At 71.3% G+C, this 55,308-nt stretch carries 54 protein-coding genes (1 of these 54 only partly in view); 32 read left to right on the top strand and 22 right to left on the bottom strand.

What is annotated here, in order from left to right; genetic code table 11:
• The 9 genes from pssA to ACZ58V_RS11345 all read right to left on the bottom strand — a co-directional run.
• Positions 1 to 510: the 5' portion of a CDP-diacylglycerol--serine O-phosphatidyltransferase gene (gene pssA / locus ACZ58V_RS11385; RefSeq protein WP_382832088.1), read on the bottom strand. 270 nt of this gene lie to the left of the window's left edge; the window shows 510 of its 780 coding nt (coding positions 1–510); its start codon is at positions 508 to 510; its stop codon lies beyond the left edge, outside the window.
• Between the two features lie 58 nt (positions 511 to 568).
• Positions 569 to 1,225, bottom strand: coding sequence for a phosphatidylserine decarboxylase (locus ACZ58V_RS11380; RefSeq protein ID WP_215117587.1), 657 nt, complete (start codon positions 1,223 to 1,225; stop codon positions 569 to 571).
• Positions 1,226 to 1,395: 170 nt separating this feature from the next.
• Positions 1,396 to 2,601, bottom strand: a complete 1,206-nt coding sequence (locus ACZ58V_RS11375; protein WP_468183801.1) for an acyl-CoA dehydrogenase family protein — start codon at positions 2,599 to 2,601, stop codon at positions 1,396 to 1,398.
• A gap of 2 nt (positions 2,602 to 2,603) precedes the next feature.
• Positions 2,604 to 3,116: a MaoC family dehydratase gene (locus ACZ58V_RS11370; protein WP_215117585.1), complete on the bottom strand. Its 513-nt coding sequence runs from the start codon at positions 3,114 to 3,116 to the stop codon at positions 2,604 to 2,606.
• Positions 3,117 to 3,121: 5 nt separating this feature from the next.
• Positions 3,122 to 4,081, bottom strand: a complete 960-nt coding sequence (locus tag ACZ58V_RS11365) for an HpcH/HpaI aldolase/citrate lyase family protein (protein ID WP_471289693.1) — start codon at positions 4,079 to 4,081, stop codon at positions 3,122 to 3,124.
• Positions 4,078 to 6,105, bottom strand: a complete 2,028-nt coding sequence (locus ACZ58V_RS11360) for a protein meaA (RefSeq protein WP_468183808.1) — start codon at positions 6,103 to 6,105, stop codon at positions 4,078 to 4,080. The genes ACZ58V_RS11365 and ACZ58V_RS11360 overlap by 4 nt, the downstream gene beginning before the upstream one ends.
• Positions 6,106 to 6,114: 9 nt before the next feature.
• Entirely contained in the window at positions 6,115 to 7,452 is a 1,338-nt protein-coding gene (ccrA, locus tag ACZ58V_RS11355; RefSeq protein WP_471289947.1) for a crotonyl-CoA carboxylase/reductase, read from the bottom strand.
• Between the two features lie 386 nt (positions 7,453 to 7,838).
• Positions 7,839 to 8,648, bottom strand: a complete 810-nt coding sequence (locus tag ACZ58V_RS11350) for a TetR family transcriptional regulator (protein WP_229873111.1) — start codon at positions 8,646 to 8,648, stop codon at positions 7,839 to 7,841.
• Between the two features lie 115 nt (positions 8,649 to 8,763).
• Positions 8,764 to 10,569: a 3-hydroxyacyl-CoA dehydrogenase family protein gene (locus tag ACZ58V_RS11345; protein ID WP_468183812.1), complete on the bottom strand. Its 1,806-nt coding sequence runs from the start codon at positions 10,567 to 10,569 to the stop codon at positions 8,764 to 8,766.
• 363 nt (positions 10,570 to 10,932) lie between these two features.
• On the opposite strand from ACZ58V_RS11345, the gene ACZ58V_RS11340 reads away from it, so the two are divergent.
• Positions 10,933 to 11,508: an adenylosuccinate lyase gene (locus ACZ58V_RS11340; RefSeq protein WP_468183815.1), complete on the top strand. Its 576-nt coding sequence runs from the start codon at positions 10,933 to 10,935 to the stop codon at positions 11,506 to 11,508.
• A 2-nt stretch (positions 11,509 to 11,510) separates the two neighbouring features.
• On the opposite strand, the gene ACZ58V_RS11335 is transcribed toward ACZ58V_RS11340, so the two are convergent.
• From ACZ58V_RS11335 to ACZ58V_RS11320, 4 genes are all read right to left on the bottom strand, one after another.
• On the bottom strand, positions 11,511 to 12,014 hold the full coding sequence (locus ACZ58V_RS11335) for a GNAT family N-acetyltransferase (protein WP_471289945.1): 504 nt from the start codon (positions 12,012 to 12,014) through the stop codon (positions 11,511 to 11,513).
• Between the two features lie 20 nt (positions 12,015 to 12,034).
• Entirely contained in the window at positions 12,035 to 12,433 is a 399-nt protein-coding gene (locus ACZ58V_RS11330; protein ID WP_468183818.1) for a RidA family protein, read from the bottom strand.
• Between the two features lie 56 nt (positions 12,434 to 12,489).
• Positions 12,490 to 14,067, bottom strand: coding sequence for an alpha/beta hydrolase (locus tag ACZ58V_RS11325; RefSeq protein WP_468183821.1), 1,578 nt, complete (start codon positions 14,065 to 14,067; stop codon positions 12,490 to 12,492).
• A gap of 136 nt (positions 14,068 to 14,203) precedes the next feature.
• Positions 14,204 to 15,241 carry an Rv2578c family radical SAM protein gene (locus ACZ58V_RS11320; RefSeq protein WP_468183824.1) on the bottom strand — a complete coding sequence of 346 codons (1,038 nt, stop codon included), beginning with the start codon at positions 15,239 to 15,241 and terminating at the stop codon, positions 14,204 to 14,206.
• 170 nt (positions 15,242 to 15,411) lie between these two features.
• Here ACZ58V_RS11320 and ACZ58V_RS11315 point away from each other — a divergent pair, with 170 nt between their 5' ends.
• The 4 genes from ACZ58V_RS11315 (at position 15,412) to ACZ58V_RS11300 (ending at position 21,789) form a co-directional block, all read left to right on the top strand.
• A complete protein-coding gene (locus ACZ58V_RS11315; RefSeq protein ID WP_184590182.1) occupies positions 15,412 to 15,855 on the top strand; it encodes an SRPBCC family protein in 444 nt (147 codons plus the stop codon).
• Positions 15,856 to 16,018: 163 nt separating this feature from the next.
• Positions 16,019 to 18,409: an MFS transporter gene (locus tag ACZ58V_RS11310; RefSeq protein WP_471289685.1), complete on the top strand. Its 2,391-nt coding sequence runs from the start codon at positions 16,019 to 16,021 to the stop codon at positions 18,407 to 18,409.
• Between the two features lie 144 nt (positions 18,410 to 18,553).
• A complete protein-coding gene (locus tag ACZ58V_RS11305) occupies positions 18,554 to 20,974 on the top strand; it encodes an ATP-binding SpoIIE family protein phosphatase (RefSeq protein WP_468183833.1) in 2,421 nt (806 codons plus the stop codon).
• A gap of 89 nt (positions 20,975 to 21,063) precedes the next feature.
• A complete protein-coding gene (locus ACZ58V_RS11300; RefSeq protein ID WP_468183837.1) occupies positions 21,064 to 21,789 on the top strand; it encodes a class I SAM-dependent methyltransferase in 726 nt (241 codons plus the stop codon).
• 19 nt (positions 21,790 to 21,808) lie between these two features.
• Here the strand turns inward: ACZ58V_RS11300 and ACZ58V_RS11295 are convergent, their stop codons facing one another.
• The gene (locus ACZ58V_RS11295) at positions 21,809 to 22,990 is read right to left on the bottom strand and encodes a CdaR family transcriptional regulator (protein WP_471289681.1); all 1,182 of its coding nucleotides are present in this window, start codon (positions 22,988 to 22,990) and stop codon (positions 21,809 to 21,811) included.
• A 201-nt stretch (positions 22,991 to 23,191) separates the two neighbouring features.
• Here ACZ58V_RS11295 and ACZ58V_RS11290 point away from each other — a divergent pair, with 201 nt between their 5' ends.
• From ACZ58V_RS11290 to ACZ58V_RS11240, 11 genes are all read left to right on the top strand, one after another.
• Positions 23,192 to 24,124, top strand: a complete 933-nt coding sequence (locus tag ACZ58V_RS11290) for a substrate-binding periplasmic protein (RefSeq protein ID WP_471289678.1) — start codon at positions 23,192 to 23,194, stop codon at positions 24,122 to 24,124.
• An 11-nt stretch (positions 24,125 to 24,135) separates the two neighbouring features.
• Positions 24,136 to 24,891 carry an amino acid ABC transporter permease gene (locus ACZ58V_RS11285; RefSeq protein WP_471289675.1) on the top strand — a complete coding sequence of 252 codons (756 nt, stop codon included), beginning with the start codon at positions 24,136 to 24,138 and terminating at the stop codon, positions 24,889 to 24,891.
• Entirely contained in the window at positions 24,888 to 25,682 is a 795-nt protein-coding gene (locus ACZ58V_RS11280; protein WP_468183847.1) for an amino acid ABC transporter ATP-binding protein, read from the top strand. The genes ACZ58V_RS11285 and ACZ58V_RS11280 overlap by 4 nt, the downstream gene beginning before the upstream one ends.
• The gene (locus tag ACZ58V_RS11275; RefSeq protein ID WP_471289673.1) at positions 25,679 to 26,962 is read left to right on the top strand and encodes an NAD(P)/FAD-dependent oxidoreductase; all 1,284 of its coding nucleotides are present in this window, start codon (positions 25,679 to 25,681) and stop codon (positions 26,960 to 26,962) included. Before ACZ58V_RS11280 ends, ACZ58V_RS11275 begins: the two co-directional genes overlap by 4 nt.
• A gap of 89 nt (positions 26,963 to 27,051) precedes the next feature.
• A complete protein-coding gene (locus ACZ58V_RS11270) occupies positions 27,052 to 28,149 on the top strand; it encodes an SGNH/GDSL hydrolase family protein (RefSeq protein ID WP_471289670.1) in 1,098 nt (365 codons plus the stop codon).
• Between the two features lie 71 nt (positions 28,150 to 28,220).
• Positions 28,221 to 29,054, top strand: a complete 834-nt coding sequence (locus ACZ58V_RS11265) for a M55 family metallopeptidase (RefSeq protein WP_468183855.1) — start codon at positions 28,221 to 28,223, stop codon at positions 29,052 to 29,054.
• Positions 29,047 to 30,360 (top strand): M20/M25/M40 family metallo-hydrolase, encoded by a 1,314-nt coding sequence (locus tag ACZ58V_RS11260; protein ID WP_471289668.1) that lies wholly within the window; start codon positions 29,047 to 29,049, stop codon positions 30,358 to 30,360. Before ACZ58V_RS11265 ends, ACZ58V_RS11260 begins: the two co-directional genes overlap by 8 nt.
• A gap of 4 nt (positions 30,361 to 30,364) precedes the next feature.
• Positions 30,365 to 32,485, top strand: coding sequence for a S9 family peptidase (locus ACZ58V_RS11255; RefSeq protein WP_471289665.1), 2,121 nt, complete (start codon positions 30,365 to 30,367; stop codon positions 32,483 to 32,485).
• Positions 32,486 to 32,564: 79 nt separating this feature from the next.
• Complete coding sequence (locus ACZ58V_RS11250) at positions 32,565 to 33,497, top strand: S66 peptidase family protein (RefSeq protein ID WP_471289663.1); 933 nt, start codon at positions 32,565 to 32,567, stop codon at positions 33,495 to 33,497.
• A 133-nt stretch (positions 33,498 to 33,630) separates the two neighbouring features.
• Positions 33,631 to 35,412 (top strand): CocE/NonD family hydrolase, encoded by a 1,782-nt coding sequence (locus ACZ58V_RS11245; RefSeq protein ID WP_471289661.1) that lies wholly within the window; start codon positions 33,631 to 33,633, stop codon positions 35,410 to 35,412.
• 25 nt (positions 35,413 to 35,437) lie between these two features.
• Positions 35,438 to 36,016, top strand: a complete 579-nt coding sequence (locus ACZ58V_RS11240; RefSeq protein ID WP_468183870.1) for a GNAT family N-acetyltransferase — start codon at positions 35,438 to 35,440, stop codon at positions 36,014 to 36,016.
• 24 nt (positions 36,017 to 36,040) lie between these two features.
• Here ACZ58V_RS11240 and ACZ58V_RS11235 read toward each other — a convergent pair whose 3' ends face one another.
• Positions 36,041 to 36,388, bottom strand: a complete 348-nt coding sequence (locus tag ACZ58V_RS11235) for a VOC family protein (RefSeq protein ID WP_184588514.1) — start codon at positions 36,386 to 36,388, stop codon at positions 36,041 to 36,043.
• A gap of 48 nt (positions 36,389 to 36,436) precedes the next feature.
• On the opposite strand from ACZ58V_RS11235, the gene ACZ58V_RS11230 reads away from it, so the two are divergent.
• Positions 36,437 to 36,910, top strand: a complete 474-nt coding sequence (locus ACZ58V_RS11230) for a phage holin family protein (protein ID WP_471289659.1) — start codon at positions 36,437 to 36,439, stop codon at positions 36,908 to 36,910.
• A gap of 4 nt (positions 36,911 to 36,914) precedes the next feature.
• On the opposite strand, the gene ACZ58V_RS11225 is transcribed toward ACZ58V_RS11230, so the two are convergent.
• Positions 36,915 to 37,877, bottom strand: coding sequence for an LLM class F420-dependent oxidoreductase (locus ACZ58V_RS11225; RefSeq protein ID WP_468183877.1), 963 nt, complete (start codon positions 37,875 to 37,877; stop codon positions 36,915 to 36,917).
• Between the two features lie 159 nt (positions 37,878 to 38,036).
• Here ACZ58V_RS11225 and ACZ58V_RS11220 point away from each other — a divergent pair, with 159 nt between their 5' ends.
• From ACZ58V_RS11220 to ACZ58V_RS11160, 13 genes are all read left to right on the top strand, one after another.
• On the top strand, positions 38,037 to 39,959 hold the full coding sequence (locus tag ACZ58V_RS11220) for an NAD(P)/FAD-dependent oxidoreductase (protein ID WP_471289655.1): 1,923 nt from the start codon (positions 38,037 to 38,039) through the stop codon (positions 39,957 to 39,959).
• A complete protein-coding gene (locus ACZ58V_RS11215) occupies positions 39,956 to 41,803 on the top strand; it encodes a transketolase (RefSeq protein ID WP_471289653.1) in 1,848 nt (615 codons plus the stop codon). Before ACZ58V_RS11220 ends, ACZ58V_RS11215 begins: the two co-directional genes overlap by 4 nt.
• Positions 41,800 to 42,729, top strand: coding sequence for a non-homologous end-joining DNA ligase (gene ligD, locus ACZ58V_RS11210; protein WP_471289651.1), 930 nt, complete (start codon positions 41,800 to 41,802; stop codon positions 42,727 to 42,729). The genes ACZ58V_RS11215 and ligD overlap by 4 nt, the downstream gene beginning before the upstream one ends.
• 91 nt (positions 42,730 to 42,820) lie before the next feature.
• A complete protein-coding gene (locus ACZ58V_RS11205; protein WP_471289650.1) occupies positions 42,821 to 43,207 on the top strand; it encodes a gas vesicle protein GvpO in 387 nt (128 codons plus the stop codon).
• Between the two features lie 46 nt (positions 43,208 to 43,253).
• Entirely contained in the window at positions 43,254 to 43,688 is a 435-nt protein-coding gene (locus tag ACZ58V_RS11200) for a gas vesicle structural protein GvpA (protein ID WP_468183891.1), read from the top strand.
• A complete protein-coding gene (locus ACZ58V_RS11195) occupies positions 43,685 to 44,458 on the top strand; it encodes a GvpL/GvpF family gas vesicle protein (RefSeq protein WP_471289647.1) in 774 nt (257 codons plus the stop codon). Before ACZ58V_RS11200 ends, ACZ58V_RS11195 begins: the two co-directional genes overlap by 4 nt.
• Positions 44,459 to 44,462: 4 nt before the next feature.
• A complete protein-coding gene (locus ACZ58V_RS11190) occupies positions 44,463 to 44,729 on the top strand; it encodes a gas vesicle protein GvpG (protein ID WP_471289645.1) in 267 nt (88 codons plus the stop codon).
• Positions 44,726 to 45,409: a DNA primase gene (locus ACZ58V_RS11185; protein WP_471289643.1), complete on the top strand. Its 684-nt coding sequence runs from the start codon at positions 44,726 to 44,728 to the stop codon at positions 45,407 to 45,409. Before ACZ58V_RS11190 ends, ACZ58V_RS11185 begins: the two co-directional genes overlap by 4 nt.
• Complete coding sequence (locus tag ACZ58V_RS11180) at positions 45,406 to 46,503, top strand: SRPBCC family protein (RefSeq protein WP_471289642.1); 1,098 nt, start codon at positions 45,406 to 45,408, stop codon at positions 46,501 to 46,503. The genes ACZ58V_RS11185 and ACZ58V_RS11180 overlap by 4 nt, the downstream gene beginning before the upstream one ends.
• Positions 46,500 to 46,838 (top strand): gas vesicle protein, encoded by a 339-nt coding sequence (locus ACZ58V_RS11175; protein ID WP_193476942.1) that lies wholly within the window; start codon positions 46,500 to 46,502, stop codon positions 46,836 to 46,838. The genes ACZ58V_RS11180 and ACZ58V_RS11175 overlap by 4 nt, the downstream gene beginning before the upstream one ends.
• On the top strand, positions 46,835 to 47,599 hold the full coding sequence (locus ACZ58V_RS11170; RefSeq protein ID WP_471289640.1) for a GvpL/GvpF family gas vesicle protein: 765 nt from the start codon (positions 46,835 to 46,837) through the stop codon (positions 47,597 to 47,599). Before ACZ58V_RS11175 ends, ACZ58V_RS11170 begins: the two co-directional genes overlap by 4 nt.
• 16 nt (positions 47,600 to 47,615) lie before the next feature.
• The gene (locus ACZ58V_RS11165; RefSeq protein WP_184588487.1) at positions 47,616 to 47,804 is read left to right on the top strand and encodes a gas vesicle protein; all 189 of its coding nucleotides are present in this window, start codon (positions 47,616 to 47,618) and stop codon (positions 47,802 to 47,804) included.
• A 59-nt stretch (positions 47,805 to 47,863) separates the two neighbouring features.
• On the top strand, positions 47,864 to 48,133 hold the full coding sequence (locus ACZ58V_RS11160; RefSeq protein ID WP_229873118.1) for a gas vesicle protein K: 270 nt from the start codon (positions 47,864 to 47,866) through the stop codon (positions 48,131 to 48,133).
• Between the two features lie 14 nt (positions 48,134 to 48,147).
• Here ACZ58V_RS11160 and ACZ58V_RS11155 read toward each other — a convergent pair whose 3' ends face one another.
• The 3 genes from ACZ58V_RS11155 to ACZ58V_RS11145 form a co-directional block, all read right to left on the bottom strand.
• Positions 48,148 to 48,318: a hydrophobic protein gene (locus ACZ58V_RS11155; protein ID WP_189726215.1), complete on the bottom strand. Its 171-nt coding sequence runs from the start codon at positions 48,316 to 48,318 to the stop codon at positions 48,148 to 48,150.
• A 42-nt stretch (positions 48,319 to 48,360) separates the two neighbouring features.
• Positions 48,361 to 49,182, bottom strand: coding sequence for a class I SAM-dependent methyltransferase (locus ACZ58V_RS11150; RefSeq protein WP_468183910.1), 822 nt, complete (start codon positions 49,180 to 49,182; stop codon positions 48,361 to 48,363).
• Positions 49,183 to 49,288: 106 nt separating this feature from the next.
• Positions 49,289 to 50,785: a phosphatase PAP2 family protein gene (locus ACZ58V_RS11145; RefSeq protein WP_471289637.1), complete on the bottom strand. Its 1,497-nt coding sequence runs from the start codon at positions 50,783 to 50,785 to the stop codon at positions 49,289 to 49,291.
• Positions 50,786 to 50,897: 112 nt separating this feature from the next.
• On the opposite strand from ACZ58V_RS11145, the gene ACZ58V_RS11140 reads away from it, so the two are divergent.
• The gene (locus ACZ58V_RS11140) at positions 50,898 to 52,517 is read left to right on the top strand and encodes an ABC-F family ATP-binding cassette domain-containing protein (RefSeq protein ID WP_471289636.1); all 1,620 of its coding nucleotides are present in this window, start codon (positions 50,898 to 50,900) and stop codon (positions 52,515 to 52,517) included.
• 109 nt (positions 52,518 to 52,626) lie between these two features.
• On the opposite strand, the gene ACZ58V_RS11135 is transcribed toward ACZ58V_RS11140, so the two are convergent.
• Positions 52,627 to 53,727 (bottom strand): baeRF2 domain-containing protein, encoded by a 1,101-nt coding sequence (locus ACZ58V_RS11135; protein ID WP_471289634.1) that lies wholly within the window; start codon positions 53,725 to 53,727, stop codon positions 52,627 to 52,629.
• A gap of 93 nt (positions 53,728 to 53,820) precedes the next feature.
• Between ACZ58V_RS11135 and ACZ58V_RS11130 the strand changes: the two genes are divergently transcribed.
• The gene (locus ACZ58V_RS11130; protein ID WP_382832078.1) at positions 53,821 to 54,078 is read left to right on the top strand and encodes a DUF6158 family protein; all 258 of its coding nucleotides are present in this window, start codon (positions 53,821 to 53,823) and stop codon (positions 54,076 to 54,078) included.
• A gap of 30 nt (positions 54,079 to 54,108) precedes the next feature.
• On the opposite strand, the gene ACZ58V_RS11125 is transcribed toward ACZ58V_RS11130, so the two are convergent.
• On the bottom strand, positions 54,109 to 54,651 hold the full coding sequence (locus ACZ58V_RS11125) for a type 1 glutamine amidotransferase domain-containing protein (RefSeq protein WP_468183923.1): 543 nt from the start codon (positions 54,649 to 54,651) through the stop codon (positions 54,109 to 54,111).
• Between the two features lie 43 nt (positions 54,652 to 54,694).
• Positions 54,695 to 55,126, bottom strand: a complete 432-nt coding sequence (locus ACZ58V_RS11120) for a CBS domain-containing protein (protein ID WP_382595881.1) — start codon at positions 55,124 to 55,126, stop codon at positions 54,695 to 54,697.
• Between the last annotated feature and the right edge of the window lie 182 nt (positions 55,127 to 55,308).

Below are 55,308 nucleotides of genomic sequence, written 5' to 3'. Positions count from 1 at the left end.
CGCCAGCAGCGTCGCCACGAAGGGCAGCTCCAGCAGCACGATCGACACGACCGTCAGTGCCCCGAACGGCGACGGCATGCCCTGGAACGTCCCGTCCTTCACGGTGACGCACGAGAACCGCGCAAGCCGCAGCACCACCGCCAACAGCACAACGATCGCGCCCACCGCCGCGACCCGCTCATGCGCGTCCCGCGCGACCATGCCGTACACGAGTACGAAGTACGCGGGCGCCAGGCCGAAGCTGATCAGATCGGAGAGATTGTCCAGCTCCGCACCCATCGGCGACGACCGCAGCTTGCGGGCGACGAGGCCGTCGAACAGGTCGAAGACGGCCGCGCACAGCATCAGGATCACGGCCGTGGCCGCGCTGTTGCGGGCCATGCCCAGATCGTCACCCGAGAGGTGCGGGATGAGGATGCCGGTGGTCGTGAAGTACACCGCCATGAACCCGCACGTGGCGTTGCCGAGCGTCAGAGTGTCCGCTATCGAGAGGCGAAGGGAGAGGGGCATCTCCTCTTCTTCGTCCACCTCGTCGGCCTCCGGGACCCAGCCGGCCTTGGTATCAGGATCAATCACGGTCAATGCGAGTCACCCCAGCCACGGTCTTCTGACCGACCTCGACGTCTACCTCCACGCCCTCGGGCAGGTAGATGTCCACACGCGAACCGAAACGGATCAGGCCGATCCGCTCGCCCTGCTCGACCTTGGTGCCCTGGGGCACGTAGGGAACGATGCGTCGGGCGACCGCGCCGGCGATCTGGATCATCTCGATGTCGCCGAGCTCGGTGTCGAAGTGCCACACGACCCGCTCGTTGTTCTCGCTCTCCTTGTTGAAAGCGGGAACAAAGCCACCGGGGATGTGCTCGACCGACGTCACCGTGCCGGCCAGCGGCGCGCGGTTGACGTGCACGTTGAGCGGGCTCATGAAGATCGCGACGCGGGTGCGGCCGTCCTTCCACGGCATGATGCTCTGCACCACACCGTCGGCGGGCGAGATGACCCGGCCCTGGGTGATCTCGCGCTCGGGGTCGCGGAAGAACCACAGCATCCCCGCCGCGAGCGCGGTGGCGGGAACGGCGACGGCCTTGGCGGCGCCGGAGCGGCGGGCACGGGCCAGGCTGAGGGCTGCGGTGGCGACGGTCGGAAGGAGCCACGGCGATGCTCCGCGCGCGAGGCGTACGCCGGCTCGGCTGTCGCGTGGTGCAGAGGTTTGGCTGTGGGGCATGGATGACCTTCGTAGCGGATGAGGCCGCACTCTGACGGGGGACGGCGGCTTTCCGGCGATCGTAGCGGCTCGGGGCCGTAACTGGGTAAGCCAGGCAGCCGAGTCGGCGGCTGAAGAGTGCTGACGGGGTGTGATCTTCTTCTCCAAGAAAACACCCCGTATCCGGACATCTAGCCCTGGAATCGATACTCTTCGAGTAGTCGCCGACCGATGATCATTTTCTGGATCTCGGCGGTACCTTCACCGATGAGCAGCATCGGCGCCTCACGGTAGAGGCGTTCGATCTCGTACTCCTTGGAGAAGCCGTAGCCGCCGTGGATCCGGAAGGCGTCCTCGACGACTTCCTTGCAGTACTCGGAGGCGAGGTACTTCGCCATTCCGGCCTCGAGGTCGTTTCGCTCCCCGGAGTCCTTTTTGCGAGCTGCATTCACCATCATCGCATGCGCGGCCTCGACCTTGGTAGCCATCTCCGCGAGCTTGAACTGGATCGCCTGGTGCTGGGCGATCGGCTTCCCGAAGGTGTGGCGCTGCTGCGCGTACTGTACGCCCAGTTCGAACGCACGCTGAGCGACGCCGCAGCCACGTGCCGCCACGTTGACGCGCCCGACCTCGACGCCGTCCATCATCTGGTAGAAACCACGGCCGGTGGCCCCGCCGAGCACGCGATCCGCAGGAATCCGCAGGCCATCCATGATGAGTTCGGTGGTGTCGACACCCTTGTAACCCATCTTGTCGATCTTGCCGGGGATGGTGAGGCCGGGGCGGACCTCGCCGAAGCCGGGCTCCTTCTCGACGAGGAAGGTCGTCATCGACTTGTGGGGCGCGGTGCCCTCGGGGTGACCTTCGTCACTTCGGACCAGAACGGCCACCAGATTCGACGTCCCGCCGTTCGTCAGCCACATCTTCTGGCCGTTCAGGACGTACTCGTCGCCGTCCCGCACCGCCTTCGACGTGATCGCCGAGACGTCCGAGCCGAGGGCCGGCTCCGACATCGAGAACGCGCCGCGGGTGTCGCCCGCCGCCATCCTCGGCAGGAAATGGTCCTTCTGCTCCTGCGTGCCGTGCTGCTTGAGCATGTACGCCACGATGAAGTGGGTGTTGATGATGCCGGACACCGACATCCACCCGCGGGCGATCTCCTCCACGCACAGCGCGTACGTCAGGAGAGACTCGCCCAGGCCCCCGTACTCCTCGGGGATCATCAGGCCGAACAGGCCCAACTCCTTCAGCCCGTCGACGATCTGCTGCGGGTACTCGTCGCGGTGTTCCAGCTCCGTGGCGACCGGGATGATCTCCTTGTCCACGAAGTCCCGGACGGTGGACAGGATCTCCTGCTGGATGTCCGTCAGACCGGCGGTCTGGGCGAGTCGCGCCATGGCTACTTCTCCTGCTCCTTGAGCTCGGGGCGGCCGGGCTGCTCGCCGCCGCGCTCCTTGATGTAGGTCTCGGTCGGCACCATGACCTTGCGGCGGAACACGCAGACCAGCGTGCCGTCCTGCTTGTAGCCCTTGGTCTCGACGTAGACGATGCCGCGGTCGTTCTTCGACTTGGACGGCCACTTGTCGAGCACGGTCGTCTGGCCGTAGAGCGTGTCGCCGTGGAAGGTCGGCGCCACGTGCTTGAGCGACTCGATCTCCAGGTTGGCGATGGCCTTGCCGGAGATGTCCGGGACGGACATGCCGAGCAGGAGGGAGTAGATGTAGTTCCCGACCACGACGTTCTTGCCGAAATCGGTCGTCTTCTCGGCGTAGTTGACGTCCATGTGGAGCGGGTGGTGGTTCATGGTGAGGAGACAGAACAGGTGGTCGTCGTACTCCGTGACCGTCTTGCCCGGCCAGTGCTTGTACGTCGCCCCGACCTCGAACTCCTCGTAGGTGCGTCCGAACTGCATCGCCGTCACGCCTCCGGGATCTCGAACTTGCTGGTGCGCCGCATGCCGGCGGCGCGTCCCTTGCCGGAGACGACCAGGGCCATCTTGCGGCTGGCCTCGTCGATCATCTCGTCGCCGAGCATCGCGGAGCCCTTCTTGCCGCCCGCCTCGGACGTGTAGTAGTCGTACGCGTCCAGGATCAGCTCTGCGTGGTCGTAGTCCTCCTGCGAGGGCGAGAAGATCTCGTTGGACGCCTCGACCTGGCCCGGGTGCAGTACCCACTTGCCGTCGAAGCCGAGGGCGGCGGCGCGCTGGGCGACCTCGCGGTAGCCGTCGATGTTGCGGATCTGCAGGTAGGGGCCGTCGATCGCCTGGAGGTTGTTGGCGCGGGCGGCCATCAGGATCTTCATCAGGATGTAGTGGTAGGCGTCCGCCGGGTAGCCGGGCGGCTGCTCGCCCACGACCAGCGACTTCATGTTGATGGAGGCCATGAAGTCGGCCGGGCCGAAGATGATCGTCTCGACGCGCGGGGAGGCCGTCGCGATCTCGTTGACGTTGTTCAGGCCCTGCGCGTTCTCGATCTGCGCCTCGATGCCGATCTTGCCGACCTCGAAGCCCATCGTCTTCTCGATCTGCGTCAGCAGCAGGTCCAGGGCGACGACCTGCTCGGCCGTCTGCACCTTCGGCAGCATGATGCAGTCGAGGTTCTGGCCGGCGCCCTCGACGACCGTGACGACGTCCCGGTACGTCCACTCGGTCGTCCAGTCGTTCACGCGCACGACGCGCGTCTTGCCCGTCCAGTCGCCCTCGTTGAGGAACTTGACGATGGTGTGCCGCGCGTCGGGCTTGGCGAGCGGGGCGCACGCGTCCTCCAGGTCGAGGAAGACCTGGTCCGCCGGGAGGCCCTGCGCCTTCTCCAGGAAGCGGGGGTTGCTTCCCGGCACCGCGAGACACGAGCGGCGGGGACGCAGACGGTTGACGGTCATGCGGGGACCTCCAGGGGGTCGAGCTTGTTCGCTTTCCGGATCTCGTCGACGATGCGGCCGATGATTCCGGTGATGTCGAAGTCCTTCGGGGTGAAGACGGCGGCCACTCCGGCGGCCCTGAGCTGCTCGGCGTCACCGTTGGGGATGATGCCACCGGCGATCACCGGAATATCTGTGGCACCGGCCACACGGAGCCGTTCGAGCACGTCCGGGACCAGTTGGGCGTGCGAGCCGGACAGGATGGACAGGCCGACCGCGTGCACGTCCTCGGCGAGGGCCGCGTCCACGATCTGCTCGGGCGTCAGCCGGATGCCCTGGTAGACCACCTCGAAGCCGGCGTCACGCGCGCGCACCGCGATCTGCTCCGCGCCGTTGGAATGCCCGTCCAGGCCCGGCTTGCCGACCAGGAAGCGCAGCTTGCCGACGTCCAGGTCCTTGGCCGTCAGATCCACCTTGCGGCGGACCAGGGCCAGCGCGCTGCCCTCCTCGACCGGGACGGCCACGGGCGCCGACGAGACGCCCGTCGGGGCGCGGAACTCGCCGAACACCTCGCGCAGGGCCCCGGCCCACTCACCGGTCGTCGCACCGGCGCGGGCGCACTCCAGGGTGGCCTCCATGAGGTTCTCGGTGCCGCGGGCGGCCTCCTTCAGCCGCTCCAGCGCCTTGCAGGGGCGCGGGTGGTTGAAGGGCGGCTGGTAGCGGTTGTCGCGCCACTGCTGGAGCGAGGCGATGACGCGGGCCTCGACCGCCGGGTCGACCGTCTGGATCGCGGTGTCCAGGTCGGCGGTCAGCGGGTTCGGTTCGGTGCCCTCGAAGGCGTTGACACCGATGATCTTCTCCTGGCCCGACTCGATCCGGCCGCGGCGCTCGGCGTGCGAGGAGACCAGCTGGGACTTGAGGTAGCCGGACTCGACGGCCGCCATCGCGCCGCCCATCTCCTGGATGCGGTCGATCTCCGCGAGGGCGGACTCGACCAGTTCCCCGACCTTCGCCTCGATCACCTTCGAGCCGTCGAAGATGTCCTCGTACTCCAGCAGATCGCTCTCGTAGGCCAGCACCTGCTGGATGCGCAGCGACCACTGCTGGTCCCAGGGGCGGGGCAGGCCCAGCGCCTCGTTCCAGGCGGGCAGCTGCACGGCACGCGCGCGTGCGTCCTTGGAGAGGGTCACGGCCAGCATCTCGAGCACGATCCGCTGGACGTTGTTCTCCGGCTGCGCCTCCGTCAGGCCCAGGGAGTTGACCTGGACGCCGTAGCGGAAGCGGCGGTGCTTGGGGTTCTCGATGCCGTACCGCTCGCGGGTGACCTTGTCCCAGATGCGGCCGAAGGCGCGCATCTTGCACATCTCCTCGACGAAGCGGACGCCCGCGTTCACGAAGAACGAGATGCGGCCGACGACATCGCCCATGCGCTCCTGCGGCACCTGGCCGGAGTCGCGCACGGCGTCGAGCACGGCGATCGCGGTGGACATCGCGTACGCGATCTCCTGCACCGGCGTGGCGCCCGCCTCCTGCAGGTGGTAGCTGCAGATGTTGATCGGGTTCCACTTCGGGATGTGGGAGACCGTGTACGCGATCATGTCCGTCGTCAGGCGGAGGCTCGGCCCCGGCGGGAACACATGGGTGCCCCGGGACAGGTACTCCTTGACGATGTCGTTCTGGGTCGTGCCCTGGAGCTTGGTGATGTCCGCACCCTGCTCCTCGGCGACGACCTGGTAGAGCGCCAGCAGCCACATGGCCGTGGCGTTGATGGTCATCGAGGTGTTCATCTGCTCCAGGGGGATGTCCTGGAACAGCCGGCGCATGTCACCGAGGTGCGCGATCGGCACACCGACCCGGCCGACCTCGCCGCGGGCGAGGACGTGGTCGGAGTCGTAGCCGGTCTGCGTCGGCAGGTCGAACGCCACCGACAGACCCGTCTGCCCCTTGGCGAGATTGCGCCGGTACAGCTCGTTGGACGCCTCGGCCGTGGAGTGACCGGCGTACGTGCGCATGAGCCACGGCCGGTCCTTCTGACGCTCACTCATGGACGGACCTCAGATGTTCCGGAAGCGGTTGATGGCGTCGATGTGCTTGGCGCGCTTCTCGTGGTCGCGCACGCCCAGGCCCTCCTCGGGGGCCAGCGCGAGCACGCCGACCTTGCCCTGGTGGAGGTTGCGGTGCACGTCGTAGGCGGCCTGGCCGGTGTCCTCCAGGGAGTAGACCTTGGAGAGCGTCGGGTGGATCTTGCCCTTCGCGATGAGCCGGTTGGCCTCCCAGGCCTCGCGGTAGTTGGCGAAGTGTGAGCCGATGATCCGCTTCAGCGACATCCACAGGTAGCGGTTGTCGTACTCGTGCATGTAGCCCGAGGTCGAGGCGCAGGTGGTGATGGTGCCGCCCTTGCGGGTGACGAACACGCTCGCGCCGAAGGTCTCGCGTCCGGGGTGCTCGAAGACGATGTCGATGTCCTCGCCACCGGTGAGTTCGCGGATGCGCTTGCCGAAGCGCTTCCACTCCTTGGGGTCCTGGGTGTTCTCGTCCTTCCAGAACTTGTAGCCCTCGGCGTTGCGGTCGATGATCGCGTCCGCGCCCATCGCCCGGCAGATGTCCGCCTTCTGCTCGCTGGAGACGACGCAGATCGGGTTGGCGCCGCCGGCCAGCGCGAACTGGGTGGCGTAGGAGCCGAGCCCGCCGCTCGCGCCCCAGATGAGCACGTTGTCGCCCTGCTTCATGCCGGCGCCGTTGCGGGAGACCAGCTGCCGGTAGGCGGTGGAGTTGACCAGGCCGGGGGCGGCGGCCTCCTCCCAGCTGAGGTGGCCGGGCTTGGGCATCAGCTGGTTCGACTTGACCAGCGCGACCTCGGCGAGGCCGCCGAAGTTGGTCTCGAAGCCCCAGATGCGCTGCTCGGGGTCGAGCATCGTGTCGTTGTGGCCGTCGGACGACTCCAGCTCGACGGAGAGACAGTGCGCGACGACCTCGTCACCGGGCCGCCAGGCGTTGACGCCCGGGCCGGTGCGCAGGACGACGCCCGCCAGGTCGGAGCCGATGACGTGGTACGGCAGGTCGTGGCGCTTGGTGAGCTCGCTGAGCCGGCCGTAGCGCTCCAGGAATCCGAAGGTCGACAGCGGCTCGAAGATCGAGGTCCACACCGAGTTGTAGTTGACCGAGGAGGCCATGACGGCCACCAGGGCCTCGCCCGGGCCGAGCTCCGGGACCGGAACCTCGTCCAGGTGGATCGACTTGCGGGGGTCCTTGTCGCGGGTCGCGAGACCCGCGAACATCTCCGTCTCGTCCTTGTGCACGGTGATCGCGCGGTACGACTCGGGGAGCGGGAGGGCGGCGAAGTCCTCCGACACGGAGTCGGGCGACTGGATCGCGGCCAGGATGTCCTTCATGGTCACGGTGTTGCCTCCGGCGGTGTGCGCCCTGAGGGAGGGGCGCTGAGGGTTACGTCGGTGCTGCTGAGGGTTGAGGGTGTGCCGTCGGTTCGGCGGTGGTGCTGTTCGGCAGCGCTTGGTGGCGCGGGAGGTTGCCTGTGACGCAGGCGCCCGGGCGAGCAGGCGGTGGGCTTGCTGGGACGTCGCCCGGACCTCTTCAACGTATGACACCGCGTGTCACCTCGCAAGGCACTGAGTGCCAGAACTTGCTCTCAGATGAAATCTTTACGTAACAAATGAGCGATGATCGATCGAATGGCCTCGGCGGGGCATGTCAAAACGGCCCCTGACATGCCAAAACGGCCACCCCGTGGGGTGGCCGTCATCACAGGTGGTGCGAGCGCTCAGCGCTCCTTGAGCGCCTGCTCGATGGTCCTCATGACCTCGTCCAGCGGGGCGTCGGTACGGGCGACGGTCACCAGTACCTCGCCCTGGGTCGAGGCCGTGGCCGCGGCCGGCTGCGGATCCGTGGAGCGCCCGGCCCCGATGCCCGTGCCGAAGGTCTTGCGCACGATCGCGAAGGCGTGGTCCAGCTGCGTCTCCACGTCCCCCTGCCCGCCGGCCCGCAGCCAGCGCCGCAGGACATGGTTGTGGGCGGTGACCACGGCGGACGCGGCGACCTCCGCCAGCAGCGGGTCGTCGTTGGCGTCGTCGGCGTGCGCGCGCTCGTCGAAGTGGCCGAGGAGATAGCGGGTGAACAGGCGCTCGTAGCGGGCCACCGACGCGATCTCCGCCTCGCGCAGCGTGGGCACCTCGCGCGTCAGCTTGTAGCGGGCGACCGAGATCTCCGGCCGGGCCGCGTACATCTTCATGACTTCCTTGATGCCGCGGCACACCGTGTCGAGCGGATGCTCGTGCGCGGGCGCGGCGTTGAGCACCGCCTCGGCGCGGATCAAGGTGTCGTCATGGTCGGGGAAGATCGCCTCTTCCTTGGAGCGGAAGTGGCGGAAGAACGTGCGGCGGGCGACCCCGGCCGCCGCCGCGATCTCGTCGACGGTGGTCGCCTCGTACCCCTTGGTCGCGAACAGCTCCATCGCGGCGGCCGCCAGTTCCCGGCGCATCTTGAGCCGCTGGGCGGCGGCGCGAGAGCCTGCGGCACGTTCCGGCGCGTCGGTCGTAGCTGATGTACGTGAGGACTTGGCGGGCTGGGGCATGCCCTGAACGTACTGCATGTGCGCAGCTCGCTGCGCATGGCCTGGTTCGTGGAACCGGTCCGGGCCGAGCAGGCCACCCCACTCGGTGCCGGACCGGAACCAGTCGCCGGGACCCTCAGCGCTTGGCATATTCGCGGAAGCCACGGCCGGTCTTGCGGCCGAGGCAGCCCGCGGCCACCAGGTGCTCCAGCAGCGGAGCCGGGGCGAGACCCGGGTCGCGGAACTCGCGGTGCAGGACCTTCTCGATGGCGAGCGAGACATCGAGCCCGACGACGTCCAGCAGCTCGAAGGGACCCATCGGGTACCCGCCGCCCAGCCTCATCGCCGCGTCGATGTCGTCGAGGGACGCGTAGTGCTCCTGCACCATCTTGATCGCGTTGTTCAGGTACGGGAACAGCAGCGCGTTCACGATGAAGCCCGCCCGGTCCCCGCAGTCGACCGCGTGCTTCCTGATCCGGCCGCAGACCTCGCGGACCGTCGCGTGGACGTCGTCGGCCGTCAGCACGGTACGGACGACCTCGACCAGCTTCATGGCCGGCGCCGGGTTGAAGAAGTGCATGCCGATCACGTCCTGCGGGCGTGAGGTGGCACGGGCGCAGGCGACGACCGGCAGGGACGAGGTGGTGGTGGCCAGGATCGCGCCCGGCTTGCAGACCTTGTCCAGGGCGGCGAACAGCTGCCGCTTGACCTCCAGGTCCTCGGCGACGGCCTCCACGGCCAGGTCGACGTCGGCGAAGTCGTCGTACGTGCCCGTCGGCGTGATGCGGTCCAGGGTCTGCGCGGCGGCCTCGGCGGTCAGCCGGCCCTTGTCGACCGAGCGGGCCAGGGACTTGCCGATCCGGGCCTTCGCGGCCTGGGCCTTCTCCTCGCTGCGGGCGGCGATGACCACCTCGTACCCGCCCTTGGCGAAGACCTCGGCGATACCGGAGGCCATGGTGCCCGAGCCCGCGACACCGACCGAGCGGACCTCCCGGCCCGCGGTCACGCTGCCGCCCTCCAGCGGGGTCAGCGCGTCCCGCACGACGACCGGGCTGTCCGGCGCCTCGTACGTGTAGAAGCCACGCCCCGCCTTACGGCCGGTCAGGCCCGCCTCGCTGAGCTGCTTGAGGATCGGGGCCGGTGCGTGCAGACGGTCGCGGGACGCGGCGTACATCGCCTCCAGGACCGTGCGCGCGGTGTCGACGCCGATCAGGTCGAGCAGCGCCAGCGGGCCCATGGGCAGCCCGCAGCCCAGCCGCATCGCGGCGTCGATGTCCTCGCGGGAGGCGTACTTCGCCTCGTACATCGCGGCGGCCTGGTTGAGGTAGCCGAAGAGCAGGCCGTCGGCGACGAACCCCGGGCGGTCGCCGACCGCGACGGGCTCCTTGCCCAGGTCCAGGGCGAGGTCGGTGACCGCCGTGACGGCCGCCGGCGCGGTCAGCACCGAGGAGACGACCTCGACCAGCCGCATCGCCGGGGCCGGGTTGAAGAAGTGCAGGCCCAGCACCCGCTCCGGACGGGAGGATTCGGCGGCCAGCCGGGTGACGGACAGGGCGTTGGTGCCGGTCGCCAGGATCGTCCCGGGGCGCACGATCCCGTCCAGCTCCCGGAAGATCTGCTGCTTGACCTCGTACGACTCGGGCGCCACCTCGATGACCAGGTCGGCGTCGGCCGCCGTCCCGAGGTCGGTGGAGGTGCGGACCCGGGCGAGGATGTCGGCGCGGTCCTGCTCGGTGAGCCGCTCGCGCTCGACGCCGCGGGCGGTGGAGGCCTCCAGGGCGGCGACGCACTTCGCGGCCTGGGCTTCGCTGATGTCGATGCCGACGACCTCGCGGCCGGCCTTGGCGAGGACCTCGGCGATGCCGGTGCCCATCGTGCCGAGGCCGACGACGGCGATGGTCTGCAGCGGGGACTGGGACGGGTCGGACAGGGGAGTGGCCATCGCGGGACTCCAGGAATGAGGGTGACGACGGGGAACACGCCCGGGTACGCCGAGGGGCGTACCGGGTGCGTGAGGAGTGCGGGTGTTGCCGGGCTGCAAGCGCACACGCCCGGTGAAGGGAGGACCGGCCCTGTCCCGGGGCCGAGTCGCACCGCGGTACCTGAGGTACCGAACCGACTTCCCCCACTGCCTTAAGGGCGTGGGAGGTACCCCCATCACGACGGCCGCGTCACCAGACCGCCGCGAGGGAATACGAGTGGGTAACTCGCTCGTCTGAGCTTAACTGGCGGGTAACGAGCGCGCCAGCCCTCGTCTTTGTGATGTACGTCCCGCGCGGCTCGCGGCACCCCTAATCTCTCAACCATGGACGAAGAGTTGCGATCACTCACGCTGCGCTTACGGCAGGAGTCGGGGGCGGTGCCCGCGTTCGAGCGGCTCGTGGCGACCGAGGACGTCGATGCCCTGGCAGGTGTGCTGACGGCACCCGGGCAGCAGCTGTGGGCGAGGGAGCTGGCCGCGTTCCGGCTCGGGCTCGCGCGGGACCGGCGGGCCTTCGAGGCCCTGGTGCTGCTGCTGAACCACCGTGACCCGCCGCGCTGCGCCTCCGCCGCCTACGCCCTCGCCCGCCTCGGAGACCCGCGCACCGCCCGCGCGGCCGCCGCCCTCGCCACCAACGAACTGCGTGTCGCCTACGCCCTCCACCCCGTTCGGCTCCTGGTCGAGCTGCGTGCCCCGGAGGCCGTGCCCGCGCTGATCACCACTCTGCGCCGGCGGCTGCGGCCGCACGACCCCTACCGTCGTGTGGCCCTCGCCTGTGTGGACGGACTCGGCACGCTCGGCGACGCCCGGGCCAGGCCCGTCCTGGACGAGGCCCTCGCCCATCCGGTGCTCGCGGAGGCGGCGGTGCGGGCGCTGGGGAGGATTCCGAAGCAGCGGTGAGGTCAGCGGGGGAGCGGTCTCGCGTAGCGCACCTCGGGAACGGTGGTGCCCTCCACCTCGAAGGGCTCCTCGGCACCGTCCGCGTGGAAGCCGGCCCGTTCGTAGAAACGGCGGGCCCGGCCGTTCTCCTTGAGGACCCACAGGAGCAGCCTGCCGTGCCCCGCGGTGGAGCAGCGCTCGACCGACTCCGCGAGCAGTGCCTGTCCCACACCCCGTCCCAGGTGTTCCGGGTGGACGTAGATGGCGTACAACTCGGCGTCCGGCGTGAGGACTTCACCGTCCCGGTACGGGCCGTGGCAGGCCCAGCCGACGAGTTCGCCCCCGTCGTCCTCGGCGACCAGGTTCACCACGCCGTCGTCGGCCTGCGCGAGGTACCTGCGACGCCGGTCGGCGTCCTCCGCGACGCTGAGCCCGTCCAGATGCGACTGCGGGATCAGGCCCCGGTAGGCGTTCTGCCAGCCGCCTGTGCGGATCTCCGCGACGCGGTCGCAGTCGGCGAGCACCATCTCCCGGACCCGGAGCCCCTTCACTCCGCCACCACGGCGAAGGCCTCGACTTCCAACAGGAACTCCGGCCGGACCAGCCCGGCGACCCGCACCGCCGAGGCGGCCGGCAGCCGGTCGTCGGGTATGTGCTCGGCGCGGGCCGCGCGGATGGCCGGCATATGGGCCATGTCCGTGACGAAGTAGGTGAGTTTGACGACGTCGTCGAAGGTCGCCCCGGCCGCGGCCAGGCAGCGCCCGAGGTTCTCGAAGACCTGGCGGGCCTGCGCCGCCGGGTCGCCCTCGCCGACCAGCCCGCGCCGCTCGTCGAGCGCCAACTGACCGGAGACGGCCACGAAACGGCCGGTGCCCATGACGACGTGGCTGTACTGGGCCGCGGCAGCGACCCCGTCGGGGGCGGCGATTCTCGTCAGCTCACTCATGGGGCCATAGTGGACCACGGGTCTGACAGTGCCCGCCCCGACGGACGGTCGGGTGCTCAGCCGCGGAAGCCGAGCAGGCGGTGCAGGGTCGAGCCGCGGGCGGACATCGACGCCGTTTTCGACGTCAGCGGCTTGGGGTCCGGCAGGGCGTCGCACGTCGCGTCCCGTGTGCCGATACCACGTGGCACGGTGCCGTCGGACAGATAGGTCGCCAGGTACTTGTCCAGGCAGGCGTTCCCGCTCAGCGTGACGCCGTGGTTGCCGCCGCCCTGCTCGACCACCAGGCTGGAGCGCGCCAGCAGGTCGTGGACGGTGACGCCGCCCTCGTACGGAGTGGCCGCGTCGTCCGTCGCCTGGAACAGCAGGGCCGGCGGCAACTGGCCGTTGGCGATGCTCACCGGGCGCGCCGCGTCGGTCGGCCAGAACGCGCACGGTGCGTTGTACCAGGCGTTGTTCCAGGTCATGAACGGCGCCTTCTCGTACGCCGCCCAGTTGTCCTTGCGCCACTGGTGCCAGTCACGCGGCCAGAACGCGTCCCGGCACTGCACCGCGGTGTAGATGCTGTAGCTGTTGTCGTCGGCGGCGTCGATCGAGCCGAAGTTCTTGTACACCTCGACCAGCGGGGCGGTGGTCCTGTGGTTCACATAGGCCGCCAACGCCTCCGCCAGATAGGGCCAGTAGCCGTTGTAGTAGGCGCCCGGGACGAAGGTGTCCTCCAGCTCCGCGGCGCCCACCTTGCCGCCCGCCGGGTTCTTGGCCAGCGCCGCCCGCATCGCGTACCACGTGGCCTCGATCTTCTCCGGGTCGGTGCCGAGCCGGTACCGCTCGTCGTGCCTGGCGACCCAGGCCATGAAGGCGCGGTGGCGGTCGTTGAAGGCGTGGTCCTGGTTGAGGTTGGCGGTGTACCAGACGTCGGTGGGGTCGACGATCGAGTCCAGGACCATGCGCCGGACGTGCTGCGGGTACAGCCGCCCGTAGACCGCGCCCAGATAGGTGCCGTACGAGTAGCCGAAGTAGTTGATCTTCCGCGCGCCCAGTGCCTGCCGGATCACTTCGATGTCGTGCGCGGCGCTGACCGTGTTGATGTGCGGCAGCAGGTGCCCGTACTTCTCGGTGCAGGAGACGGCGAAGGACTTGGCGCGGGCGAGGTTGGCCCGCTCGACCTCGGGCGTGCTCGGCACGGAGTCGGGGCGCACCGGGCCGAAGTAGCCGGGCCGGCAGTCCAGCGCGGGCCTGCTCTCGCCCACTCCGCGTGGGTCGAAGCCGATGATGTCGTACTGGGCCGCGACCTCCCTGGGCAGCGAGGTCGCGACGAAACCGGCGAGCGTCAGACCGTCGCCGCCGGGGCCGCCGGGGTTGACCAGCAGCGGGCCCTGGAACGTCCCGGCGGTGTGCGGGACACGGGACAGCGCGAGGGTGATCTGCGGACCGCGCGGGTTCGCGTGGTCGAGCGGCACCTTGACGGACGCGCACTGGAGCATCGGATAGTCGGTGGTGCCGCACTTCTTCCAGCCGGGTTTCGCGGCGCGAAACGTTTCCGCGGAGTGCGGTGCGCTCGCCTCGGCGGGCACGGCCGTAAGGCTCCCGGCCAGCACGACGGCAGCGCCGCACAGCACGGCTGCGCGTGTTCTCATGGAGTCCTTCCAGGGCGGAGAGGCGTCGGACCGCGGAGTTCACGGTCATCGCCGATTCGTCCCGGCAAGCGGCTCTGGAAGAACGTGTTCTGTCAAGACTTGACCCGATTGGGCCGTGAGGTGCGCTCGAACGCTCCTATATGAGCGACAGTTGGGTGGGTTCGGACGTCGGTGGCTCGGCAGGTTCGGGCGGCCGGATCCGGCGCGGCAGATCCGCGCGCGTGGGCCCGATGCCGTACTCCTCCGCCAGCTCGTGGACCTGACGGGTGATCCGGCGCTGGTACCACTTCGGGGCGTAGGAGCCCTCCGCGTACAGCCGCTCGTACCGGGCCACCAGATGCGGATGGTGCCGGCCCAGCCAGGCCATGAACCACTCGCGGGCCCCGGGCCGCAGATGCAGCACCAGCGGTGTGACGGACGTGGCGCCGGAGGCCGCGATCGCCCGCACGGTGGCCCGCAGTTGGGCCGGCCGGTCGCCCAGGAACGGGATCACCGGCGCCATCAGCACACCACAGCCGATGCCGTGCTCGCCCAGGGTCCGTACGACGTCCAGGCGCCGCTCCGGCGCGGGCGTGCCCGGCTCGACGGTGCGCCACAGCTCGGGGTCGGTGAAACCGACCGAGACGGATATGCCGACATCGGTCACCTCCGCGGCCCGCTTGATCAGGTCCAGGTCGCGCAGGATCAGCGTGCCCTTGGTCAGGATCGAGAAGGGGTTCGCGTGCTCGCGCAGGGCCGAGATGATGCCCGGCATCAGGCGATAGCGGCCCTCGGCGCGCTGGTAGCAGTCGACGTTCGTGCCCATCGCGATGTGCTCGCCCTGCCAGCGCCGCGAGCCGAGCTGCCGGCGCAGCAGCTCCGGCGCGTTGACCTTCACCACGATCTGGGAGTCGAAGCCGAGGCCCGTGTCGAGGTCGAGGTAGCTGTGCGTCTTGCGCGCGAAGCAGTACACACACGCGTGCGAGCAGCCGCGATAGGGATTGACCGTCCACTGGAACGACATCCGCGAGACCGCCGGCACCCGGTTGATGATCGAACGGGCCCGGATCTCGTGGAAGGTGATGCCGGCGAACTCCGGCGTGTCGAACGTGCGGGTGGTGACCGCGTCCGCGCCGAACAGCGCGGAGTCGGCCCGGCTGTGTTCGGAGTCCGTGGTGAGGTTCTCCCAGCGCATGACGCCTCCTCGGTAGCACTGCCCACAGAATAGAACACATGTTCCCTTGATCGTGCGAGGGTGCTTTACGAACGTGTTCGACCGGGTTCGGGGACCCCGATTTGGGGGGCCGGGCAGCGGGGTGGTTGGCTTGCCCCGACCCCCGAGAAACCATGTCCTGGAGGAACCTGATGGCGCAGGTCGAGGCCACTACGGAGCGGATCGTCGCGGCGGACGCGGAGACGGTGTTCGACGCCCTCGCCGACTACAGCGGGACGCGCGAGAAGCTGCTGCCCGAGCACTTCAGCGAGTACGAGGTGCGCGAGGGCGGCGATGGCGAGGGCACCCTCGTCCACTGGAAGCTCCAGGCGACCAGCAAGCGCGTGCGCGACTGCCTCCTGGAGGTCAGCGAGCCCACCGACGGTGAGCTGGTCGAGAAGGACCGCAACTCCTCCATGGTCACCACCTGGCGGGTCACCCCGGCCGGCGAGGGCAAGTCCCGGGTCGTCGTGACCACCACCTGGACCGGCGCCGGCGGCATCGGCGGCTTCTTCGAGAAGACCTTCGCGCCCAAGGGCCTCGGCCGGATCTACGACGCGATGCTCGTCAAGCTCGCCTCCGAGGTCGAGAAGTAGCCGCCCGTCTCCCCAAGATCCAACCGTGCGGGGGCCGTTGCGCCCCCTCACCGGTTCGGGTGATCTCCGGGCGGACCCGCCGCATGCCGTAACTCGTCGTGCTTGCTCATAGTTGTCGCTTTTACGCGGGAATGGTGCGGCAGCGCGACGAGGGGAGCGGTAGGTGGGCGGAATCACTCTGGCGCAGGACGAACCGGCGGTGGCGCCACCAGACACCTCCGCCCCACCACCGGCCCCGGCCGCCGAACTGAGCCCCCGCCGGGTCCGGTTGATCTTCTTCGCGCTCATGCCGGCCCTGCTCCTGGCCGCCCTGGAGCAGATGATCGTCGCCACCGCGCTCCCGAAGATCGTCGGCGAGCTGCACGGCCTGGACCGGATGTCCTGGACGATCACCGCCTACCTGCTCACCGCCACGGTCGGACTGCCGATCTACGGCAAGCTCGGCGACCTGCTGGGCCGCAAGGGCGTCTTCCAGTTCGCCATCGTCGTCTTCGTGGCCGGCTCCGCGCTCGCGGGCCGCGCGCAGACCATGGACCAGCTGATCGCCTGCCGCGCCCTCCAGGGCGTCGGCGCGGGCGGTCTCATGATCGGCGTCCAGGCGATCATCGCGGACATCGTGCCGCCCCGGCGGCGCGGCCGCTACATGGGCCTGATCGGCGCCGCGTTCGGCCTCGCCTCCGTGGCCGGGCCGCTGCTCGGCGGCTACTTCACGGACCATCTCTCCTGGCGCTGGTGCTTCTACGTCAACGTGCCCTTCGGCCTGGTCACCCTCGCCGTCGTCGCCGTCGCGCTGAAGCTCCCGAAGCCGGCCGTCAGGGCCCGGCTGGACGTCCTCGGCGCGCTGCTGCTGACCGCCGCCTCCACCTGCCTGGTGCTGCTGACCAGTTGGGGCGGCACCGAGTACGCCTGGGACTCGCGCATGATCCTCGGCCTCGGTGCCGGGGCGGCCGCGGCGACCGTCCTCTTCCTCGTCGTCGAGCACTTCGCCGTCGAACCCCTCATCCCGCTGCGGCTGTTCAGGGACTCCGTCTTCAACGTCACGGGTCTCGTCGGCCTGGTGACCGGAGCCGGACTGTTCGGCGCCGCCAGCTATCTGCCGACCTGGCTGCAGATGGTCGACGGGGCCTCCGCCACCGAGTCGGGCCTGCTCATGCTGCCGATGACGGGCGGCATCGTCGGCGCCTCGGTCATCGCCGGACAGCTCATCAGCCACACCGGCCGCTACAAGGCCTACCCGATCCTCGGCGGCGCCCTCTCCGTCACCGGCATGTGGCTGCTCTCCCGCCTCGACGCCGACACGCCCCGGCTGCACTCCAGCATCTGGATGGCCGTCCTCGGCGCCGGCATCGGCATGGTGATGCCGGTCCTGATCCTCGCCGTGCAGAACTCGGTGCGCCCCGCCGACCTCGGGACCGCCACCAGTGCCAACAACTACTTCCGGCAGATCGGCGGCAGTGTCGGAGCGGCCGTCTTCGGCACCCTCTTCGCCGGCCGGCTCGCCGACGCGCCGGCCCACCGCCTCCCCGCGCGCGCGGGCGACCGGCTGCCCGACCCCGAGGCCATCACCCCGCAGCTCGTGCACACGCTGCCCCCGGCACTGCGCGACGGCTACATCCGGGCGTACGCCGACGCCATGCCGCGGATCTTCCTCTACCTGGTGCCGGTGCTCGTCCTCGGACTGGTCATCGCCTTCTTCCTCAAGGAGAAACCACTGGTGTCCCACAACGCCTCCGCCACCGACCCGGACACGGCGCCGGGGAACGCCGCGATCCCGCAGGCGCGCGCACCGCACGCGGCCGGAATGCCCGTCTGCGGCTCGGTGCAGCACCACGACGGGACCGTGGTGCCGCGCGCGGCGCTCACCCTCATCGACGTCACCGGGCAGCAGACCGGGCGCGGCGCGAGCGGTGAGGACGGGCGCTACGCGCTCCCCACCCCCGGTCCCGGCGCCTATGTGCTGATCGCCGCCGCGGGCGGCCACCAGCCGCAGGCCGTCTCCGTGACGGTCGGTGAACGCCCCGTCGAACTGGACATCGTCCTCGGCGGCGCCGGAAACCTCGTCGGCAGCGTGGTCACCGCCGACGGCACGCCCGTGCGGGACGCCACCGTCACGCTCACCAACGCGCACGGCGCGGTCGTGGCCACCACCCGCAGCGGCAGGGAGGGCGGTTACGTCATCACCGAACTGGTCGCCGGTGAGTACACCCTCGCCGCCGGAGCGCCCGCCTTCCGCCCGGCCGCGCTGCTCGTCACCGTCCAGGCCGATCGCGAGACCCGCCGGGACATCGAACTGGCCGGCGGCGCCGTCCTGCGCGGCACCGTCCGGGCGGGCGGCGGCCGCCCCGTGGAGGACGCCCGTGTGACCCTGCTGGACGTGGCGGGCAACGTCGTCGACACCCTCACCACGGGCCCCGACGGGACGTTCCGGTTCGTCGACCTGTCCTCCGGCGAGTACACCGTCATCGCCGCCGGATACCCGCCCGTCGCCACCGTCCTCCAGGTGGCCGGGGGCGGCCGCACCGAGCGGGACCTCCAGCTGGGACACGAGGACTGAAGCGCACCGGCGCGCGGGGTCGCACGCCGGTGCGAGGCCCGCGCGAGTAATTCCCGCATTGCCTCACATCGCCACCGGCGGGCGCCGTACGGTGGTGACGCCGGCACAGATCTCGCGGATCCGTGGGGAGAGAGGGCCTGGGCCATGGACCGTGGCACCGACAAGGCTGAGCAGGGCATGGGGACAGAACCCGACGAGCCCGGCCGCGTCCCCCTGGCCGTCGTCGTGGTCGACCGCGACGGCCTCGTGTCCCACTGGAGCCGGGGCGCACGGCGCCTGTTCGGCGTCCCCAAGGACGAGGCGATCGGCCGCACGGCCCTTGACCTGCTCCCCGTCTCCGGCGCCCTGCCCGAAGAGCGGGACACCACCCCGCACGCCGCCTACGACGGTCTCGGGCCCGACCTCGAATCGTCCCTCGACGGCGGCCTGTCCTACCCGGCGGCGGGCCGCGCCCGGCTCACCGCGTCCGGGGGCGGCCGGGTCGACATCCTGTGGTGGGCCTACCCGCTGGTGATGCCCGGGCCGGAGCGGCTGCTCGTGCTGGCCGTCGACGCCGAGGGGCTGCGTGCGGACGACGGGGCGCTGGAGCGGATAGCTCCCGGCTTCGCGCTGCACACGGACTTCCCCGGGTCGGAGGAACTCGCCCGCCGGCTGCCCGAGATCCTGCCCAGCATGAGCGTCGGCGAGAGCGCCCGCATCGTCGGGCAGGTCCTCGAACTCGGTTATCCGATCCTGGAGTTCAGCCAGAACGACCGGGTGCCCGTCACCCCCGACTGGGGCGTGGCCCGGCGGGCCGAGCGTAAGGCGCGCAGGGAACGTGCCGCGCGGGCCCTGGCCGCCGGCGAGCCCGTCCCGGAGGAACTGCGCGACGAGGGCGAGGACCTCGAGTACGCGGCCGTCCGCGAGCATCTGGAGTTCCTCAACGAGGTCAGCGGCCGCATCGGCACCTCCCTCGACCTGTCCCGCACGATCATCGAGGTCAGCAGGGCCGTCGTGCCCCGGTTCACCGATGTCGCCGGGACGTATCTGCGCGAACAGGTCGTCGCCGGCGAGGGGTTCCCGGACGGTGTGCCCGACACGACCACCCTGTGGCACCGGGTCGCCGTGGAGCACACCGACGAGCCCGGCCGCTGGGACGACGTCGTCCCGGTCGGGGAGGCCATGCCGTTCCCCGCGCACACGCCGTTCTTCCAGTGCATGACCTCCGGCGAACCCGTCCTCGTGCCGCGCATCAGCGAGGAACTGGGCCACGCCATCGCCGCGCAGTTCGAGAAGCGCGACATCCGGCCGCTCATCACGGGCCGCTCCATGCTGGTCGTGCCGCTGAAGGCCCGCCATGTCGTGCTCGGCTTCATGATCCTGCTGCGGCACCCGGAGCGGCCCGTCTTCAACGACATGGACCGCGTCACCGGCGCCGAACTCGCCGCCCGCGCGGGCCTCGTGCTCGACAACGCGCGCATGTACACCCACCAGGAGAACGTCGCCGAGACGCTCCAGGACAGCATGTTGCCGCACATCCCGCCCCGCATGGCGGGCTGCGACATCGCCACCCGCTATCTGCCGGGCACCCTGCTCGGGCGGGTCGGCGGCGACTGGTTCGACGCCGTGAAGCTGCCCGGCGGCCGTACCGCGTTCGTCGTCGGCGACGTCATGGGCCACGGTCTGAACTCGGCCGCGATGATGGGTCAGTTGCGGACGGCCGTGCAGACCATGGCCGGACTGGACCTGCCGCCCGCCCAGCTGCTGCGCAACCTCGACGACCTCGCCCAGCGCCTCGGCGACACCTACCTCGCGACCTGCCTGTACGCCGTGTACGACCCGATCGCGAGCGAGCTGCACCTCGCCAACGCCGGGCACATCCCGCCCGTCCTGGTCCGGGCCGACGACGGGCGCAGCGAACTGCTGGAGCTGCCCACGGGAGCGCCGATCGGCGTCGGGGGAGTGCCCTTCGAGGCGGAACGCCTGCGTGTGGAGCCGGGAGACCGGCTGGTGATGTGCACCGACGGGCTGGTCGAGGTGCGCGGCGAGGACATCGGCGTGGGCCTCGCGACCCTCTGCGAGTCGGCCGCCCACCCGGCGGCTTCCATGGACGACGCCTGCGACACCATCATCCGGTCCCTCAACACCTGCGGTGGCCGCAAGGACGACGTGGCGCTGCTGATGGCCCGGCTGAACGGCATCGAGCCCGACGACGTCGCCGAGTGGCGGCTCGCCCTCGACCCGGCCGAGGCCGGCCGGGCCCGTGCGGTGGTCCGCGAGCAGTTGCACGACTGGGGCCTGGCGAGGCTGGTCGCGTCCGCCGAGCTGATGGTCAGCGAACTCGTCACCAACGCCGTACGGCACTCCCACGCACGCCCCGTGGAACTGCGCCTCGTCCGCGGCGACACCCTGCTGTGCGAGGTGGACGACGACGACCACGAGCTGCCGACGCTGCTGAGCAGCGGCTCTCTCGACGATTCCGGGCGCGGTCTGCGGGTCGTCAGCGCGCTGTCCCGCGAGTGGGGCACCAGCCGCACCAAGACGGGCAAGACGGTGTGGTTCGAACTGACGTTGCCCAGGCGCTGACGCCGGACGCTTGTCGTGGCCCGCGCCGCGCGGTACACCGGACTCGCCCGCCGCACGGCGGGATTCGTTCGCACCCTGGGGAGTCGGTCATGAGCGTGACGAGTCGGTACCGGGAGGCGTGGGAGGGGTTCTGGCGTGCGGCGTCCGCCGAACCGGGGGCGGTGTTCTGGGACGCCGAGCCGGTCCTTACCGCCGGCCCGCACCTCGCCCTGTTCGAACCTCATGTGGCCGATCCCGCTCTGCCGATGGTGGACCTCGGCTGCGGCAACGGCACCCAGAGCCGCTACCTCGCCGACCGCTTCCCGCGGGTCGTGGGCGCCGATCTGTCGGCCGCGGCCCTCGACCACGCCCGGCGGGCCGACCCGGCGGGGCAGGTCACGTACCGGCAGCTGGACGCCGCCGAGAAGAGCGAGACGCAGACCCTGCACGCGGAGCTCGGCGACACCAACGTCTACATGCGGGGCGTACTGCACCAGTGCGAACCGGACGACCGGCAGTCGCTGGTGGACGGGATCGCCACGCTGGTCGGCGACCGCGGCCGTGCCTTCCTGGTGGAGCTCTCCGGGGCCGCCAAGCCGCTGCTGATGGGCCTGGCGAGCGGCCCGGCCGGTCCGCCGCCCAAGCTCGCGCCGGTGTTCCGGCACGGCATCGCACCCGGCGAGGTTTCCGACGACGCCGTCCCCGAGTATCTGCGCTCGGCCGGTCTCACCGTCCTGGCGAGCGGCGAGACGCCACTGACGACCACCGAGTACCGCCCCGACGGCACGCGCATCGAGCTGCCCTCCAGGTGGCTGGTGGCGGGGCGTATCGCCTGAGGCGAGCGGTCAGTGGTCCTCAGTGGTCCGGGCCGCCCAGCCGGTCGGCCAGACAGGCCAGGTAGAGGGCCATGGCCGTCCGGTGCTCGCGCAACGAACGCCCGGTGAGCTGCTCGATCTTGTTCATGCGGTAGACGACGGTGTTGCGGTGGATGTGCAGCGCCGCGGACGCCCGTACGAGGTTGAAGCCGCTCTCGCACCAGGCCGTGACCGTGTCGCGGAGCGCCGGCCAGTCCGGCTGGTCCCGCAACCGCGCGGCCGCGAGGTCGAGCAGGCGGGTGCGGGCGGACTGGCTCACCGCCGCCAGCAGTTGGTGGACCCGCAGATCGCTGATCGAGTGGACGGTGGAGCCGCCGCCCACCCGGGCGCCCAGGCGCAGCGCGTCGCACGCGTCCTGGTACGAGTCGTGCAGACCTCCGACGGAGGTGACCGGCTCGCCGATCCCCGCGCGGGCGGCGAGCCCGTCCTGGGCGGCGATGACGTCCGTGACCCGGCGGCAGGCGGCGGCCGGCGAGTCCGCCGGGCCCCGGGGCGGAAGCCGGTGCAGGACGCCGATCCAGCCGGGGGCCGTGCCCGCGACGATGTCCTGCGGGTCGGCGAAGACATCACGGACCGTACGCAGCAGCTCCGAGCGGACCAGCGCCATGTCCCGGGCCGGAGCGCCGCGGCGGGCGCCCGGGTCGGGCACGGTCACCTCGAACGCCACAGCGACCCGGCGCAGCCGCAGGTCGAAGCCGAGTTCCGCGGCCCGGAACATCAGGAAGTCGCCCTCCACGACCAGCGGGTCGTAGGAGGCGATGTCGGCGAGCAGTTTCTCGGCCGCCCGCTCGGCGAGCAGCCGGGAGCGCAGCATCACGGACTCCCTCAGCAGGATCTCCGTCTGCCGCTTCACCAGCAGGCCGAAGCGGCGCACCTGGGCGGGTGTGCCGGTGATCCCGACGGTCCCCACCGCCTGCCCGTCCGTGACCAGGGGCAGCGTGACCCCGGGCCGTACCCCGCGCAGTGAATGGGCCTGTGACGCGTTGTGCGTGGCGGGTTCCTTGGTGCGGATGACCTCGACGGACGCCTCGTGGAAGGTGCCGACGCGGCTGCTGTCGCCGCTGCCGATGACCATGCCGTCCGCGTCGGTGATCAGCACGTTGAAGCCGATGACCGCGGAGGTGTCCCCGGCGATCTCCTGCGCGAGTGACGGGCTCAGCACGGCGTTCCTCCCGTCGGCGGGCGGTCCGAGGTTGGACGCACCGTACAGGGGAGGGGGCGATTCCAGCCACAAGTTCGTACGAAGTGAACGGTGACGCGGGGCTGGGAGCTGCCTAGCGTAATGGCCCAATCGAACCCCCGCCGGGGACCGGTGCGGTGAGACGGCGGGTTCCTTCAGCACCGAGACGGAAGGCCCGAGCCGATGATCCGTGTGCGCTCGCTCGCTCTCGCTTTGTCCGCGATGCTCCTGATGTCCACGGCCGCCGCTTGCGGCTCGGGCGGGGACGACGCCCCCAAGAACGTGTCGGCCGAGACTGCCGCGCTGGGCACGCTCACGCCCGGCGTCATCAAAGTGGCTGTCCAGCCCTACGCGCCCTACACCAGCGTCCAGGGCGGCAGAATCGTCGGACTCGACGGCGACATCCTCGCCTCCGTCGCCAAGAAGCTGGGCCTGAAGGTCGAGCCCGAGGTGACGGACTTCGCCGGCATGCTCGCCGGGGTGCAGTCCCGCCGGGTCGACCTCACCGTCGGCGGCGTCGCCTGGTCCGAGGAACGCCAGAAGCAGGGGCTGTTCACCGATCCGCCCTACTACTCACCCCCGGCGATGGCCGTCCGCGGCGGCAAGACGTACAAGACGGTCGGCGATCTGGAAGGCCTGAACCTGGGCACCGTCGAGGGCTACGTGTGGGTCAAGTCCATCCAGGCCGTGCCCGGCGCCAAGCTGCACGCCTACCCCGACGCCAACGGCGTCTTCGACGACCTGGGCGCGGGCCGGGTCGACGTCGGTTTCCTCGACCCGCTGCTCATCATCGCGGCCCAGAAGCAACGCCCGGACCTGAAGATCGACACCGAGTACCTGACGCCGCCGACCGCCGCGCAGGTCAAGGCCAAGCCCGCCTACCAGTACTTCCAGCCGTACCAGACCGGCTTCTACCTGCCCAAGAAGGCCACCAGGCTGGAGCGGGCGATCTCCGCGCGGATCGACGCCATGTACGCGAGCGGCGAGATGGAGAAGCTCGTCAGGAAGTACGGCGGCGACCCGAAGCAGTTCCTCGTGCCCGCCGCCGACGTCGCCACGGCCCGCCGCGGTGCGGACCGGCCCCAGGACTGGACGCCCCCGTCCATCGCCCAGTGAAAGCAGACGCCATGTCCGGTCTCTTCGAGGTTCCCTGGTCCGACTACCGGCTCGATCTCATCGACGCGCTCGGGCGCACCGTGTCCTACACGGTGGCCGGCTTCACCGGCGCGGTGCTCCTCGGCCTGGCCGTGGCGCTGCTCAGGCTCAGCAGGGCCTGGCCCGCGCGCGCCCTCGCCGCCGTCTACACCGAGGTGTTCAAGAACGTCCCGCTGCTCGCCATCATCTTCCTGACCTACTTCGGCCTGGCCTCCGCCGGGATCCGGCTGGACGTCTTCACGGCCGGCTGTCTCAGCCTGATCGTCTTCTACGCCGCCTACCTGTCCGAGATCTTCCGCTCCGCGATCAGCGGTGTGCACGCCGGGCAGACCGAGGCCGGTGAGGCCCTGGGGCTCGGCAGGACGGGCATCTTCGGCCACATCGTGCTGCCCCAGGCCCTCCGGCTGGCGCTGCCCGGCACCAACACCATGCTGGTCGACCTGCTCAAGTCCACCTCGCTGCTGGTCACCGTCTCCGCCGCCGAGCTGATGTCCGAGGGGCGGCTCATCACCTCCGCCACCTTCCGGGCCCTGGAGGTGTACCTGGTCATCGCGGCGATCTACTTCGCCCTCTGCTACCCGCTGTCGCAACTGCTGCTGCTCCTGGAGCGGAAGGTCCGCTCGGGAGTGCCCCTGTCGCCGTGGAGACGACGGCGCCTGCGGGCGGCCCGCGCCCTGCTGGCCGCTGATCCGGTCGCCGGCGTACCCGTGAAGGAGGCTTCCGTATGACCGAGTCAGTGGCCGCCGTGACCCCTGCCACCCGGGACTCCTCCGAGGCCGTCATACGGATCGAAGGGCTGTGCAAGTCCTTCGACGGGCGGCTCGTGCTCGACCGGGTGGACCTCGAGGTCCGCCGGGGCAGCATCGTCAGCGTCATCGGGCAGAGCGGCGGGGGCAAGACCACCCTGATGCGCTGCGTCAACCTGCTGGAACGCCCGGACCGGGGCACCGTCGAGGTCGCCGGGGAGGTGGTGCACCACGGCGGCCGCACGGTCTGCCGCGATCTGCCCCGGCTGCGCCGCACGGTCGGCATGGTCTTCCAGCGGTTCCATCTCTTTCCGCACCTGACGGCCGTCGAGAACGTCGTGCTCGCGCAGCGCAAGGCGGGCGTGCCCGAAGAACGGGCGCTGGAGCGGGCCGTGGCGCTGCTGCGGCGGGTCGGTGTGGCCCACCGTGCCCTCGGCCGGCCCGAGCAGCTCTCCGGCGGCGAACAGCAGCGCGTCGCCATCGCGCGCGCCCTCGCCCTCACGCCCGAGGTGCTGCTCTTCGACGAGCCCACCTCCTCCCTGGACCCCGAGGCCACCCGGGAGGTACTGAGCGTGATGCGTGAACTCGCCGCCGACGGGATGACGATGCTGCTGGTCACCCATGAACTGCCCTTCGCCCGAGAGGTGTCCGACCATGTCGTCTTCGTCGACGGCGGCCGGATCGTGGAGGAGGGGCGGCCCGAGAACGTCCTGGACACTCCCGCCGAGGCCCGCACCCGGGAGTTCCTCGCGTCGTACGGGAACGCGTCATGAGCGCCGCGTCCGGTTCGAGCGGCCCGGTCGTCGTCGTGGGCGGCGGTGTCGTGGGGCTGTGCACGGCGTACTACCTGGCCGCCGCGGGCCGTGAGGTGGAGGTGGTCGAGCGGCGGCAGCTGGGTTCCGGGGTGTCGCGGGGCAACGCGGGCTGGGTCTGCCTCAGCCACTCGACGCCGGTGCCGGCCCCGGGCGTGGTGCGCTACGCCCTGCGCTCGCTCGGCCGCCCGGACTCTCCGCTGTATCTGCGGCCCCTTCCGGACCCGGCGTTCGTCCGGTGGCTGTGGCGGTTCTGGCGCAGCAGCACACCGGCCGCCTTCCGGCGCGGCTACGCGGCGGTCGCCGAGCTGAACCGTGACACCTTCGGCCTGTTCGACGGGTTGCGCGAGGCAGGCGTGGACACGACGCTGACCCGGCCCGGCATGGTGCACGCCTTCCTGTCGCCGGCCGAGGCACGGCACCACCTCGCGATCCAGCGGGAGATGGCGGACGGGCACTATCCCGTGCCCGACGACATCACCACGGGCGCCGAGGCGCACCTGCTGGACGAGGCGCTGTCACCGGCCGTACGCGCGGCCTACCTCGTGGCGGGGGAGGGCGTGGTCGACCCGGAGGCGTTCGCGCGTGCCCTGGGCGAGGCGCTGGCCGCCGCGGGCGTGAAGATCCACGAGAACGCCGAGATCACCGGGTTCCGGTCGGCGGGCGGCCGGGTCTCCGCACTGCGCACCGCCGACAGCGAGCTGCCCTGCTCGGCGGTCGTCGTCGCCGCCGGCATGCGCTCCCCGGGACTGCTCCGGCTGCTCGGCCACCACCTGCCCCTCCAGGCCGGCAAGGGCTACAGCTTCTCCGTGGACCTCGATCCGGCGCCCCGGCACACGCTGTACTTCGGCGAACGCCGGGCCGTCGCCTCACCGATCGGCGGCACCACGCGGATCGGCGGCACGATGGAGCTCAGCGGCAACAACAACCGTCTCGACTGGCGCCGTATCGTCGCGGTCGCCCTCGCGAGCCGGCACTACCTGGGCCGCTGGTTCGACGACCCGGACGACCTGGTCGGCCTGATCCGCGACCCCTGGGTGGGCGGGCGGCCGTTCCTCCCCGACGGGCTTCCGGTGATCGACCGTGTCCCGGGGCACGACAACGCCTTCGCGGCCACCGGCCACGGCATGCTCGGCGTCACCCTGGGCCCGGTCACGGGGCGCAGGCTCGCCGAGTACGTGGTCACCGGGCGGCGGTCCGAGGCTCTCGTGCCCTTCCGCTTCGGCCGGCTCCGCAGCTGAGCGCGACGCGGCCTGGTGGGCGAGCTTTTTGTCGGTGTACGGTCATTCTGCCCGGTCCGTGCACCTGTCTCGTCCTCCGGAGGACAGTCATGACGTTGCCCTGGTTACGGATGCTGGTCGCGTCGGCCGCGTCGACGGTGTTGCTCGGCACGTCCGCCGTGGCCACCGCCGCCGCACCGGACAAGGACTCGGTGGCGGCGAGCGTGCACACCGCCGGGCGGGTCAAGGACGGCGGGGACGTGCTCCGGTACAGCTGGCCCGGCGTGTACTTCGAGGGCCGGATCAGGGGCACCGGCGTCGGCATCGTGCTCGACGACCCGGCCGCCGACTACGACGTCCAGGTCGACGGAGCGACGGTGGCGACCCTCGTCACACCGGGCAGGACCACCCACTGGGTCGACGGCCTGGGCAAGGGAGCGCACACCGTACGGCTCGTCAAACGCAACGACACCCCGTGGAGCACCAGCGCGTTCGGCGGCTTCGTCGCCGCGCCGGGCGGAGCCGTGCTCTCCCGCCCGACTGCCCGCAGCCGCCAGATCGAGTTCGTCGGAGACTCCCTCACGGCGGGCTACGGCAACCTCTCGGCCTCCCGCGACTGCACCGGCGAGCAGGTCGCCCGCACCACCAACGCCGACGTGAGCTATGCCGCCCTCACCGCCCGGCGGCTGCGCGCCGACTACCAGATCAACGCGTACTCGGGCCGGGGCATGGTGCGCAACTACAACGGAGGCTCGCCGGAGGAGAACTACCGCACCTTCTACGACCGCGCGCTGCTGAACGTGCCGGGCGACGTCTGGCAGAACCCCGGCACCTGGCGGCCGCGGCTCGTGGTGGTCCACCTCGGCACCAACGACTTCTCGACCCCGATCAACCCGGGCGAGTCCTGGACGGACGAGAGCCTCGCCGCCGCGTACCGGAGCGCCTACAGCGGCTTCCTCCAGAAGCTGCGGACGCGCTACGGGCCCGGGACCACCCTGCTGGCCGTCGGTGCGGGGCCGTTCGCCGGACATGTCGAGCAGGTGGTCCAGGAGCGCACCGGCGTCGGCGACCGCCGGGTCCGCTACTGGCGGCTCGACGACACGGGCCTGGACTACACCGGCTGCCACTGGCACTACTCGGCCCAGGACCACCGGCTTCTCGCCGACCGGCTCACCTCGTTCCTCGGCGGCCTGCCGATCCGCTGGTGACGTCGTAGCCGGTTCCGCCCGCAGCGCGTAACGTGACGAACCATGAAGATCTCCATCCCGATCGGATCGTCATGAGAATCCTCATCAGCGCCGACATGGAGGGCGCCACCGGAGTCACCTGGCCGGACGACGTGGTGCCGGGCGCCGCGCAGTGGGAGCGCTGCCGTTCGCTGTTCACCTCGGACGTCAACGCCGCCGTGCTCGGCTTCCACGACGGCGGCGCCGACGAGGTGATCATCAACGAGGCGCACGCGACGATGCGCAATCTGCTGCTGGAGCAGCTGGACGAACGGGCCCAGCTGCTCACCGGCCGGCACAAGGCGCTGTCCATGGTGGAGGGCGTGCAGCACGGCGACGTCGACGGCATCGCGTTCGTCGGCTATCACGCGGGCGCCGGCATGGAGGGCGTCCTCGCCCACACCTACCTCGCGAACCAGATCACGGGCGTGTGGCTGAACGACGTACGGGCGAGCGAGGGGCTGCTCAACGCCCATGTCGTCGCCGAGTTCGGGGTGCCGGTCGTCCTGGTCACCGGGGACGACGTCGCCTGCGAGGACGCCCTCGGGTACGCGCCCGAGGCGCTGAAGGTCGCGGTGAAGGACCATGTGTCGCGGTACGCGGCCGTGTGCCGCACCCCCACCCGGACCGCCGCCGACATCCGCGCGGCCGCCAAGGAGGCCGCCGCGCTGGCGGTGCGTCACGAACCCGTGCGCGGCGGCCCGTTCACCGTCGCCGTCGAGTTCGACGCGGAACATCTGGCGATGGCCGCCACCGTCGTGCCGGGTGTGGACCGGATCGGGGAGCGGAAGGTGGCATACACGAGCGAGACCATGTACGAGGGCATCCGGGCCTTCAAAGCGGTCACCACGATCGTCTCGGCCGCGGTGGAGGAGCAGTATGGCTGAGCAGGTGGACGGGCAGGCGCTGGACGAGGTCGTGACGTACACGTCCGGCCTGATCCGGATCGACACCGCCAACCGGGGCGGCGGCGACTGCCAGGAGCGGCCAGCCGCCGAGTACGCCGCCGCGCGGCTCGCCGAGGCCGGGATCGAGCCGACGCTCCTGGAGCGCACCAAGGGCCGGACCAACGTCGTCGCCCGTGTCGAGGGCACCGACCCCGGAGCCGGCGCGCTGCTGCTCCACGGCCATCTGGACGTCGTACCCGCCGAGGCCGCCGACTGGAGCGTGCACCCGTTCTCCGGGGAGGTCCGCGACGGGGTCGTCTGGGGGCGCGGCGCCGTCGACATGAAGAACATGGACGCGATGATCCTCGCCGTGGTGCGCGGCTGGGTGCGCCAGGGCGTACGGCCCCGGCGGGACATCGTCATCGCGTTCACCGCGGACGAGGAGGCCAGCGCCGAGGACGGCTCCGGGTTCCTCGCCGACGAACACGCCGCGCTGTTCGAGGGCTGTACCGAGGGCATCAGCGAGTCGGGCGCCTTCACCTTCCACGACGGCAACGGCCGGCAGATCTACCCCATCGCGGCCGGGGAACGCGGCACGGCCTGGCTGAAGCTCACCGCGCGCGGACGCGCCGGGCACGGCTCCAAGGTGAACCGGGACAACGCGGTGACCCGGCTGTCGGCCGCGATCACCCGGATCGGCGAGCACGAATGGCCCTTGCGGCCGACCGCGACCGTGCGCGCGGCGCTCACGGAACTCGCCGCGCTCCACGGCATCGACAGCGACCTGACGGACGTCGACGCGCTGCTCGACAAGCTGGGCCCCGCCGCGAAGCTCGTCGAGTCGACCGTACGCAACAGCGCCAACCCGACGATGCTGAACGCGGGTTACAAGGTCAACGTGATCCCCGGGGAGGCCGTGGCGCAGGTGGACGGACGGTATCTGCCCGGCGGCGAGGACGAGTTCCGCGAGACCCTCGACCGGCTCACCGGACCGGACGTCGAGTGGGAGTTCCACCACCGCGAGGTCGCCCTGGAGTCGCCGGTGGACTCGGCGACGTTCGCCCGGATGCGGGCCGCCGTCGAGGAGTTCGCCCCGGAGGGGCACGTGGTGCCGTACTGCATGTCAGGGGGCACGGACGCCAAGCAGTTCTCGCGCCTCGGCATCACCGGCTACGGCTTCACACCGCTGAAGCTGCCGGAGGGCTACGACTACGGGGCCATGTTCCACGGGGTCGACGAGCGGGTCCCGGTCGAGGCGCTGCACTTCGGTGTGCGGGTACTCGACCGGTTCCTGCGGACGGCCTAGGGGAGTGGGGGAGAGCGTGCGGACGCTGGCGTACGGGGCGTGGCCCTCGCCCATCGACGCGGCCCTGGCCGCCGCGCACGACGGGCACCCGGAGTACGTGGGCTTCGTCGGCGACGAGGTGTGGTGGACCGAGCCCCGCCCCGCCGAGGGCGGCCGGCGCACCCTGGTGCGGCGGCACGCCGACGGCACGGAGGAGCCGGTGCTGCCCGCGCCGTGGAACGTTCGCAGCCGGGTCATCGAGTACGGCGGGCACCCGTGGGCGGCACGCGCGGGCGACGACGGCCCGCTGGTGGTGTTCGTGAACTTCGCCGACCAGCGGCTGTACCGCTGTGAGCCGGGCGGAGAGCCTCGCCCGCTCACGCCGGTGTCTCCCGTGGGCGCGGGCCTGCGCTGGGCGGAGCCGTCGCTGCGGCCCGAGCGGGGCGAGGTGTGGTGCGTGCTGGAGGAGTTCACCGGCGACGGACCCACCGATGTGCGCCGCGTCCTGGCCGCGGTCCCGCTCGACGGCTCCGCCGCCCAGGACCGGGACGCCGTACGCGAACTCACCGACGCCCGGCACCGGTTCGTGACGGGCGCGAAGCTCTCCCCCGACGGGCTGCGGGCGGCCTGGCTGGCCTGGGACCATCCGCGCATGCCGTGGGACGGTACCGAACTGATCCTCGCCGACGTCGGCCCCGACGGCAGCCTGCACGACGCCCGGACCGTGGCCGGCGGGCCCGGCGAGTCCATCGCCCAGGCCGACTGGACCCACGACGGCCGCCTCCTGCACGCGAGCGACCGCAGCGGCTGGTGGAACCTCTACCTCGACGGGAGGCCCCTGTGCCCGCGCGAGGAGGAGTTCGGCGGGGCGCTGTGGAAGCTCGGCATGCGATGGTTCGCGCCGCTCGACAGCGGGCTGATCGCCGTCGTGCACGGCCGGGGCGCCACCGCCCTCGGCATCCTGGACCCCGAGACCGGCGAGGTCGTCGACGCGGCCGGGCCCTGGACCGAGTTCGCGCCCACCCTGGCCGCGCACGGCGAGCGCAGCGAGATGGGGGTCCCCCCGCCCGGAGGGTGGGGGAGGGTCGTTGCCGTCGGGGCCAGCCCGCGCAGCGCCTACGAGGTCGTGGAGCTGGACACGTGCACCGGCCACGCCCGCGTCATCGGCGCCGAGCACGACGACGCCGTGGACCCCGCGTACTACCCCGAGCCGCAGATCCGCACCTTCACCGGCCCGGACGGACGCGACATCCACGCCCACATCTACCCGCCGCACCACCCCGGCTGTGTCGCGCCGGACGACGAACGGCCGCCGTACGTCGTCTGGGCGCACGGCGGGCCCACCGGCCACGCACCCCTGGTGCTCGACCTGGAGATCGCCTACTTCACCTCGCGCGGCATCGGCGTCGCCGAGGTGAACTACGGCGGCTCCACCGGATACGGCCGCCCCTACCGCGAGCGGCTGCGCGAGCAGTGGGGCGTGGTGGACGTCGAGGACTGCGCGGCCGTCGCCCTGGCCCTCGCCGACGAGGGCACCGCCGACCGCGACCGGCTCGCCGTCCGGGGCGGCAGCGCGGGCGGCTGGACCGCGGCCGCCTCGCTCACCACGACCGATGTCTACGCCTGCGGCACGATCAAGTACCCCATCCTGGACCTCGCCGGCTGGGGCACGGGGGAGACCCACGACTTCGAGTCGCAGTACCTGGAGAGCCTGATCGGGCCGCTCGCCGAGGTGCCCGCGCGGTACGCGGAGCGCTCGCCCGCCACCCACGCCGACCGCCTCGGCGTGCCGTTCCTGCTGCTCCAGGGCCTGGACGACCCGATCTGCCCGCCCGTCCAGTGCGAGCGGTTCCTGGCCCGGCTGGAGGGCCGGCGGGTGCCGCACGCCTATCTCGCCTTCGAGGGGGAGGGGCACGGGTTCCGGCGGGCGGAGACCATGGTGCGCGCCCTGGAGGCCGAACTCTCCTTGTACGCACAGGTGTTCCGACTCGATCCGCGCGGCATCCCGACTCTGGAGCTGGGGCCCTTCCGGTGGACCTCCGCGGCGTCGCGACGCCCGGCATGCCCTCCCCCACTCTCGGCTTCGCTCGAGCGGGGGGACCCCCATGCCGCACGGCGGGAAGGGCCAGGTGGCTCCGCCACATGACCCTGCCCGCCGCACGCCGATCGCACGCACCGAACGCCGCTCCTTCTCCCACGGAGATCCACCGGAAGGGCCCCACCACGTGAACCAGCTTCTGCGACCGCCCCGGCTCGCCCCCGGCGCCCGTGTCGCCGTCGTCGCGCCGAGCGGGCCCGTACCCGAGGAGCGGCTCCGGGCCGGGCTCGACATCCTGCGCGGCTGGGACCTCGACCCCGTGGTGGCGCCCCATGTGCTGGGCCGGCACCGCGCGTTGGACTACCTGGCCGGCACGGACGCCGAGCGGGCCGCCGATCTGCAAGGCGCCTGGTGCGACCCGTCCGTCGCCGCGGTGCTGTGCGCCCGGGGCGGGTACGGGGCGCAGCGCATGGTGGACCTGCTCGACTGGGCGGCGATGCGGGCGGCGGGCCCGAAGGTGTTCGCCGGGTTCAGCGACATCACCGTCCTGCACCAGGCCTTCGCCACCCGCCTCGGACTGGTCACCCTGTACGGCCCCGCGGTCGCCGGCGTCGACTTCCTCAAGAACGCCCGGGCCCAGGAGCATCTGCGGGCGACCCTCTTCGAGCCGGAGTCCGTGCGGACCGTCACGGCCGTGCCCCCGGGCGGCGGGGCGCTGGTGCCCGGACGGGCCCGGGGTGTCACGCTGGGCGGCTGTCTGAGCCTGCTCGCGAGCGACCTCGGCACCCCGCACGCCCACGCGGCGGCCCGGGGCGGTCTGCTGCTGATCGAGGACGTCGGCGAGAGCCCGTACCGCCTGGACCGGTACCTGACCCAACTCCTGCGCACCGGCTGGCTGGACGGGGTCGCCGGGATCGTGCTCGGATCCTGGGCGACGTGCGGCCCGTACGAGGACCTGCGCGCGGTCTTCGCCGACCGGCTCGGCGGACTCGGAGTCCCGGTCGTGGAGGAGTTCGGGTTCGGGCACGGGGAGGGCGCGCTGACGATGCCCTTGGGGCTGGTGGCCGAACTGGACGCCGGGACGGGCACGTTGACCTTCGGCGAACCGGCTCTGAGCTGAACATGCCGTTACTGAAATCCTGTCAAGAAACCCTCGTTTCGGTGATTGACGCTCCCTTACACGTGTCACACGATGACTACCGACCAAGTACCTACTGGTCGGTATTCGGGTAGTCCCCACCGTGGAGGTCCGTGTGTCCCGACGCGTGCCCAGATCCCGCGCGCCGCTCGCTCTCGCTCTGGGCGCCGCCCTGGCCGCCCCCCTCGCCCTCACCCCGCCCGCCACCGCGGCGGACTCCTACACCGTCACCCCGCTCAAGTTCACCGTCCAGGCGGGCGGCCGGCCCTGCACGGTCGACGCCGACCTGTACCGCCCGGCGGGTGTGGACCGGGACCACCGGGCACCCGCCGTGCTCGGCACGAACGGCTTCGGCGGCAGCAAGTCGGACGGTTCGACGGACACCATCGGCAAGGCCTTCGCCCAGCGCGGCTACGTCTCCCTCATCTACTCCGGGCTCGGATTCGGCCGCAGCGGCTGTCTCATCTCCCTCGACGACCCGGCCATCGACGGTGCCGCCACCGCTCAGCTGGTCGACTTCCTGGGGGGCGAACGCGCCGCCGACGACGGCACCACCGCCGACTTCGTCACCCTCGACCGGCCCGGCGACCCACGGGCCGGCATGATCGGCGGCTCCTACGGCGGCGCCGTCCAGCTGGCGACGGCCGCCGTCGACCACCGCCTCGACGCGCTCGTCCCCATGATCACCTGGAACGACCTGGCGTACGCGCTGGACCCCAACAACGCCACCGGCGGCACCGGCGTCCCGGGCGCCTTCAAGTGGCAGTGGACCAACGGCTTCTACCTCATCGGCGAGGGCCAGCCCCTGCTCCGGCCCAGCCTCGACCCGTCCCGCGTCAACCGCCTCTCCTGTCTGCACTTCGTCACCAAGGCCTGCCGGACCATCCACACGCTCAACTCCGGCGGCTACCCGGCCGACCGGACCGCCGAGCTGCTCGCCTTCGCGCGGAGCGTCTCCCCGGCGTCGTACCTCCACCGCGTCAAGACACCCACCCTGCTGGTCCAGGGGCAGACCGACACCCTCTTCAACCTCAACGAGGCGACGGCGACGTACCGGACGCTCCGCGCGCAGGGCACCCCCGTGAAGATGATCTGGCAGTCCTGGGGCCACAGCGGCGGGCTCACCGGCCCGGCCGCCGGTGAACTCGACCTGTCGAAGGGCAACCTGGAGACCAGTTACGTCGGCCGGCGCGTCCTCGCCTGGTTCGACCGCCATCTGCGCGGCCGGACGCAGGCCGACACGGGACCGGCCTTCGCCTATCACCGGGACTGGATCACCGACCCGGACCGCGCCTACGCCACCGCCGACCGCCTCCCCACGCCGAGCCGCACGCTGTATCTCTCCGGCGACGGCAAGCTCGTCGACAACCGCAACAAGGTGACCCGGGGCAGCCGCGGTTACACCAACTGGGCGATTCCCACGAGCCATTCCGAGAGCTCGCTGGCCGGACTCATCGGACTGCCCGACACACCGCCGCATGACACCAAGGGCACCTACCTCGACTGGACCAGCACGCCGCTGTCACACCCCCTCGATGTCGTGGGCGCGCCCCGGGCCACGCTCAAGGTGAACTCCCCGAAGGCCGAGCGCACCCAGAACTCCGGCGACGCGGCCGACAAGCTCGTCCTGTTCGCCAAGCTCTACGACGTCGCCCCCGACGGCACCCGCACCCTGGTGCGCCGTCTGGTCGCGCCGGTCCGGGTACCGGACGTGACCAAGAGCTTCACCGTCACACTGCCCGGGATCGTGCACCGGTACGAGACGGGGCACCGGCTGCGGTTCGTGATCGCGGCGAGCGACGACGCGTACTTCGGCAACCGGGGGATCAAACCGGTGACCGTGGTCAGCGGGCCGCGGAACACCGGGGTGCTCCGGCTGCCGGTCGCGGGCTCCTGACAGGAGGCCCGGCTACTGTGGCGGGGTGCCCCACAACGCGTCCCGCTACCTCGCCGAAGGCCCCCGGGTGGGCATACGCCACTTCACCTACGGGGACGGCGCCGAGTTCACCGCACGGGCACGGGAGAGCAAGGACCTGCACCACCCCTGGCTCTTCCCGCCCGAGAGCGCCCAGGCCTACACCGCGTACGCCGGCCGGCTGATCGAGGACCCGTCCAAGGCCGGCTTCCTCGTCTGCGAGAAGGGCGACGTCCGCGACAAGGGCGACGGGGCCATCGCCGGGTTCATCAACATCAACAACATCGTCGACGGCGGCTTCCAGTCCGGGGCGCTGGGCTACGGCGCCTTCGCGCACGCCGCCGGGCGGGGGCTGATGCGCGAAGGTCTTGACCTCGTCGTGCGGTACGCGTTCGGCCCGATGCGGCTGCACCGGCTGGAGATCAACGTCCAGCCCGCGAACGCCGCGTCGATCGCCCTGGCCCGCGGCTGCGGGTTCCGCCTGGAGGGCTTCTCGCCGAAGATGCTCTTCGTCGACGGGGCCTGGCGCGACCACGAACGCTGGGCGATCACCGCCGAGATGGTCACGGGGCCGGGGCGGCACTGAGTCCGAGTCCGGCCCCGGCGGACATCACGCGTTGCGGTCCACGTACTCGTAGATCGACCCGTCCGGGTGCAGCGCGATCAGATTGCGGCCGGCCGGCGACGCGATGGGGCCCGCGACGATGTGGGCGCCCAGTTCGGTGAGCACCCGGTGGGTGTCGTCGACGTCCTTGACGGCGATCGTCGCGGAAACCTTGCGCAGCACCTCCAGTTCGGCCGGGGGACCGCTCATCAGCAGGAAGCAGCCGATCGCCGCCACCTCGACTCCGCCCCGTTCGAAGCGCTGGGCGCTGCCGCCCGCCAGCCGCTCGTAGAAGGGGATCGCGGTCTCGAGGTCGTCGACGCAGACGCGCAGTGTGGCACCCAGAATCTCCATGAGGACGAGCCTAGTTACGCGCCAGGGGGCGAGGGTACCCGGCCGGGTATGAAGCCGATGGATCACCTGGAGCATCTGGACAAACATCTGGTTGACGAGCTGGCACAGGTGGCGCGTGAGACCGTACGGGACGAACTGCGCGAGCAGACACGCAAGCAGCGCCGCAGGGCCACGCTGTACGCCGCGTCCGGCGCCCTCGCCCTGTACGCGGGCGCGGCACTCGCACTCGCCGTGGGACTGGCCCTCGCCCTCGGCCTGTCCGACTGGGCCGCGGCGCTGATCACCGCCGTGATCCTGGGCGCCGCGGCCTATGTGCTGCGCGGCATGGCCCGGCCGGACCGCCCGGGTTCCGGGCACGGGGCCGGTGCGGTCCCGGGCCACGATGACGCGGGCCGGGCCGCCGCCGCGGCCGATGGTCTGCCGTATCCGCCCGTGCCGCCGGCCCCGCCCGCCGGGCCCGCCCCGGGCACGGTGCCCCCGCGGCCGACGGACGACCCGGACGTACCCCGCCCCAGGGCGTGACGCGTCAGAGGCCCTGCTGGAGCTGCGGCAGCACCTTCGTGCGGTAGAAGTCGAAGAAGCCGCGCAGATCGGGGCCGATCTGGTTGACGTAGACCCGGTCGAAGCCCGCGTCGGAGAACCGCTGCAGCTCCGCCACGTGGCCGTCCACGTCGTCCCCGCACACCCGGTTCTCGCGCACCATGTCCTCGGTGACCAGTTGCTGCGCCTGCTCGAAGTGTTTCGGGGAGGGCAGCACCTGGCTCAGCTCCCCCGGCAGCCGCTCGTTCGCCCAGAGCCGGTGGACGGTGCGTACGGCCTCGTCCCGGTCGGTGTCGTAGCAGACCTTGGTGCCGCCGCTGACCAGCTTTCCGCCGCCTCCGCCCTTGCGGTACTGCTCCACCATGGTCTCGTCCGGCGCCATGGTGATGTAGCCGTCGCCGACGCGGGACGCGAGCTGGGTCGCCGCCGGGCCGAAGCCGGAGATGTCGATCGGGACGGGCTCGTCCGGCACCGTGTACAGGCGGGCGTTCTCCACCGTGTAGTGCGGCCCGTGATGGTTCACCTCCTCGCCCGTGAACAGCCGGCGCATCACCTGGACGGCCTCCTCCAGCATGTCCAGACGGACATGGGCCGGCGGCCAGTGGTCACCCAGGATGTGCTCGTTGAGCGCCTCGCCGGAGCCGACGCCGAGCCGGAAGCGGTTGTCCGTCATCACCGCGCTGGTCGCCGCGGCCTGCGCCACCACCGCCGGGTGCATCCGCACGGTCGGACAGGTCACCGCCGTCTCGATCGGCAGCGACACCGCCTCGGACAGCGCGCCGATCACCGACCAGACGAACGGGCTCTGGCCCTGCTCGTCGTTCCACGGGTGGTAGTGGTCCGAGATCCACAGCGCCTGGAATCCGGCCTGCTCGGCCATCCGCGCCTGCTCGATCAGCTCGGCGGGTCCGTACTGCTCGCACGAGAGGAAATAACCGTACTCGGGCATGGGGGAGTGCCTCCGCGACGTGGGCGGTCCGTATCCCGCCCCGGGTACCCGGGCGCCGGGGCGGAAACCGGCGGGGTCCGGGCCGGGCGGACGTTTGGGTGCCCTGGCCAGGGGGACGCGGAAGGCTCCCGAGGTACGCGACAGCGCCGGAGGTGAACCGTGAGTCGACCCCGCATCGTGATCGTCGGTGCCGGCTTCGCCGGTTACCGTGCCGCGCGCACCCTGGCCCGGCAGACCCGGGGCCGGGCCCACGTCACCCTGCTGAACCCCACCGACTACTTCCTGTATCTGCCGCTGCTGCCGCAGGTCGCCGCCGGCATCCTGGAGCCGCGCCGGGTCACGGTCTCCCTCTCGGACACGCTGCCGCACGTACGGCTGGTGCTCGGCGAGGCCGACCGGATCGACCTCGACGGACGCACCCTGCACTACACCGGCCCCGAGGGCGACGGCGGCACGCTCGCCTACGACCGGCTGGTGATCGCCGCCGGCAGCGTCAACAAGCTGCTGCCCGTCCCGGGCGTCGCCGAGCACGCGCACGGCTTCCGCGGGTTGCCCGAGGCGCTGTACCTGCGCGACCACGTGACCCGGCAGGTGGAGCTGGCGGCCGCCGCCGAGGACCCCGGGTCGTGCGCCGCGCGCTGCACCTTCGTCGTGGTCGGCGCCGGATACACCGGCACCGAGGTCGCCGCGCACGGGCAGATGTTCACCGACGCGCAGGTCCGCAAACACCCGCTGCGGCAGGGCATGCGACCGCGCTGGATCCTGCTGGACGTGGCGCCGCGGGTGCTGCCCGAGATGGACGACAACCTCTCCGCCACGGCCGACCGCGTGCTGCGGCAGCGGGGCGTGGACGTGCGGATGGGGACCTCCGTGAAGGAGGCCCTGCCCGACGGGGTCGTACTGAGCGACGGCGAGTTCGTCGAGACCCGGACGCTGGTGTGGTGCGTGGGCGTACGCCCCGACCCGCTGGTCGAGTCCCTCGGGCTGCCGTTGGAGAAGGGGCGGCTGCTCGTCGACCCGCACCTCCAGGTGCCGGGACGGCCGGAGCTGTTCGCGTGCGGTGACGCGGCCGCGGTGCCCGATCTGGAGGAGCCGGGCAGCTATACGCCGATGACCGCGCAGCACGCCTGGCGGCACGGAAAGGTCGCGGCCGAGAACGTCGCCGCGTCGCTCGGCCTGGGCGGGGAGCGCAAGCCCTACCGCCATCGCGATCTGGGCTTCGTCGTCGACCTGGGCGGTGCGAAGGCGGCGGCCAATCCGTTCGGCGTGGCGCTGTCCGGGGTACCGGCGGGTGCGGTGACGCGTGGGTATCACCTCGCCGCCATGCCCGGAAACCGGGTCCGGGTCGCCGCCGACTGGCTGCTGGACGCCGTACTGCCGCGCCAGGCCGTGCAGTTGGGGCTCGTACGGTCCGGGTCCGTGCCCCTGGACACGTCGTCGCCGGAGCTGGCCCGGGTGCCGGGCGGGCCCGGGACGCGCCAAGAGGCGAGCGCCCGCTCGGGGCCGGGCGCGGCGGTCCGGGCCGACACCTACGACGGGGGGACCGGCACCGGGCCAGGGAAGGGCCGGGCCGGAGAAGAGCCCGCGAAGGGGCAGCCCGGATCCGGGGTGACACTGTCCGGATCCGGGGCCGCGGAGCGCCGCTCGGAAACGGAGCTCGCCAAGGGCCGACCGGCTGGAGAGCCGGCCAGGACCTGGCCCGCCGACAGGCCCGCCAAGGGACCGCTCGGCGGCACGCGGGCCAGGAGCAGGCCCGGAGGTGAGCCTGCCGCGGGGCGGCCGGGTGGCGAGCCTGCCGACGGGCGGCCCAGTGACGAACCCGCGCGAAACCAGCCGGGTGGTGAACCCGCCAAGAATCAGCCGGGTGGCGAGCCCGCCAAGAATCAACCCGGCGGTGAACCCGCCAAGAATCAGCCGGGTGGCGAGCCCGCCAAGAACCAACCCGGCGGCGAGCCCGCCAAGAACCAGCCCGTGCCCGTTCTGCAGCCCCCTGACGATCAACCACCTCCGGGCCCTGATGTCGCCCCCGGCCCCGTCAAGCGTTCCGACCCACCGGACCACTCCGCGAAAGGAGACTCATGAACACCGGTGAACTCACCGATCTCGGCCGGCAGCTGCGCGTGGACAGTGTCCGCGCCGCCGACGCCGCGGGCTCCGGGCACCCGACGTCCTCGATGTCCGCGGCCGACCTGATGGCCGTCCTGCTCGCACGCCACTTCCGCTACGACTTCGACCGCCCCGCCCACCCCGGCAACGACCGCTTCGTCCTGTCCAAGGGACACGCCTCGCCGCTGCTGTACTCCGCCTACAAGGCGGCCGGCGCCATCGACGACGAGGAACTGCTCACCTTCCGCAAGCTGGGCAGCCGCCTCGAAGGGCACCCCACACCGCAGCGCCTGCCGTGGGTCGAGACGGCCACCGGCTCGCTCGGGCAGGGTCTGCCGGTCGGTGTCGGCATCGCGCTGGCGGGCAAGCGGCTGGACCGCACCGGCTACCGCACATGGGTGCTGTGCGGCGACAGCGAGCTGGCCGAGGGATCCGTGTGGGAGGCCGCCGAGCACGCCGGGTACGAGCACCTGGACAACCTCACCGTGATCGTCGACGTCAACCGGCTCGGCCAGCGCGGCCCGACCCGGCACGGCCACGACCTGGACGCCTATGCCCGCCGTTTCCAGGCCTTCGACTGGCACACCATCGAGGTCGACGGGCACGACGTGGACGCCGTCGACCGCGCCTACGGCGAGGCCGCCTCCACCAAGGGCCAGCCGACCGCGATCCTCGCCCGCACCCTCAAGGGCAAGGGTGTCGAGAGCGTCCAGGACCGCGAGGGCCTGCACGGCAAGCCGCTGCCGGAGGCCGAGGAGGCGATCGCCGAACTCGGCGGTCCGCGCGAAATCCGCGTCCAGGTGCAGGAACCGCCGGCCGCCCGCATGCTGCACGCCGTCCACACCGGGAACTACGAACTCCCCAGGTGGGACAAGGGCGAAGAGGTCGCCACCCGCAACGCCTTCGGCGAGGCACTCGCCGCGCTCGGCACCGGCCGCGGCGACATCGTCGCCCTGGACGGCGAGGTCGGCGACTCCACCCGCGCCGAGTTCTTCGCCAAGGAGCACCCCGACCGCTACTTCGAGTGCTACATCGCCGAGCAGCAGATGGTCGCCTCGGCGGTCGGGCTCGCCGCACGCGGCTGGATGCCGTACGCCGCCACGTTCGCGGCCTTCCTGACCCGGGCCCACGATTTCATCAGGATGGCCTCCGTCAGTGGCGCCGGCATCAACCTGGTCGGCTCGCACGCCGGTGTCGCCATCGGCCAGGACGGGCCCAGCCAGATGGGCCTGGAGGACCTGGCGATGATGCGGGCGGTGCACGGCTCGACCGTGCTGTACCCGTGCGACGCCAACCAGACCGCCCGGCTGGTCGGCGCGATGGCCGGGCTCGAGGGCGTCCGCTACCTGCGCACCTCGCGCGGCGAGAACGCGGTGATCTACGGTCCCGACGAGGAGTTCCCGGTCGGCGGGAGCAAGGTGCTGCGCTCCTCCGAGCATGACCGGCTGACCCTGGTCGCGGCGGGCGTCACCGTGCACGAGGCACTGGCCGCCGCCGACGCCCTGGAGCGGCAGGGCATCCAGGCACGGGTGATCGACCTGTACTCCGTGAAGCCCGTCGACCGGGCCACTCTGCGCCGGGCCGCCGAGGAGACCGGCTGCCTGGTGACCGTCGAGGACCACCACCCGGAGGGCGGCATCGGCGACGCGGTCCTCGACGCCTTCACCGACGGGCGGCCCGTCCCGCGCCTGGTGCGGCTCGCCGTACGGTCGATGCCCGGCTCGGCGTCCCCGGCCGAGTCGCTGCACGCCGCGGGCATCGACGCCGAGTCGATCGCGGCGGCCGGGCGGCTGCTGGTGGAGGAGGCGGTCGTGCCGTGAGCGGCGGCGACGGCACGCGCAGGGTGCGGGCGGGCCGTCGCACCGTGACGGTCCACCGGCCGGACAAGGTGCTCTTCCCCGGCGGCGCGCACGCCAAGGAGTACACCAAGGGCGACCTGGTGGACTACCACCGGGCCGTCGCGCCCTTCATGCTGCCCCACCTGCGCGGCCGTCCGCTGATGCTGGAGCGGCATCCGGACGGGCTCGACGGGCCGACGTTCATGCAGAAGAACACCCCGGAGCACTACCCGGAGTGGATCAGGCGCGTCGAGCTGGCCAAGGAGGGCGGCACCGTCCGCCACACCGTCTGTGACGACACCGCCACCCTCCTCCACCTGGCCGACCAGGCGAGCATCGCCCTGCACCGCTGGCTGTCCCGCGCCGACAGCGTCGACCACCCCGACCGGCTGGTCTTCGATCTCGACCCCGCCGGCGACGACTTCGAGGCCGTACGCCAGGCCGCCCGGCTGCTCGGGGAACTCCTCGCCGAGCTGGAGCTGCCCTCGGCGCTGATGACCACCGGCTCGCGCGGACTGCACGCGATCGTGCCGCTGAACGGCCGGCACGACTTCGACGAGGTGCGCGCCTTCGCCCGGGACGTCGCCGACACCCTCGCCGACGCCCACCCCGGCCGGCTCACCACCGCCGCCCGCAAGAAGGACCGCGGCGAGCGGCTCTACCTCGACGTGCAGCGCAACGCCTACGCCCAGACCGCCGTCGCGCCCTTCACGGTCCGGCCCCGGCCGGGCGCGCCCGTGGCGACCCCCATCACCTGGGACCAGCTCGACGACCCGGAACTGAACGCCCGCAGTTACACCGTCGCCGACGCCGTCGAGCAGGCCCGCACCAACCCCTGGTCCGGCCTGCTCAGCCGCGGCCGGGCGCTGGGCCCGGCCAGGCGGCGGCTGAACGCCCTGCGCGGCTGAGCCCCACCCGCCTCCCAAGGCAGGTGGCAGATGCAAGGGACCCCAGAGGTTTGGCGAACACTCTTGCGGCCACACGGAGGGGGAGGTGGCCATGTCGAACACAAGAGACACGCAAGAGTCACAGGGTTCACAGAAATCCCAGAACTCTCAGAATTCGAGCAAACCGAACGAGAAGCGGACGGCCCAGAAGCAGACGGCCCAGAAGCGGCCGAGCCCGATGGACGTGCTGCGCCAGGCGCGCGGCCAGCTCGCGGAACTCACCGGAATGGAAGCCGAGTCCGTGTCGTCCTTCGAGCAGACGGACGAGGGCTGGGCGCTGGAGGTCGAGGTCCTCGAGCTCGAGCGCGTACCCGACACGATGAGCCTGATGGCGAGCTACCAGGTGGAGCTCGACGCCGAGGGGCAGCTCACGGGCTACCGGCGCGTCCGCCGCTACGAACGCGGTCGATCCGACGCGCGCAGGCCTGGCAGCCGCTAGGCCGCCCGCCCGGACCCGCACCCACACACGAGGAGGAACACCCGGCATGACTGTCGTACCGGCACAGCAGACCGGAGGCGGAGGCGGCAGCAGCGGTCTCTACGACGTGCTCGAACTTGTTCTGGACAGGGGGCTCGTCATCGACGCATTCGTGCGAGTCTCCCTGGTCGGCATCGAGATCCTGAAGATCGACGTACGCGTCGTCGTCGCAAGCGTCGACACCTATCTGCGCTTCGCCGAGGCGTGCAACCGGCTCGACCTGGAGGCCGGGCCGCGCAAGGACCCGGGCCTGCCTGACCTGGTCGGGGAGATCACCGAGTCCGGCGCGCGCGGCAAGTCCAAGGGGGCGCTGTCCGGCGCCGCCGAGACCATCTCCGACGCCTTCAAGCAGGCGCGCGACGACGGCTCCGAGCGCCAGGGCGAGTCCCGCCCGCGCGCCCGTAAGAGCACGTCCGCCCGCCGGAAGGAGGAGCAGGAGTGAGCACCTACGTCTACGGCATCGCGGCTGACGCGCACCCGGCGCTGCCCGAGGGCATGGGCGGTGTGGGTGACCCGCCCCGCCCGGTGCGCATCCTGCGCGAGGGTGAGCTGGCGGCCGTCGTCAGTGAGGCGCCCGAGGGGCTGCGGCCCAAGCGCAGGGATCTGCTCGCCCACCAGAACGTGCTGAGCGAGGCGGGTGCGGCCGGCTGTGTGCTGCCCATGCGGTTCGGCAGCGTGGCCCCGGACGACAACTCGATCACCGGGGTGCTCGCCGAGCGTGCCGAGCACTACAAGGAACGCCTGCGGGCGCTGGAAGGCCGGGTCGAGTACAACGTCAAGGCCAACCACGTCGAAGAGGCCGTTCTGCACCAGGTGATGGCCCAGAGCCCCGACATCCGCGGTCTCGCGGAGGCCAACCGGCAGTCCGGTGGCGGCAGTTACGACGACAAGATCCGGCTCGGCGAGCTGGTCGCTGCCGCGGTCAAGGCCAGGGAGGCCGACGACGCCGCCGCACTCCGGAGCGCCCTGGACTCCTCCGCCGAGGACGTGAGCACGGGACCCGAGTCCACCGGCTGGCTGGCCAACGTGTCGTACCTGGTGGACCGGGAGTCGGCCGAGCACTTTCTGGCCGCGGTCGAGCAGGCCCGAAAGGACATGCCGCACCTGGAGGTGCGGGTCAACGGCCCGCTGCCGCCGTACAGCTTCGTCGAGCCCGGCCCGGCCGAGCCGGCGGGCACCACGGTGAGCGGCACGGAGAGCGGAGCGGGGTGACGACATGGGCTTGATCTCGGAGGTGCTGCTGCTGCCGCTCGCACCGGTGCGCGGCAGCGCCTGGGCCATCAGACAGGTGGTACAGGAGGCCGAGCGGATCTACTACGACCCCGCCACGGTCCAGGCCGAACTGGCCCGCCTCGAGGAGCGGCTGGAGGCGGGAGAGATCACGGTCGAGGAGTTCGACCGTCTTGAGGATGAACTCCTCGACCGGTTGGAGACCGCTTCGCGCGGGAGCGCGGGAACAGGCCAACAAGGGACGGCGCAATGAACCAAACGGGACTGGGCCTCGCGGTGGGGGCCGGATACCTCCTGGGACGTACCAAGAAGCTGAAGATGGCGATCGCCATCGGCGGCCTGGTCGCCGGGAAGAAGCTGAACCTGAGCCCGCGCATGGTCGCGGAGCTGCTCCAGCAACAGCTGCGGAACAACCCGCAGTTCAAGGAGATCGGCGACCAGCTGCGTGAGGATCTGCGCGGTGTGGGCAAGGCCGCCTCCGGTGCCATGGTCGAGCGGCAGATCGACGCCCTCGCCGACCGGCTGCACGGCCGGACCGCCCAGGTGCGCGACCAGCTGACGGGCGTGGTGCCCGGCGGTCGGGACGACGACGCCGAGGACGCCGAGTACGAGGAGGAGGAACCCGAGGAACCCGAGGGCTCCGGGCCCGACGAGGACGAGGAGCCTGAGGACTCCGGTGCCGACGAGGAAGAGGCCGAGGAAGAGGACGAGGAGCCTCGGGCGAAGAAGGCCCCCGCGAAGAAGGCGCCCGCCAAGAAGGCGCCGGCGAAGAAGGCGGCGGCGAAGAAGGCCCCCGCCAAGAAGGCCCCCGCGAAGAAGACGGCGGGCCGCAAGGCGGCGGCGAAGAAGACCACGCCCGCCAAGAAGGCGACCTCCGGGCGCCGGGGCGGCAGCGCCCGGTCCCGGCTGCCGAAGGGAGGCGGTGAGGGATGAGTGACACACTCGGCTCGGCGAAGTCCGCCGCCGACGGAGCGACGAAGAACCCGCTCACAGACCTGGCCCACAGCGAGGCCGCCGACCGGCTGAAGGCCGAGTTGCAGGAGTACCTCACGCTCCAGGCCACCCGCATGCTGACCGGCGTGGGCCGCAAGCTCGGTGAGTCCACCGTCAGACTCAACGACATCGCCGAGGGCAAGAGCCCCGGCTTCGCCAAGCTCGCCCTCGAAGGCGGGCGCAAGCTCGCCGAGGGCAAGGGACCCGTGCGGGCCGCCCTGGAGACCGGCGCCTCGCGCACGAAGGACAAAGTGACCGGCGCCCTGAAGAAGCTGGGCGGTGGCAAGGGCAAGGGCAAGAATTCGGGCGGCAAGCCGACCGTCATCATCGAGCACATCGACGTCGGCGTGCCCGTGCGCACCGCCTACGACCAGTGGACCCAGTACCAGGACTTCAGCACCTTCGCGAACGGCGTCACGAGCGCCGACCGCGAGGACGACACCACCTCCGACTGGCAGATGAAGGTCTTCTGGTCCAACCGCAGCTGGAAGGCGAAGACGACCGAGCAGGTGCCGGACAACCGCATCGCGTGGACGTCGGAGGGCGACAAGGGCACGACGAAGGGTGTCGTCTCATTCCACCGACTCGCCGACGACCTCACGCGTGTCCTGCTCGTCATCGAGTACTACCCCTCCGGCTTCTTCGAGAAGACCGGCAACCTCTGGCGTGCCCAGGGCCGCCGCGCCCGGCTCGACCTGAAGAACTTCGTCCGCTTCATCACGATCAAGGGCGAGGCGGAGGACGGCTGGCGCGGCGAGATCCGCGACGGCGAGGTCGTCCTCAGCCACGAGGACGCGCTCGCCGAGGAGGAGTCCGAGGAGGAGCGCCCCGAGGGCGAGGAGCCGGAGGACGAGTACGAGGAAGAGGAAGAAGAGGAAGAACCCGAGGGCGAGTACGAGGACGACGCCGAGGCCGAGTACGACGAGGAGGCCGAAGGCGAGGAAGAGCCCGAGGAGGAAGCCGAAGAGGAGCCTGAGGAGGAGTACGAAGAAGAGGACGAGGACGAGTACGCCGACAGCGGGAGCCGTCGATGACCACGCCCAGCAGGATGCCCGAACCCTACGGCCAGGGGAGCAGTGCCAACCTGGCCGACATCCTGGAACGGGTGCTGGACAAGGGCATCGTCATCGCGGGCGACATCCGCATCAACCTGCTCGACATCGAACTCCTCACGATCAAGCTCCGCCTCATCGTCGCCTCCGTCGACAAGGCCAAGGAGATGGGCATCGACTGGTGGGAGAGCGACCCGAACCTGAGCTCCCGGGCCCGCCGTGATGAACTGACCCGTGAGAACGCCGAGCTGCGCGAGAGGCTGGCCCGGCTGGAGGAGCTGGAGCCGGGCCGCGCGGAGAAGAAGGAGGCCCCGTGACCGGACTGCGGTACGTCTACGCCGTCTGTCGCCCCTTCGGTACGCCGCTCCAGTCCCAGCTGTCGGGGGTGGCGGGCGATCCGCCCCGCGCGCTGACTCACCACGGTCTCGTCGCCGTGGTGAGTCATGTGCCGGAGCGGGACTTCGCCGAGGAACCGCTCCACGCCCATCTGGAGGACCTGGACTGGCTCACCGAGACCGCCCGCGCCCACCAGGGCGTGATCGACGCGCTCACCACCGTCACGACCCCGCTGCCGCTGCGGCTCGGCACCGTGTTCCGGGACGACAGCGGCGTACGGACGATGATGGAGGCCCGCGAAGAGGACTTCCTGCGCACCCTCGACCGGCTGGAGGGCCGGGTCGAGTGGGGCGTGAAGGTGTACGCCGAGTCCGAACAGCAGGAAAGTCCCCGGCCCGCGCAGAAAGCCACGTCGGGCCGGGACTACCTGCGGCAGCGGCGTATGCAGACCAGGTCGCACGAGGAGATGTGGCAGAAGGCCGAACATTTCTCGAACCGACTGCACGAAAATCTTTCCGCATTCGCGGAGGATTCCCGGCTGCACCCCCCGCAGAATCCCGCGCTTTCCAAGGCGACCGGGCGGAACGTATTGAATGCCGCATATTTGGTGCCGCGCGCCAGTTCTGAGGAATTCGTGGAACTGGTGGACCGCACGAAGGGCGAGGCGCCCGGAATGCGCATCGAACTCACCGGCCCCTGGGCGGCCTATTCGTTCGCCGGGGACACCGGGGACGCCACATGACTGACGGAGAGAAGCCTTGACCGTAGTGGAACGCCGTGAGGTCGCCCTCGTGGACCTGCTCGACCGGCTGCTCGCCGGCGGCGTGGTGATCACGGGGGACATCACGCTGCGCATCGCCGACGTCGACCTGGTCCGGATCGACCTCAACGCGCTCATCAGCTCGGTGAACGCCCAGGTGTCCTCACCGTTCGAGGAGTTGCTGTGACGTCAGCCGACGGCCCCCGGCCCCAGCCCCGGCCCAACCCTCGTCCGCAGCGCAACCGGATGGACCTGGAGCCCGACACCGTCGAGCGTGACCTGGTCAAACTCGTGCTGACGGTGGTGGAACTGCTGCGCCAGCTCATGGAGCGCCAGGCGGTGCGCAGGTTCGACGTGGGGGATCTGACCGAGGAGCAGGAGGAGCGGGTCGGGCTCACGCTGATGCTGCTCGAGGAGCGGATGGCGGAACTGCGCGATCGCTACGGACTGCGGCCCGAGGACCTCAATCTGGACCTCGGGCCGCTCGGACCGCTGCTTCCCCGGGACGGGGGCTGAATCAGCGGGTTAATTCACCACCTGTACCACCGGCCCCGGCTGCCGGATGCCGACGTGCCCCGCACGAGGAATCCCAGCAGCCACAGGACGAGAACCGCCAACGCGATCCACCAGAGTACCTTTACCGCAAATCCGGCACCGAACAGAACCAAAGCCAGAAGCAGCACCAGCAGAATGGGAACCATAATGTGAACCTCCTGCATTCAGGGTGTCCCCGAAATGGTGATTCAGGCTTCCTTTCTGCAGAGAATTTCTCCGTGCAGCACGCTGAACCAGCCGTCCTCCTGCTCGCCCCACGCGCGCCACGCCCCGGCCGCGTCCCGCAACTCCTCCTCACCGGCGTGCCCGCCCAGCCGCGCCCGGTCCGCGTACGTCGAGGCCAGGGTGCGGTCGGCCCACAGTCCGCTCCACCAGGCCCGCTCCTGGGGTGTGGCGAAGGTCCACGTCCCGGAGCTCGCCGTGACGTCCGTGAGCCCGGCTCGCAGCGCCCAGGCCTTCAGCCGGCGCCCTGCGTCCGGCTCACCGCCGTTGGCCCGGGCGACCCGGCGGTAGAGGTCCAGCCAGTCGTCGAGTCCCGCGGACGCCGGATACCAGGTCATCGCCGCGTAGTCCGCGTCCCGCACGGCGACGATGCCGCCGGGCCTGACGACCCGCTTCATCTCCCGCAGGGCCCGCACCGGGTCGCCCACGTGCTGGAGCACCTGGTGGGCGTGGACCACGCAGAAGGTGTCGTCCGGGTAGTCCAGGGCGTGCACGTCGGCGACGGCGAAGCCGATGTTGGCCAGTCCCCGCCCGGCCGCCGTGGCGCGTGCCTGCTCCAGGATCTCCGGCACCCGGTCGACACCGGTGACCTGCCCGCCCGGCACCAGCTCCGCCAGGTCGGCGGTGATGGTGCCGGGGCCGCAGCCGATGTCCAGGATCCTCATGTGGGGCTCGAGCGAGGGCAGCAGATAGGCGGCCGAGTTGGCGGCGGTCCGCCAGGTGTGCGAGCGGAGCACCGACTCGTGGTGTCCGTGCGTGTAGACGGCGGTCTCCCGTGGTTCCGGCATGGCGGATCCCACCCCTTCCGTTCCTCCGGTCGGCATGGGATCACCGTACGCATCGGGGCCGAATGATGAGACCCGTATCCTGCTATATGGACTGACGGGGCGTCAGTCAGTATCCGGTGATGGGCCGGTACACGGTCAGCGCCTCGGGCAGCTTCTCCAGGGTGACGCTCCCCTCGACGTCGATGACCTCGCCGTCGTGGGCGAGCAGCGTGCCGGGGGCCACGTGGTCCAGGCGCAGCCGCCCCACCTGGACGGCCGCGTGGGCGGGCGAACGGGTCAGCGGCCCCGCGAGGGCGGCGGCCAGCAGCCGTGCGGCCGGCCGGCGTCCACCGTGCACGACACGGACGTCGAGCTGCCCGTCCGCGAGGTCCAGCCGGCGCCCGGGCGCGAGCCCCACGCGGTGATAGGTGCCGTTCCCGGCGAACAGCAGCCACAGCGGACGCGTGCGGCCCTGGAACTCGGCCTCCAGCGGATGCCGGTCGGCCCGCAGCACGCGCCGGGCCGCGAGCACACCGGCCGGCCAGCCGCCGATCCGGTGCGACCAGCGCTCCCGCTCGCGCACGAGCTCCGGGTAGACGCCGACACTGCAGGTGTTGAGGAAGACGCCGTGCTCCTCGCCGCAGGAGAACCGGCCGACGTCCACGCGTACGGCATCGCCCTGGCGCAGCGCGCGGGCCAGGTCGCGTGCGTCCTCCACGCCCAGGTCGTAGGCGAAGTGGTTGAGGGTGCCGCCGGGCAGTACGGCGAGGGGCAGCCCGTGCCTCAGGGCGACCCGGGCGGCGGTGTTCACGGTGCCGTCGCCACCGCACACACCGAGCACCCGGGCGCGGCCGGCCGCCTTCTCCAACTCGGCGGACACGTCCTGCGGTTCGCACTCGACGACCTCGGCCCGCGGGAGTTCGTCGCGCAGGGCGCGGGCACGCTCGGCGGTTCCCGCGGCGGTGTTCGCCACCAGTACGAGCCCCTCGCCCTCCAGCAGCGCGGGGACCTCGGCGCGGGGGCGGGCCGGCGGGGTGGCCTGCGTCCGCGTCGGCACCAGGCCCCGCACGGCGAACGCGGCTCCCACGCCCAGGGCCGCGCCGGCCAGGACGTCGCTCGGGAAATGGACGCCGGTATAGACACGGGAGAGGGCGACCGAGGCGGCCACCGGGGCGACGACCGCGCCCCACACCGGGGACTCCAGGGCGACACCGGCCGCGAAGGCGGCGGCCGACGCGGCGTGCCCGGAGGGGAACGACGTGGTGATCGGCTGCCGCTTCAGCTGCCTGATCAGCGGGACCGGGTCCAGCGCGGGGCGGGCGCGACGCACCGAGCGCTTGCCGAGCGTGTTGACGGCGAGGGAGGCGAGGCCCAGCGAGGCCAGCCCGCGGGTCGCCGCACGGCGGGCCCGGGGCGTGCGGCTCGCCGCGAGGGCGGCGGCCGCCGCGAACCACAGGGCACCGTGGTTCGCGCCACGGCCGAGCCGGGGCAGGACTGCGTCGGCTCCGGGCCAGTGCCGGTCGGCAGCGGCCTCGAAGAGACGGCGGTCCAAGGCGAAGATACGGTCGCGCAGGGGGTGGTGCCCGGGCTTCGTCGTGGTGAGGTCCAGGTCGGGGGTTGTCATGGGGCTGCGGGTACCCGGAGGGGGGTGGGCACACCGTCGCTTCTGCGTGCTCGGCGTCGCCGGCGCCAAATGGGTTTGCCCTGGAGGTTCCGGCACCGCAGAATCCCTGCACATGGGTCACCTCGAAGCCGCGCACCTGGAGTACTACCTGCCCGACGGAAGGGCGCTGCTGGGCGATGTGTCGTTCCGGGTGGGGGAAGGGGGCGTCGCGGCCCTCGTGGGGCCCAACGGCGCCGGGAAGACCACCCTGCTTCGCATGCTCGCCGGTGAGCTGAAGCCGCACGGCGGTTCCGTCACCGTCGGCGGTGGCCTCGGTGTGATGCGCCAGTTCGTCGGATCCGTACGCGACGAGACGACCGTACGCGACCTGCTCGCGTCCGTCGCGACGCCCCGTATCCGCGAGGCGGCCCGCGCCGTCGACGCCGCCGAGCACGCCATCATGACCGTCGACGACGAGGCCGCCCAGCTCAAGTACGCCCAGGCCCTGTCCGACTGGGCCGAGGCCCGTGGCTACGAGGCGGAGACGCTGTGGGACATGTGCACCACCGCGGCCCTGGGCATCCCGTACGACAGGGCGCAGTGGCGACTCGTCCGCACCCTCTCCGGCGGTGAGCAGAAGCGACTCGTGCTGGAGGCGCTGCTGCGTGGCACCGACGAGGTGCTGCTGCTCGACGAGCCCGACAACTACCTCGACGTACCCGGCAAACGCTGGCTGGAGGAGCGGCTCGCGGAGACCCGCAAGACCGTGCTGCTGGTCTCGCACGACCGCGAACTCCTCGCCCGCTCGGCCCAGCGCATCATCTCCCTGGAACCCGGCCCCGCCGGCGCCGACGCCTGGGTGCACGGCGGTGGATTCACCACCTTCCACGACGCCCGCCGGGCCCGCTTCGCTCGCTTCGAGGAGTTGCGCAGGCGCTGGGACGAGAAGCACGCGCAGCTGAAGAAGCTGGTGCTGACACTCCGTCAAGCAGCCGAGAACAGCACGGACATGGCCTCCCGCTACCGCGCCGCCCAGACCAGGCTCCGCAAGTTCGAGGAGGCCGGCCCGCCCCCGGAGCCGCCCCGCGAGCAGGACATCAAGATGCGCCTCAAGGGCGGCCGCACGGGCCTCCGGGCCGTCACCTGCGAGCACCTCGAACTCACCGGCCTGATGAAACCCTTCGACCTGGAGGTCTTCTACGGCGAACGCGTCGCCGTCCTCGGCTCCAACGGCTCCGGCAAGTCACACTTCCTGCGGCTGCTGGCCGGCGGCGACGTGGCGCACACGGGGCACTGGAAGCTGGGCGCCCGGGTCGTGCCCGGCCACTTCGCGCAGACCCACGCCCACCCGGAGCTGGAGGGCCGCACGCTCCTCGACATCCTGTGGAAGGAACACGCCCAGGACCGCGGTGCCGCGATGTCCCGGCTGCGCCGCTACGAGCTGACGAACCAGGCCGAGCAGACGTTCGACCGCCTGTCCGGCGGCCAGCAGGCCCGGTTCCAGATCCTCCTGCTGGAACTCCAGGGCGTGACGGCGCTGCTCCTCGACGAGCCGACCGACAACCTCGACCTGGAATCCGCCGAGGCGCTCCAGGAGGGCCTGGAGGCATTCGAGGGCACGGTCCTCGCCGTCACCCACGACCGCTGGTTCGCCCGCTCCTTCGACCGCTACCTGGTCTTCGGCAGCGACGGCCGGGTCCGGGAGACCCCGGCCCCGGTCTGGGACGAACGCAGAGTGGAACGCGCCCGCTAGGGGGCTGCGGCCCCCCAGGGGCGCGGGGAACCGCGCGACCAGCCACAACGTACCCGCACACGCACCGCGGCAAGCACCCCGATGGCGGCTGGGCGCACAACAGCTCCGCTCACTTCCAGCGCAACAACGCCCCGAGTCCACCCACCGGCGCCTCCTCCTCCGCAACCGCCAGCGCATGCGCGTCCGTGGCGACGGCCGACCGGATCAACGCGTCATCCGCCCGGGCCGGCCACGAGTGCTGCTCACCGAGGATCTTCAGATCCGTGCGCCGCACAGCCACCTGGTCCGGATCCTCGCCGATCCACACCTCGCGATGCGCGTCCGGCCCGTTCGGCCTGATCAGCAGCTCGTCGATACGGTGCTCACGCGCCGCCTCGATCAGCGCGGGCACGCCCTCCACGGCCCGGGCCCGGCCCCCGTCGTCCGGGCTCCGGCCGGCCCGGAACCGCTCCAGCTCCGCCTCGGCCTGCCACGCCACATGCTCGGCGCGGGCCCGTTCCACGTCCTCGTCGAGGAGCCGGCTGCCGCTGCCGTGCGGCGCCTCGACGACCAGGTCGTGCAGCCGCTTGGGCAGCCGGTCGTGCACGGACCGCCGCTCCCGGTCGTCGCCCACGAGAATCAGCAGGTCGGCCCGCGTCTCCTCCTGGCACACGGCGAGCGCGTCGGCGATCTCCGCGGCGTTGTGCTCCCAGGTGTTCTCCACCCGCAGCTGGAAATGCCGCTCGGACCAGTCCGCGGAGCCCGTCCGGTGCACCGGCCACCGGCGCCCGGTGACGCCCCCGGCGTCCTCCCGGCCCAGTGCGCTGCGCAGCTCGAAGTCCGCGCCCTTGCGGTCGACGTAGGCCACCACGCACACCGGGTCCTCGCCGGCCAGCTCCAGCAGGGGGGTGACGCGCGGCAGCGGGGCCCATTCGGCCCAGTCGCCCGCCTGCGGGGGGCGGGCCAGCGGCGGGTCGAGGACGACCTCGCCGTCGCGGGCGAAAAGGGCCCGGCCGTGCGGTTCGGAGGAGTGTCGCAGATCCTCGATCGCGTTCTGCACGGCCCTGCAGGTCGCCTCGTCCGCGCCCTGCGCGGCCAGCTGCCTGGCCAGCGCCTGGGCCGTCAGCTGCCGCTCGTGAGGCGTGTCCTCCGTGTGGCGGGAGGTATCGACGTACACAGAGGCCCACGGCCCCGAGTGTTCGTAGAGTGGGTGCAGAAAGGCGAGATCCATGGCTCCCTCCCGGGTGCCGATCGGGTGTACTGCTCAGTTGCACCGGGCGGGTACCCGTACCGCGGACACGAACACGACGAGCGGGGCGACACCATGACCGGAGTGGACCCTGACCGGCTGGACGAACAGCAGCTCATGAAGGAGCTGGAGACCATCCACCGCACGCGCCACGACACGCTGCTGTACGGGTCGAACGACGCGCTGCGGGCCCACAACGAGCGCATGGCGCAGCTCGAGGGCGAGTACCTGCGCCGCAACCCGCGCCGCCCGGTGGCCGCGGGCCGCACACGCGAAGGGGCCCGGGAGCGGGGGAGCGGGGAGTCGGCGACTCCCACACCCCCCGGCACCTGAGCCCCGAGGGCCGGAAGCGGAAGCCCTCTGTCAGCCGGCCTCCTCGGCGAACACGTCGAGGAAGGTCTCGCAGAACGCCTTGAGGTCGTCCGGCTTACGGCTGGTGACCAGCTTGCCCGCGCCGTGGTCGCAGACCTTGACCTGCTTGTCCACCCAGGTGCCGCCCGCGTTGCGGATGTCTGTCTGCAGGCTCGGCCAGGAGGTCAGCTCCCGGCCGCGTACGACGTCCGCCTCGACCAGCGTCCAGGGCGCGTGGCAGATCGCGGCCACGGGGCGGCCGTGCTCGAAGAAGTCCCGGACGAACGCGACGGCCTTGTCGTCCATCCGAAGGAAGTCCGGGTTGGCCACACCGCCGGGCAGCACCAGCCCGCCGAACGAGTCGGGCGCGCTCTCGCCCACCACCTCGTCCACGGGAAAGGTGTCCGCCTTGTCGAGGTGGTCGAACGCCTGGATCTTCCCCTGCTTCGTCGACACCAGCACGGGCTCGTGGCCGGCGTCCTTCGCCGCCTGCCACGGATCGGTCAGCTCGACCTGCTCGACGCCCTCGGGCGCGACCAGAAACGCGATACGCATGATGCTCAATGTCCTTTCCTGTCCTCGAAGCCCGTGATCGTGCTCATGCACCACCACGGGCGTCCGGCTCGGCGCGGCTGATGTCGGCGAGCGCCGACGCGGGGTCCTCGGCCTCGGCCAGGTCGCCGAGGCTCACCATGCCGACCGGCAGTCCGTTCTCCACCACCGGCAGCCGGCGCACCGCGTGCTCGCGCATCAGCGTGGCCGCCGTCGCCACCCGGTCGTCCGGCGACACCGTCACCGGATCCGGAGTGCACACGGTCTGCGCGCTCACCGTCATCGGATCGGCGCCGTCGGCGACGGCCCGCACCGCGATGTCACGGTCGGTGAGCACTCCGATCACGTCCTGCCCGTCGGCGACCACCACGTCACCGATGTTCTGCGTGCGCATCAACTGGGCCGCCTCGACGAGCGAGGCGTCCGGGCGCACGGCGACCACACCCGGAGTCATCACGTCCTTCACCAGCTCTGCCATCACCGGGGCCCTCTCTCCGTTCCCAGGTCGGCAGGGGTAGCGGGGGGGGGGGGGGGGGGGGGGGGGGGGGGGGCGCGGGGGGGGGGGGGGGGGGGGGGGGGGGGACCAAGACAACCAACCCATCGCCCCCTCCAAAGAAAAACCCACGTCGACACCCCCCACCAATCGTGTTTTTTTCGTGG

The sequence above is a fragment of the Streptomyces sp. NPDC040589 genome (assembly GCF_055594445.1).
Note: the sequence above shows the minus strand (reverse complement) of the source record. Positions and strands in the feature narration are given on the sequence as shown.

Excerpts from the sequence above, each read along its gene's own strand:
- ACZ58V_RS11380 (WP_215117587.1), bottom strand. The coding sequence starts at position 1,225 with ATGCCCCACAGCCAAACCTCTGCACCACGCGACAGCCGAGCCGGCGTA.
- ACZ58V_RS11375 (WP_468183801.1), bottom strand. The coding sequence starts at position 2,601 with ATGGCGCGACTCGCCCAGACCGCCGGTCTGACGGACATCCAGCAGGAG.
- ACZ58V_RS11370 (WP_215117585.1), bottom strand. The coding sequence starts at position 3,116 with ATGCAGTTCGGACGCACCTACGAGGAGTTCGAGGTCGGGGCGACGTAC.
- ACZ58V_RS11365 (WP_471289693.1), bottom strand. The coding sequence starts at position 4,081 with ATGACCGTCAACCGTCTGCGTCCCCGCCGCTCGTGTCTCGCGGTGCCG.
- ACZ58V_RS11360 (WP_468183808.1), bottom strand. The coding sequence starts at position 6,105 with ATGAGTGAGCGTCAGAAGGACCGGCCGTGGCTCATGCGCACGTACGCC.
- ccrA (WP_471289947.1), bottom strand. The coding sequence starts at position 7,452 with ATGAAGGACATCCTGGCCGCGATCCAGTCGCCCGACTCCGTGTCGGAG.
- ACZ58V_RS11350 (WP_229873111.1), bottom strand. The coding sequence starts at position 8,648 with ATGCCCCAGCCCGCCAAGTCCTCACGTACATCAGCTACGACCGACGCG.
- ACZ58V_RS11345 (WP_468183812.1), bottom strand. The coding sequence starts at position 10,569 with ATGGCCACTCCCCTGTCCGACCCGTCCCAGTCCCCGCTGCAGACCATC.
- ACZ58V_RS11340 (WP_468183815.1), top strand. The coding sequence starts at position 10,933 with ATGGACGAAGAGTTGCGATCACTCACGCTGCGCTTACGGCAGGAGTCG.
- ACZ58V_RS11335 (WP_471289945.1), bottom strand. The coding sequence starts at position 12,014 with ATGGTGCTCGCCGACTGCGACCGCGTCGCGGAGATCCGCACAGGCGGC.
- ACZ58V_RS11330 (WP_468183818.1), bottom strand. The coding sequence starts at position 12,433 with ATGAGTGAGCTGACGAGAATCGCCGCCCCCGACGGGGTCGCTGCCGCG.
- ACZ58V_RS11325 (WP_468183821.1), bottom strand. The coding sequence starts at position 14,067 with ATGAGAACACGCGCAGCCGTGCTGTGCGGCGCTGCCGTCGTGCTGGCC.
- ACZ58V_RS11320 (WP_468183824.1), bottom strand. The coding sequence starts at position 15,241 with ATGCGCTGGGAGAACCTCACCACGGACTCCGAACACAGCCGGGCCGAC.
- ACZ58V_RS11315 (WP_184590182.1), top strand. The coding sequence starts at position 15,412 with ATGGCGCAGGTCGAGGCCACTACGGAGCGGATCGTCGCGGCGGACGCG.
- ACZ58V_RS11305 (WP_468183833.1), top strand. The coding sequence starts at position 18,554 with ATGGACCGTGGCACCGACAAGGCTGAGCAGGGCATGGGGACAGAACCC.
- ACZ58V_RS11300 (WP_468183837.1), top strand. The coding sequence starts at position 21,064 with ATGAGCGTGACGAGTCGGTACCGGGAGGCGTGGGAGGGGTTCTGGCGT.
- ACZ58V_RS11290 (WP_471289678.1), top strand. The coding sequence starts at position 23,192 with ATGATCCGTGTGCGCTCGCTCGCTCTCGCTTTGTCCGCGATGCTCCTG.
- ACZ58V_RS11285 (WP_471289675.1), top strand. The coding sequence starts at position 24,136 with ATGTCCGGTCTCTTCGAGGTTCCCTGGTCCGACTACCGGCTCGATCTC.
- ACZ58V_RS11280 (WP_468183847.1), top strand. The coding sequence starts at position 24,888 with ATGACCGAGTCAGTGGCCGCCGTGACCCCTGCCACCCGGGACTCCTCC.
- ACZ58V_RS11275 (WP_471289673.1), top strand. The coding sequence starts at position 25,679 with ATGAGCGCCGCGTCCGGTTCGAGCGGCCCGGTCGTCGTCGTGGGCGGC.
- ACZ58V_RS11270 (WP_471289670.1), top strand. The coding sequence starts at position 27,052 with ATGACGTTGCCCTGGTTACGGATGCTGGTCGCGTCGGCCGCGTCGACG.
- ACZ58V_RS11265 (WP_468183855.1), top strand. The coding sequence starts at position 28,221 with ATGAGAATCCTCATCAGCGCCGACATGGAGGGCGCCACCGGAGTCACC.
- ACZ58V_RS11260 (WP_471289668.1), top strand. The coding sequence starts at position 29,047 with ATGGCTGAGCAGGTGGACGGGCAGGCGCTGGACGAGGTCGTGACGTAC.
- ACZ58V_RS11235 (WP_184588514.1), bottom strand. The coding sequence starts at position 36,388 with ATGGAGATTCTGGGTGCCACACTGCGCGTCTGCGTCGACGACCTCGAG.
- ACZ58V_RS11230 (WP_471289659.1), top strand. The coding sequence starts at position 36,437 with ATGAAGCCGATGGATCACCTGGAGCATCTGGACAAACATCTGGTTGAC.
- ACZ58V_RS11225 (WP_468183877.1), bottom strand. The coding sequence starts at position 37,877 with ATGCCCGAGTACGGTTATTTCCTCTCGTGCGAGCAGTACGGACCCGCC.
- ACZ58V_RS11215 (WP_471289653.1), top strand. The coding sequence starts at position 39,956 with ATGAACACCGGTGAACTCACCGATCTCGGCCGGCAGCTGCGCGTGGAC.
- ACZ58V_RS11205 (WP_471289650.1), top strand. The coding sequence starts at position 42,821 with ATGTCGAACACAAGAGACACGCAAGAGTCACAGGGTTCACAGAAATCC.
- ACZ58V_RS11200 (WP_468183891.1), top strand. The coding sequence starts at position 43,254 with ATGACTGTCGTACCGGCACAGCAGACCGGAGGCGGAGGCGGCAGCAGC.
- ACZ58V_RS11190 (WP_471289645.1), top strand. The coding sequence starts at position 44,463 with ATGGGCTTGATCTCGGAGGTGCTGCTGCTGCCGCTCGCACCGGTGCGC.
- ACZ58V_RS11185 (WP_471289643.1), top strand. The coding sequence starts at position 44,726 with ATGAACCAAACGGGACTGGGCCTCGCGGTGGGGGCCGGATACCTCCTG.
- ACZ58V_RS11180 (WP_471289642.1), top strand. The coding sequence starts at position 45,406 with ATGAGTGACACACTCGGCTCGGCGAAGTCCGCCGCCGACGGAGCGACG.
- ACZ58V_RS11175 (WP_193476942.1), top strand. The coding sequence starts at position 46,500 with ATGACCACGCCCAGCAGGATGCCCGAACCCTACGGCCAGGGGAGCAGT.
- ACZ58V_RS11160 (WP_229873118.1), top strand. The coding sequence starts at position 47,864 with ATGGACCTGGAGCCCGACACCGTCGAGCGTGACCTGGTCAAACTCGTG.
- ACZ58V_RS11155 (WP_189726215.1), bottom strand. The coding sequence starts at position 48,318 with ATGGTTCCCATTCTGCTGGTGCTGCTTCTGGCTTTGGTTCTGTTCGGT.
- ACZ58V_RS11150 (WP_468183910.1), bottom strand. The coding sequence starts at position 49,182 with ATGCCGGAACCACGGGAGACCGCCGTCTACACGCACGGACACCACGAG.
- ACZ58V_RS11145 (WP_471289637.1), bottom strand. The coding sequence starts at position 50,785 with ATGACAACCCCCGACCTGGACCTCACCACGACGAAGCCCGGGCACCAC.
- ACZ58V_RS11140 (WP_471289636.1), top strand. The coding sequence starts at position 50,898 with ATGGGTCACCTCGAAGCCGCGCACCTGGAGTACTACCTGCCCGACGGA.
- ACZ58V_RS11135 (WP_471289634.1), bottom strand. The coding sequence starts at position 53,727 with ATGGATCTCGCCTTTCTGCACCCACTCTACGAACACTCGGGGCCGTGG.
- ACZ58V_RS11130 (WP_382832078.1), top strand. The coding sequence starts at position 53,821 with ATGACCGGAGTGGACCCTGACCGGCTGGACGAACAGCAGCTCATGAAG.
- ACZ58V_RS11125 (WP_468183923.1), bottom strand. The coding sequence starts at position 54,651 with ATGCGTATCGCGTTTCTGGTCGCGCCCGAGGGCGTCGAGCAGGTCGAG.
- ACZ58V_RS11120 (WP_382595881.1), bottom strand. The coding sequence starts at position 55,126 with ATGGCAGAGCTGGTGAAGGACGTGATGACTCCGGGTGTGGTCGCCGTG.